The organism is Ectopseudomonas khazarica, from assembly GCF_017915135.1.
In the GTDB taxonomy this organism is placed as follows: domain Bacteria; phylum Pseudomonadota; class Gammaproteobacteria; order Pseudomonadales; family Pseudomonadaceae; genus Aquipseudomonas; species Aquipseudomonas khazarica.
In genome coordinates this window covers 2,650,154-2,706,583 of the sequence record NZ_CP068551.1, presented here as the reverse complement: position 1 = coordinate 2,706,583, position 56,430 = coordinate 2,650,154, and the positions used below count along the sequence as shown (strand labels likewise).

Genomic DNA, 56,430 nt, shown 5'->3' with positions numbered 1-56,430 from the left:
TAGCGGACCCGTAGGGCGTACTCGCGAAGCAGTACGTCGGCGATTACAGCCAGCACGCGTAGCCGGCGGACTGTTCGCTGCGCTCCTGAGTCCGCCCTACCGATTGCGAGCTGCCCTGCCCCAAAACCTGAATCTCGGCGCGGCCGATCCCGTGGCGCAGGCCTAGGGGCATGCGCCTGGGATCACGGGCTTGATAGCGGCGGGTTGCACCCGCCCTACGGCAAGGGCCGGCTACGCGGCCCGGAGACTCACTGCACCGCCTGAATCGCCGCCGCCAGTTGCTGGGCGGCGCGCTTGGGATCGGCCTTGGGATCGTTGAAGAAGTTGGTCACCACGTCGAATACCGCGCCCTGCACGTAGCTGGACGCGGCCATGCCGTGGGCCAGGCTCGGCTGCAGACCGCCGCCGGCGGCGGCCTCCTTGAAGTCGGCCATGGACTTCTGCGCGCAGGCGTCGAAGCTGCTCATGTCCTGGTCCATGCGCACCGGGATCGAGCCCTTGTTCTGGTTGAAGAACTCCTGGAACTCGTTGCCCATCACCGTGCGCGCCAGGTCTTCCTGGGCCTTGCGGTTGTCGGCGTTGCTCAGCTTGAACATGGCCAGCGAGTCGATGTTGAAGGCGAAGCTGCCCTGGGTGCCGGGGAAGGCCAGGCATTCGTAGTCCTTGCCGGCGACCTTGCCGGCAGCAGTCCACTCGCTCTTGGCCCAGTCGCCCATGATCTGCATGCCGGCCTTGCCATCGATCACCAGACCAGTGGCGCTGTTCCAGTCACGCCCAGCGGCGTCGGCGTCGATATAGCCGCGCAGTTTCTGCAGGGCAGCGAACACCTCGACCATCTTGTCGCCGGTCAGGGTGGCGCGGTCCTGCTCGACGAAGGCCTTGCGAAAGCCCTCGGGGCCGAGAATGCTGAAGGCCAGGTCTTCGAACACGGTGCCGTCCTGCCAGGGCTGGCCGCCGTGGGCGATGGCGATGAAACCGGCCGCCTTGAGCTTGTCGGCGGCGGCGAAGAATTCGTCGAGGGTGGTCGGCGGCGTGGCGCCAGCCTTCTCGAATACTTGCGGGTTGATCCACAACCAGTTGACCCGGTGCACGTTGACCGGCACCGCCAGTTGGTAGCCACTGCCGCGCACGGTGCGGATCAGCCGCGGCGGCTTGTCGGTGTCACGCAGGCGCTGACGCAGACGACTGACAGCCATGTCGACGATGCGCTCCAGCGGCATCACCTCACGGCCACGGGTGGCGTTGCCGATGGTGTCGCGGTCGAGAATCTGTTGCGGGTGATCGAGAAACAGCTTGAGCAGGGCGAAGTCGGCGCCGGACAGCATCACCTCCTCGCCGTCGCGGTGGAACAGCCGGTGGCTGACCATGTCCAGGCGCCAGTCATCGAATGCCAGCACCTCGCCGCTGCGTTCCTGGGTGAATTGCGCACGGCGCAGCAAGGCCTTGATTCGCGCCAGCAGCTCGCGCGGGCTGAACGGCTTGCCGAGGTAGTCATCGGCGCCCAGTTCCAGGCCGATCACCCGGTCGGTTTCGTCGGAGCTGGCGGTGAGCATGATCACCGGCACCTGGGCGAAGCGCTGGTGTTCACGCACCCAGCGGCACAGGCTGAAACCGTCCTCGTCGGGCAGCATCACGTCGAGGATGACCAGGTCGGCCGACGCCGCACACAGGCTCTGGCGGAAGGCGCCGCCGTCGGCCACGGCGCGCACCTGAAAGCCGACACGGCTCAGGTAGGTATCCAGCAGTTCGCGAATTTCCTGGTCGTCATCGACCAGCAGAATCGATTTGCCGGGCTGGCTCATGGTCCGCCACCTTTGTTGTTATGGCTGTGTAAATCCGGGGTTCTATCAAGGGTTCTCCCGGATTGCATCCGGGCTACGCTCCGACGCCTGTTGCAAGGCCACGCCGGCGCCGGTCAGGCCGGGGTACTCGGCCGTCACCAGCCACACCGGAATGCCGTCAAGGTAATGGCTCATACAACCCTTGTCGCGGAAACTCTTGGCAAAACCGCTGGCAAGAAAACGCTCGGCAAAACGCGGCACCACACCGCCAACGATATACACCCCACCGCGTGCGCCCAGGGTCAGCACATTGTTGCCGGCAACGCGCCCGAGCCAGACGCTGAACTGCTCCAGCACCTCGGCAGCCACCGGCTCGCCGGCCAGGCCGGCAGCACTGACCGCAGCCGGCGTACCGTGCTGCGGCGGCTGTCCATCCAGCTCGCAGATGGCGCGGTACAGCGCCAGCAGGCCATTGCCGCTGAGCACGTCCTCGGCGCGTACATGGCCCAGTTGCCGATAAAGAATCTGCCAAAGCTCGGCCTCACGCAGGCTGCCGATGGGTAGATCGACGTGACCACCCTCCCCCGGCAGCACCAGCCAGCGGCCATCAGCCTGCTCCAGCAGCGTACCGACGCCCAGGCCGGTGCCGGCGCCTATTACCAGTACCGGGCGATCTGCCTGCGGCTCACCTGGGCACACCTGCACGCGCTCATGCTCGGCCAGACGCGTCATACCCAGGGCCATCGCGGAGAAGTCGTTGATCATCAGCAGCTCGTCGACCTGCAACGCCTGGCAGAAGGCTGTGCGATCGATGCGCCAATGGTTGTTGGTAAAACGGAACAGGTCACCGCTGACCGGCCCAGCGCAGGCCAGGCACACCGAGCCTATCGCCCCCAACGGCAGGCCCTGGGCCTGCAGATAGGCCATGATGGCCTGCTCCGGCCCGTCGAAATCGGCGGTCGGCAGAACCTGCACCGCCTCCAGTTGCTCGTCACGCCACAGGGCAAAGCGTGCGTTGGTACCACCGATATCGCCGACCAGAGCCAGTTTCACGAGAACGTCTCCTGAGCGAAGGCCGTTCGCTGATCGGCAACTGCAGAAAATTGAGGATGCATGGCATCGACTCCAAATCCGAATTATTTTTGTAGTTCAGACAACGCGCACCACAGTAAACCCGAAAATTACGCCTATCAAGCCAGATAAAGTTGTAATAACAACAATATTTTGTACCCCACTGCAGCCATCATCCAGCCCCTCGCATCCAGCTCCAAGCATGACCCCGGACAATATCTGCGTCTTTGCTGCGACCTAGACTGGCATTTTGCATCGGCGCATGGCGGGTTGCACCCGCCCTACTGGCCATCCGCTTGGAGAGCTGCAGCATGTCACCCGATATCGTCATCGTTGGCGCCGGCCCGGCCGGTCTTTGCCTGGCCCGCGCCCTGTCCGGGCAGGGTCTGTCCATCATCGTGCTGGAACGCCAGGCCGAGCAGGCGTTGGCCGAACCTGCTTTCGACGGCCGCGAAATCGCCCTCACCCACGGCTCGCAAGCCCTGCTCGAGCGCCTCGGCCTGTGGGCACGCCTGCCCAGCGAAGACGTTGCCGTGCTGCGCGATGCCCAGGTGTTAAACGGGCCCTCGCTGTTCGCCCTGAAGATACGCGCCGAACAGGTCGGCGCCGAGCGACTCGGCCATCTGGTGGCCAACCAGGCCATTCGCCGTGCCGCCTATCAGGCCGTGAGCGAATGCGCCGATGTGCAGTTGCGCTGTGAAACCAGCATACGCGCCATCGAGCAAAGCCAGAGCGAGGTGAAGCTGGTGCTGCGGGACGGCCAGGTGTTGCAACCACGCCTGCTGGTCGCCGCCGACAGCCGTTTCTCGGAGACGCGCCGCCAGTTGGCTATCGGCGCGCAACTCAAGGACTTCGGCAAGACCATGCTGGTGTGCCGCATGCAGCACGAACAGGACCATCACCAGGTAGCCTGGGAGTGGTTCGGCTACGGCCAGACCCTGGCCCTGCTACCGCTCAATGGCCGACAATCGTCGATGGTGCTGACCCTGCCGCCGCGCGAGATCGAACGCCTGCATAAGCTGGACGAAGCCACCTTTGCCCGTGAGATGGAGCAACGCTTCGACCGCCGCCTGGGCGCCATGCAACTGCTCAGCAGCCGCCACGTTTACCCGCTGGTGGGCGCCTACGCACGACGCATGGTCGGCAACCGCTGCGCCCTGCTCGGCGATGCCGCCGTGGGCATGCACCCGGTCACCGCGCATGGCTTCAACTTCGGTCTGATTGGCGTGCAACTGCTCAGCGACGCCCTGCTGGCCGCCCATGGCAAACACCAGGACATCGGTTCAACATCAGCGCTGGCCCGCTACGAACGCCAGCTGCGACTGGCCACCTGGCCGTTGTACCAGGCCACCAACCTGCTGGTGGAGCTGTACACCAACGATCACCTGCCCGCCCGTCTGCTGCGCGGCGCCGGCCTGCGTGTGGCGCAGGGTCTGCTGCCACTGAAAAAGGACATCGCCCCACTACTGTCCGGTTAAATGAGCGCGCGAGTCGCCGTAAGGCTTGGTTGGCGTGGGTTTCAGGGCGATAAAGCGTGGTGTCGATTTGAACGGCGGAAGCTGACTTAGGCAATCATCTGGGCTTTGGCTCGGAGATGCCCATGAACACCGGCAAGACACTGTTCGCCCAGCTCATGGACTTCCTGCCCTGGACGACCTTCGCCCGCTACGTTGCACGCTACAGTGGCGATAAGGGCGTTAGAAAGCTGACCTGCGCGGAACAATTCAGGGCGATGGCTTTCGCCCAGTTGACCTATCGGGAGAGTCTGCGCGACATCGAGGCATGTCTGTCGGCCCAGGAAGCCAAGCGCTATCACATGGGGTTTCGCGAGCCTATTCGACGCGCGACGCTGGCCGATGCAAACGAATCGCGTAACTGGCGCATCCATGCCGACTTTGCTCAGCGCTTGATTGCACAGGCCCGAGCGCTGTACGCCAGCGAGGATCTGGGACTGGACTTATCCAACACCGTCTATGCGCTCGACTCCACCACCATTGACCTGTGCCTGTCGGTCTTTCCGTGGGCGCACTTCCGTACCACCAAGGCGGCCGTAAAAATGCACACGCTGCTCGACCTGAGGGGCAGCATTCCAAGCTTTATTCACGTATCCGACGGCAAGCTGCACGATGTCCATGCCCTCGACATGCTGGTGCCGGAAGCGGGCGCCATCTATGTCATGGATCGTGGCTACGTCGATTACGCGCGACTCCATGCCCTGCATTTGAGTGGGGCTTTCTTCGTCACGCGGGCCAGGTCGAACATGGATTTCCGCCGTGTTTATTCGGCGAAGACTGATCGCTCAACGGGCCTCGTTTGCGACCAGACAATTGCGCTCAATGGTTTCTATGCCAAGCAGGACTACCCAACGCATCTGCGCCGTGTTCGCTTCAAGGATCCTGTAACAGGCAAGACACTGGTCTTCCTCACCAATCAAATGACCTTACCAGCCGCGACCATCTGCGCGCTCTACAAAAACCGCTGGCAAGTGGAGCTGTTTTTCAAGTGGATCAAGCAGCACCTGCGGATCAAGCGCTTCTTCGGTACCTCGGAGAATGCGGTCAAGACGCAAATCTGGATCGCGGTATCGGTCTATGTCCTCGTCGCCATCGTCAAGAAACGACTCAACCTCGACGTCTCGCTCTACACTTTGCTACAGGTTTTGTCGGTCTCCCTTTTCGAAAAAATGCCCTTGCAGCAAGCACTTGCAGTCGGCGATTCCACTTCATCAGAGGGCGTCGATACCAACCAATTGAATCTATTCACAATTTAACCGGACAGTAGTGGGTCGCTGGCACTGCGCAGTGCATCGGGTGTCTTGGCTTCACCAACGATGCAGGCGGTAGCTCCGCGCTTTCGGCTTGTGACACTGGTAGGCGAAAAGCGCTGGCTCAACATCTCGGCGCATAACCCAAGCCGGTGCGGCAGGTAACGGCTGGAAAATTCCAAGCGCACCAAGGCTGCCATAGCCATAACGCTGCGTGGCTGTTATGGCTATGGCAGCGCCGCCCCTCATGCGACTTTGAACCGGCCAACCAGCTGCTGTTGGTACTCAGCTAGGCGCGCCAGCTCCAAGCTAGTCATCGCCGTCTGTTCTGCACCGGCGCTCACCTGAATCGCCACGTCGCTGATTTCGACGATGTTGCGGTTGATATCCTCGGCCACTGCACTCTGCTCCTCAGCTGCCGTCGCAATCTGAAGATTACGGTCACTGATCGCCGAGACTCCTTCAGCAATTTCGATCAACAACTCACCTGCTCGCCCGATATTGCTGGCCCCAGCCTGCGCCTTCGACAACGTCTCCTGCATTGATCGCGCTGCTCTGTCGGCACCGCCTTGTAAAGTAGCGATCATTTCCTGAATGCTGCCCGTCGATTCCTGGGTTTTCTGGGCAAGCACTCGCACCTCGGACGCAACGACAGCAAAGCCTCGTCCATGCTCACCGGCACGTGCTGCCTCAATCGCAGCATTGAGGGCGAGCAGATTCGTCTGATCGGCGATGCCCCGAATCACATCCAGTACGGAGGAGATCGAATCACTCTCTCTCTTGAGGTCGGCGATAATGCTGGCGGTTTCATCCGCCTGGGTGGACAACTGATGAATGAGGCCGATGGTGCTTTCTATCTCGGCACGTCCTTGCACGGTGTTAGCATTGAGCTGCTGCGACAGCTCGGCGGCATCGTTGGTGCTTCTCGCGACATCCCTTACGGTCGCGCTCATCTCGTTGATGGCCGTCACGACCAATTCTGTTCCCTGGCGCTGCTTGTCGATGCTCTGACTCGTCTGCACCGTCACGGCTGACGACTCCTCGGCAGCTGTAGCTACTTGTGCGGTCGCATTGCTGATCTCTCCTACGACATGTCGCAGTTCAACTGCCATCGCATTCAAGTTGCGCGATATCTCTCCAAACTCGTCGCTGCCTTCGTACAGCGCTTTAGAGGTCAGATCTCGTGCTGAAAGTGCTACCAGCGCATGATTGACGTCCCGCACGGCCAGCTTGATGTTCCGAATGATGAGGTAGGAAAGGCCCGCTACTACCGAGAGCGCAATGACCACTGCCGCCAGTGTAAGCCACAACGCCTCGTAAGCCCCATCGCGAGCACGTCCGGCCAACCGCCCCACATCCTGCGCCAGGTCCTGCTCCAACGCCCCCATCAAGTCGATCCGCTTGGTCGCTGTCTCGAACCAACTCTCGCTGTTGACATCCAGGCGTTGCCCAATCGGTACGTCAAAGGCAAGGCGCTGGAGTCTTTCTACTTCTAGCGCGCTCGGATCTTGCAACTTCTTGTCTAGCGAGCGGACGAATTGCGCGTCAGCCGTGCGACGGAAGCCGTCCATATATGCCGAAAACTCACCCAGGTTCCGGCTGAAGGATGCAAGCATCGGAGCATCGAAGTGCCCCTGATTAAAGACGACCCCAAGCATCGCGCGCTCACGACCGGCCCGTTCCTTCATTTCGATGAATTGGTTCAATCCACCTAGAGCTCGCGCAAGCCCCACGTTTTCAACGCTACGCTCCACCGCATGGGTAAAACCGATCAACGCCTTGATATATCCGGTAAAGCGAGCTCCGGACTCAACATTGCTGATTGCTAATTTATCTACCTGCGCACGTAGGGGCTGAAGCTCATCGAGTGCTGTCAAAGCGGTACCGATCAGAGCGCCGTTGCGTACGGATAATGCTCGTGCGTCATCTAACGCCTTGTTAGTAGCTTGCCGCATCTCCGGCAACCGACGCCCCATGATCCGCCCTTGGCTCCCCAGATAAACGCCGCTCGCACCTCGCTCGCGCTGCAGAGCGGTGATCAGATGGCTGACGGTCTGCGCCGCCTCACTTGCCTCCACTGTCTTTTCCATCTGCCTTACGGTGTTATAGCTATCACTTATGTATGAGCCCGCCAGCCAGAGAAAACCAATCATGGGGCAGGCGAGTATCAAGATGAGCTTCAGGCTCAAGCGAATATTTCTAAGCATGTGGACCTCAATGCTCCGCTCTGCGGAGCTGGAAGTTGCAGAAGGCAAGTACATCTCGCCTTCGGCGTCGCCGATAGGAAAGCGCGCCGGGGCGTTTAATATGTTTGTTTCGAGCCGTTAGACTTCTGGTGTGTGGGGCGGGGCATTGCCGGCACAACACCTGCTCCGTAGCTTTTCGGCCACAGTCTTGGCTGGTGGGAATTCTTGGTGTTTTCTGGTGCCGCGCACCTGACCTAAGTCAACAAAAAAACGCCGACTCAACGCCGCTCATCGGGCGAGATGCAGCGGCATAAATTGGCGTGAAGCGGACAAATCATCGGCCCCAACCAGATGCCACCAGTCTCTCGCCATCTAGCGCGATCGCGCAGTACGCCTTGACGCATACGAATTTCGACGCGTCATTTTCAAAAGCCTCTAAGCCGGTAGATTCCGGCATAACGCAGAAGCCTATGAACCGACGCTGAAACACCGACCGATGTCTTTCTTGGCGGTGAGCAAGCTTAATCGCCACCGGTTTCGTGGAGGCCTCCCCCCTTGAGAAGATGAGGCCATGAGAAAGACTACGACCTACGCCCCTGAAATCCGTCTTAGCGCACCGCCGCCCCCATCTCTCGTACCAGTTGCCAGAACCGAGGTGGCAACTGATCGGGGTCAAGACCGTCAAGCAGGTTTTTTACACCCAGGCCCAAGTCAGTGTCGCCCTCAATCACCAGACGTCGGCGGAAGAACAGAGTGTCAGGATCTTCCTGACGGCTCGCCAACAGCAAAAAGTCTCGCCACTGCCCTCGGATGCAAACGTCCACTGCATCGCGCCGGGCCACGCGCAACTGCGTGTCCTGGTAACTCAGGCACCAAGTCAGACCAAGGTCGATGATCTCCAGGCGCAACCAACGATCATGCAGAAGGTCGAAGGCCCCCTCGGCCAGCGGTACGGCAAATAGCCGCCTGACCGCCTGCTCGATGACCAGGCGCTGCATGACGAAGGGTACGTGCCGTCCATACGGCAGCAACGGCTCGCCGAATTTCACCAGCCACCGCGCCATACTCATAGGCCCACAGCCTCGATCGTCAGCATGCCAGGTCGGCCATGCCAGTAGCCATTGCAGCCACTGACCGCCAGTGGTGGTAGCGCCCCGTCACGCACCGCGGCGAAGTCGTCGATCACCTGCCCCATACCCTCGCTGCGCGGGCTCAGGCGCAGCACATCCACACCACACGTGGCAATGGCCTGATAATCGGCCAGCAGGTTTCCGACCTCGGAGGACATGGTCTGGATACCGTTGAGGGTAAACAGCGCCTGCCCCTCCTGACTGAGCAGCGGAATGCCCTCAGGATAGTTCTGGCAGCAGAACTGGCAGTCGTCCTTTGGCCGGTTCTCAGCCCGCGCGGTGAAGCAACGCGCCGAGTAGGCCAACGGCAAATGGCCATAGGCGAACAGTTCCACTTCAGGCCGCCCCACCTGCAGAGCATCGAGTTGCTGCAGGCAGTCCTGCAGCAGGAGACCGGAACACTCCACCGGTGGCACCCAGCGCTGCAAACCACACTCCAGCAACTCGTGCAGGGCATGGGCGTTGTACAAGTTAAGCGCCGGTCCGGCGACGAAATGCCGGCCGCGCTCGGCGAGCAGTTGCACCGCGCCCATGTCGTTGGCCTCCACCAGCAAATCGCCGTTGTCGCACAGGCGGCGGAGGCTGGACAGCTCGGAAGCAGCCTCGACCAGCGCCAGTCCGGACAGCACCAGCTCGGCGCGGCTGCACTCGCGCAGCTCGCGGGCAAGGCCGAGCCAGTCGTCCAGCGACAGGGCACGGCGCTTGGAACAGACGGTTTCGCCCAGGTAGATGATGTCAAGCGGTTGAGCGGCCATCTCGGCGTAGAAATCCAGCAGCTTGCTGCGGCTCCAGTAGAACAACACGGGTCCCAGGCTCAGTTTCATAGGCTCCTCACTGCCAGGATCGGTGATATGCACCGAGGGTCGTCTGGCTGCCTTCAGACAGCCCTGCCAGGTCCTTGCGCCAGCGCTCCTGCACGGCAAAACGACCGCTGGCATGGGCATCCAGCGCTTCGCGCCAGACCCTCGTGACCTGCTCGACATAGGCTGGGCTGCGCTGGCGCCCCTCAATCTTCACTGCGGCGATGCCTATCTCGGCCAATTGCGGAACCAAGTCGATGGTGTTGAGGCTTGTCGGCTCCTCCAGCGCGTGGAAGCGCTGGCCGTCCACCAAAAAACGGCCCTTGCACAGGGTCGGATAGCCGGCCGGTTCGTCTGGCGCGTAGCGGTCGATCAGTACGCCGCCCAGACGCGAGCTGAGGCCCTGGGCTTCCTCCTGCCAGCGCACCGCCTTAGCCGGCGAACACACCCCGCAGAGGTTGGGCGACTCGCCGGTAACATAGGACGACAGGTGACAACGCCCCTCGGCCATGATGCACAGACTGCCAAAGGCGAATACCTCCAGCGGCACCGTGCTTTTCTCGGCCACCTGGCGCACCTGAGCCAGCGACAACACCCTAGGCAACACAGCGCGCCGGATGTTGTAACGCTGCTGGTAGAACGCCAGGGCAGCGACGTTGGTGGCCGAGCCCTGCACCGAGAGGTGCAGGTTGAGATCGGGATGCCGCCGGCTGGCGTAGGCCAGCACGCCGGGATCGGCAGCGATCAGAGCATCAACCCCTAGTGCGGCGGCTTGGTCCACCGCGCGCTGCCAGCGCGCCCAGCCCTGGGGCTGGGCATAGGTGTTGACGGCAACATAAAGCTGTCGGCCACGCTTACGGATCAGGTGCAGCCCCGTCTCCAGCTGCCGCTCGTCCAAATTGAGCCCGGCGAAATGACGGGCATTGGTGTCATCGCGAAAGCCAACGTAGATGGCGTCCGCGCCTTGCTGCAGGGCAACCTTGAGGGCGGGTAGACTGCCCGCCGGACAGACCAGATGCATGAATCGACTCCTACTTCAACGACGATGCGCCACTCTAGGCGTCGTGAACCTGAACGCCTTGATTGTGGTCAAGCCACTCATGCCAGCAGGCTGTCGAGCGCCAGAAACCCCACGGGCTCGCCAGCGCGCAGGGTACGCCCCGCCTCCACCACGGCCAGGCCCTCGGCCCAGCTCATGGCACTTAGCATGGCCGAGCCCTGCTGGGCATGTGGCACCACACGCAGCTCACCATCCCTGACCTCGAGACGGGCGCGCAGGTACTGGCGCCGCGCATTGGCCCTGGGCCAGTCGAAACCGGCGGGCAATGGCAGTGCGCGTGACGACACGTCGCTGCGCCCCTGTGCCGCCAGCAGGAAGGGCCGCGCCACCACCAGAGTGGTAAGCAGCGCCGCCACCGGGTTGCCGGGCAGGCCGATCCACGGCGTACCACACACCCTGCCGAAGGCGAAGGGCTTGCCCGGCTGGATGGCCAGGCGCCACAGGTGCAGCTCGCCAAGCTCGCGCACCGCCTGCTTAAGGTGATCCTCCTCACCGACCGAGACGCCGCCGGAGCTGATCAGTACATCCCATTCGGACGCTGCGAGGCTTAGGGCGTCGCGACTGGCGCTCAGCTCGTCCTCCAGGACACCGCAGTCGTCCACTTCCAGTCCCCAGCCGCGCAGCGCGGCGCGCAGGCTGTAGCGATTGGCGTCGTAGATCTGTCCGGGATGCAGCGGTTCTCCCGGTTCGCGCAGTTCGTTGCCGCTGCTCAGCAGGCCTACGCGCAGACGCCGGTGCACCGCCACCTCGGCAATACCTAGGCTGGCCAGCAGGCCCAGCTGCGGCGCGCGCAGGCAGATGCCTGCCGACAGCACACAGGTACCGCGCTCGAACTCCTCGCCGCGCCGACGCACATGGTCGCCGCGGGTACAGACGGGCAGCCAGACGCCCTCGCCCTCCAGCCGCACCAGCTCCTGCGGCACAACGCTGTCAGCGCCAGGTGGCAGCGGCGCGCCGGTGAAGATGCGCACCGCATGCCCTGACGGCAGCTCCTCCAGCGCCGCATCGCCGGCGGCGATACGCCCGGCCAGCAGCAGGTAGCCCGGCCCGCCCTGCAGATCGGCGGCACGCAGCGCATAACCGTCCATGGCGCTGTTGTCCCAGGCCGGCATCGACCGTAGGGCATGTACCGGCTCGGCCAGGGTGCGACCCAAGGCCTGCTCCAGGGCTACCCATTCGACCGCCGGCGGCGTCGGCACTTGGGCCAGTAGGTCAACGATGGCTTCATCGACCGGGCATAGCCCGGGCTGGTCGCAAGCGCAGCCGTTCATGCGCGCGACCCGCACAGCACCGTGGCCTGCTCGGGCAGGCGCTTGAGGTGGGGCACGAAATTGCACGGCCGCGTACGGCAGTCCAACTGCTCACGGAGGATCCCGTTCCAGGCTGTGCTGCAGGCACCGGGCGAACCGGGAAGGCAGCACACCAGGGTGCCGTTGCTGATGCCGGCCAGGGCGCGCGACTGTACGGTAGAGGTGCCGATCTCGGTCAGGGAAATCTGCCGGAACAGTTCGCCGAAGCCATCCACCATCTTGTCCAGCAGCGGCGCCACGGCCTGCGGCGTGTTGTCCCGCGCGGTGAAGCCGGTCCCGCCAGTGATCAGCACCACCTGCACCAGCGGGTCGGCAACCCAGGCACACAGGCGTGCACGAATCTGCCAGATGTCGTCGGGCACCAGCGCCCGCTCGACCAAAGCGTGCCCGGCGCTCTCCAGCGCCTCGATCAGGGTCTGGCCCGAGCCATCGCTGGCCAGGTTGCGGGTATCACTGACGGTCAGCACGGCGATGCACAGTGCCTGGAACTCGGGGTTAGACAAGTGAGCCATTTTGGCGCCTCCATAGTATGACTGGACGCAGCCTGAGCCCGCGGGAGCGTCCCGCCCATTCCCCAATGGAGGTATCACCAATGACCAACGCGACAAACCTTGACCACGGTCAAGGCTGCCACGTACCTGGGTATTAGCCTGAACGCGAAACCAAGGCCGGGAGGCGTTTCGCATGGCCAAGAAATTCCCTCTGCACCCGAGTCATCCCGAACGCATCTGCTGGGGGTGCGACCGTTACTGCCCGTCGGACTCGCTGGCATGCGGCAATGGTGCGGACCGCACTATGCATCCGGCCGAGATGATCGGCGATGACTGGTACCTGCACGGTGACTGGGGCATCGAGGTGCCTGAGCCGGTGGCGGATGCCGAGCAACCGCAGCACCGGTCGCGCTGAGGGCTACCAGCGTCGTGCGGCGATCGCATCACTAGCGCGCGCATCCACCCACTGAGCGCCCTGCGCGCACATTTCCTTCTTCCAGAATGGCGCCCGTGTTTTCAACTGATCCATGAGATAGGCGCAGGCCTCGAAGGCTACCTGCCGATGGGCACTGCCAACACCAACGAAGACGATCGGCTCGGCCGCCTGCAGCAGGCCGTGACGATGCACGATTAGCACCTCGTGCAGCGGCCAGCGGACTCTGGCTTCGGCCTCGATGCCGGCCAGGGCCCGCTCGGTCATGCCAGGATAGTGTTCAAGGAACATCGCCCGCACCTCCCCCGCATCGCCATAGTCGCGTACCAAGCCGACGAAGCTAGCCAGCGCACCGACACCAGCGCAGCGCTCCTGCAACTGGTCGAGCAGCTGCGCCGCGGAAAAGCTATGCGCCTGAACCTGCACGCTCATCTTAGCCTCCGGTGACGGGCGGGAAGAAAGCGATCTCGTCGCCGTCCTGCAGCACCTGATCGAGCCCGCAGAGTTCCTGATTACACGCGCACATCAAGTTTTGCGCGGCCAGTGCCGACCAGGCACCGCCACGCGCCACCAGGTTCTGGCGCAGTTGATCTACGCTGGTCAGCTGCGGCTGCCAGTCCAGGCACTCGCGGTCCAGCCCAAGTTGCTCGCGATACCCCGCGAAATAATGGACTTCCAACATACTTCTCTCCTCAGTTTTCAGGGGGCCAAACGCACGTGGCGCCGCCCTCTACAGTCAATTGGTAACGCAGGCAGCCATGCAGACAATCCGGGCGCCCTGCCCAGAATTCCATGCTGACGGGATCCCCGCCTGGACGACGGACCTGCTGAGTAAGCGAGCAGAGCCAGCGGCGCATGGGAGCCTGCCGTTCTAGCCGACTGTAGCCATGCTACTGGTGGCACATGCCACTCAGTTGATCGCTTCTCCACATGAGGCCGCTCCAGTCTGCTGGCACGCGTTGGCGCCCACCTTGCGTTGGATCAAGGCACCCGGTAAGTCCCCGAAGCGCCTCCGCTCTTCTCCAACAGGCGCACGGCCTCGATACACATGCCGCGATCCACCGCCTTGCACATGTCGTAAATGGTCAGCGCGGCGACACTTGCAGCAGTCAGCGCCTCCATCTCCACGCCCGTCTGCCCTGCCAGTTTGCAGCGCGCGACGATATGCACGCAGTCCTCGCCCTCGGCCTCAAGCTCGACCTTGACGCTTGTGAGCATGAGCGGATGGCACAGGGGAATGAGGTCGGAAGTCTTCTTCGCCGCCTGGATACCGGCGATGCGCGCCACGGCGAACACGTCGCCTTTGGGATGACGGCCATCGGCGATCATCGTCAGGGTGGCGGGCAGCATGCACACACGGGCTTCGGCCACGGCCTCGCGGCAGGTCACCGTCTTGTCGGTGACATCCACCATGCTGGCACGGCCGTGGGCATCGAGATGGGTCAGCATAGGTTTCTCCATAGTCAGATTAAGTCGAGCCGCCGTGCCAGCTTACGCAGATTGCTCGGGTCGATTGCCAGCGCCCGTGCGGCGGTGGCCCATTTGCCGCCATGCTGCGCCAGAGTGTTCTGGATCAGTTCGCGCTGATAGCGGTCCACAGCCTGGTGCAGGCTTTCGCTGGGTACCAGCGGCACAGCCGACGGGACGCTGCTCGGCACCGGCACCGGCGCCGGGCCATCCAGCCCAAGCCAAGGTGCCTCGATACTGAGCAATGCGGTGCGCGACTCAGCCTGGCTGAGCACCTTGAGCGCGGCGCGGCTGATCACATGCTCCAGCTCACGCACGTTGCCCGGCCAGGAGTAGGTCAGCAAGGCGCGCTCAGCATCGGCGGACAGGCGCAGGCAGCGCAGGCCCAGGCGGGCACGGTTGAGTTCGAGGAAATGCCCGGCCAGCACCAGCACGTCCCGGCCGCGCTCGCGCAACGGCGGTATGTGCACCGGGTAGACAGAAAGGCGGTGGTAGAGGTCGGCGCGGAAACGTCCTTCACGCACCTCCTCGTGCAAGCGCCGGTTGGTCGCGGTGATCACTCGTACGTCGACATGCCTTGGGCGGTCAGCGCCCAGGCGCTGAATCTCGCCGTTCTGCAGGGCGCGCAACAGCTTGGCCTGGATTGACAGCGGCAGCTCACCTATCTCGTCGAGAAACAGGGTGCCACCATTGGCCGCCTCAAAGCGTCCGGCGCGCTCTTGCGCGGCACCAGAAAACGCCCCCTTCACATGGCCGAATAGCTCACTCTCAGCCAGGGTCTCCGGGAGTGCGGCGCAGTTGACGTAAACCAGCGGCTTGCGCGCGCGCGGCGAGTGGGCATGCAGCCAGCGGGCAAACAGCTCCTTGCCTACGCCGGTCTCACCTTGCAGCAGTACCGGCAGCTCGGAGTCCGCTACGACGCCCAGCTCGTCGAGTAACTGGCATAACACCGGGCTGTCGCCGAGGATGGTGCCGCCAGTCTCGTCACCAACCTCACCCTCCTCCCGTCGGGCCAGGCGCAGGCTGCGAATTTCGTTTTCCAAGCGACACATCCGCAGTGCTGCCTCGATCAACAGGGCATAACGCTGCAGGCGCTGGGTGGCGTTGCGGTCAAAGGTACCGCGGCGCAGGGCATCCAAGGTCACAGCCCCCCATAGGCGGCCGTCGAGAAACAGGCTCATGCCCATGCAGTCGTGCACCGGTAGCGGCTCATCTGGACTGTCCTGCAACAGGCCGTCGTAAGGGTCGGGCAACTCGCTGTAGGCGGCGAATTGCAATGGCTCGCGCTGTGCCAAGATCTGCGCCAAGCGCGGATGCCGGGCGATTACGAAACTGCGCCCCAGCGCTTCGTGGGCCAAGCCGACTGCAGCCTGCGGCCGCAGGCTTTCGCCATCCAGACGCAACAGCACCACCGCACTGCAAGCGAATATTTCGCGCAGGCTGACAACCAGACGCTGCAGGCGTACAGCAGATGGTAGCTCGCTGGCCAGATCGGCGAGCAAGGCGTTCTGCAGAGGGGTGAAATCTACCATTTCGGGTATCCGCTACCTGATTTCTTCCGGGTAGATTAGACCCTGGCGGCACGCAAACCCTTGATTTCCGTCAAGTTGAAAAGCGGCACGGGGCTTGCGATGGAGCATACAGACCAATATGTCTGATAGGAGAACTCCATGGCCACCCAACTACTTGACAGCACCCTAGGCAATATTGCCTGCAGCATCCCCGGTGCGACCCGGGTGTTCCACGAATTCCACCTCGACTTCTGCTGTGGCGGTCAGAAGAGCCTACGCCAGGCCGCACAGGAGCGTGGCATCGATGCCGACCACGTACAGACACGCTTGCTCTCTCTCAGTGGCGAAGCCCAAGACACGGAGGATTGGCGCACGGTCGCGGACGAGCGGCTGATTGAGCACATTCTGCAGCGCTACCACGATGTGCACCGTCAGCAACTGCCGGAGTTGATTCGTCTCGCCGCGAGAGTCGAGCAGGTGCATGGAGGTCGTGAGCACTGCCCAGTGGGACTGACCGATCTGTTGATCGACATGCAACAGGAGCTGGAAAGCCACATGCAGAAGGAGGAGCAGATCCTCTTCCCGATGATCCTACGTGGCGGCGGCACGATGGCAGGTGGCCCAATCTCAGTGATGCGTTACGAGCATGACCAGCACGGCGAAGCGCTGGAGCGTGTCGTCGAATTGACCGATGACATGCAGCCACCGGCCAATGCCTGCAACACCTGGCGCGCGTTGTACCGCGGACTTGACGAGCTGCGCTGCGACCTGATGCAGCACATCCACCTGGAAAACAATCTGCTGTTCCCGCGTGCCCTCGGTAAGGAGGTACAGCATGGGTGAGTACCGCAAACTCTGGTGGGCATTGATCGCCGTACTCGGCGTGACTTTCTGCGTACTCGGCTGGTTCGGCCGCGAGGTGTATCGTCAGGCGCCGCCAATCCCAGAACAGGTGCAGAGCACCGACGGCAGCCTGCTATTTACCAACGTGGACATACTAGACGGGCAGACCGCATGGCAGAGCGTCGGCGGTATGCAGCTCGGCTCGATCTGGGGCCACGGCGCCTACCAGGCACCGGACTGGACTGCCGACTGGCTGCATCGCGAACTGACGGCGTGGCTCGACCTGGCCGCGCAGCACACCTACGGTGTGCCCTATGCCCAGGTGGACGAAGACCACCAGGCCCTGCTGCGCCAGCAACTCAAGCGCGAATACCGTGGCAACCAGGTGCAAGGCGAGGTGCTGGTGCTCAGCGAACGCCGCGTCGCCGCTGTCGAACAGACTGCGGCCTACTATGAGGCGCTGTTCGGCAAAGACCCGGCCCTGCAAGGCAGTCGCAAGAGCTTCGCCATGAAGGAGAACACCCTGCCCGACGCCGCCCGGCGCGAGCAGCTGACCCGCTTCTTCTTCTGGACAGCCTGGGTCGCCGCAACCGAGCGCCCAGGGCATGACGCCACCTACACCAACAACTGGCCCCACGAACCGCTGATCGACAACAAGCCCACTGCGGAGAACCTGATCTGGTCCATCGTCAGTGTGATACTCCTGATTGCCGGTATCGGCTTCCTGGTCTGGGCCTGGGCCTTCCTGCGCGATCACGAGGAGGATGAACCGACTGCACCGGCCCACGACCCGCTCAGCCTAGTGGCCCTGACGCCATCGCAGAAAGCGCTGGGCAAGTACCTGCTGCTGGTGGTCGGACTGTTCGCCTTTCAGGTCGTGATCGGCGGTGCTACTGCGCACTACACGGTGGAGGGCCAGGACTTCTATGGCTTCCCGCTATCGCAGTGGTTCCCCTACTCGCTGCTGCGCACCTGGCACATTCAGAGCGCTCTGTTCTGGATCGCCACCGGCTTCCTCGCTGCGGGTCTGTTCCTCGCACCCATCATCAGCGGCGGCAAGGATCCGAAGTTCCAGAAACTTGGCGTCGACGTGCTGTTCTGGGCACTGGTGGTCGTGGTGCTCGGCTCCTTCGTTGGCAACTACCTGGCCATCGCCCAGATCATGCCGGCCGAGTGGAATTTCTGGCTCGGTCATCAGGGCTACGAGTACGTCGACCTCGGTCGCCTGTGGCAGATCGGCAAGTTCACCGGCGTGGCCTTCTGGCTGCTGTTGATGCTGCGCGGCATCTTGCCGGCCTTCCGCCAGCCCGGCGACAAGAACCTGCTGGCCCTGCTGTCGGCCTCGGTGATCGCCATCGGCCTGTTCTACGGCGCCGGCTTCGCCTACGGCGAGCGCACCCACCTGTCGGTGATGGAGTACTGGCGCTGGTGGGTGGTGCATCTGTGGGTGGAGGGCTTCTTCGAGGTCTTCGCCACCACCGCGCTGGCCTTTATCTTCTCCAGCATGGGCCTGGTCTCCAAGCGCATGGCCACCACCGCCAGCCTGGCCTCGGCCTCGCTGTTCATGCTCGGCGGTGTACCGGGCACCTTCCACCATCTGTACTTCTCCGGCACCACCACCCCAGTGATGGCAGTGGGCGCCACCTTCAGTGCCCTCGAAGTGGTGCCGCTGATCGTGCTCGGCTATGAGGCCTGGGAGAACTGGCGCCTGAAGAGCCGTGCGGCCTGGATGGAGCGGGTCAAGTGGCCGCTGATGTGCTTCGTCGCCGTGGCCTTCTGGAACATGCTCGGCGCTGGGGTGTTCGGCTTCATGATCAACCCGCCGATCTCTCTGTACTACGTGCAGGGCCTCAACACCACACCAGTGCATGCCCATGCCGCGTTGTTCGGGGTCTACGGCTTCCTCGCCCTGGGCTTCACGCTGCTGGTGCTGCGCTATATCCGCCCGCAGATGCAGTTCAACCAGGGACTGATGAAGGTCGCCTTCTGGTGGCTCAACGCAGGCCTGGTGCTGATGATTGCCACCAGCCTGCTGCCCATCGGCATCATCCAGTTCCACGCCAGCGTCAGCGAGGGCCTGTGGTACGCCCGCAGCGAGGCCTTCATGCAGCAGGATCTGCTGCAGACCCTGCGCTGGGTGCGTACTTTCGGCGACGTGGTGTTCATCGTCGGCGCCCTGGCCATGGCCTGGCAGGTGGTCATTGGCTTCTTCTCACCTGTCCCCAGGAGCGTGCCGCTGCGCGCGCAAGGAGGTGCCCGAACGATTAATTAAATACGTTGGATGTGTATTGGCTAGGCTCGGCCCGCGATACGCGGGTCGAGTCGTTGTTGGCCTCGCCTAGACTGAAACATGAAGTTTCCCGAACGGAGTCGCACCATGCATACACACAAGATTCTCACGTACCTCGACACTCCCGGCAGTCGCCCGCTATGGCAAGTGTTCTGGCTGCAGGGCGTGCTGCTCAGCCACCTGCTGTTTGGCGCCATCCTGCTGCTCTACCGGCAAGTCGACAGCGTAACGCTGGCCCTGCTGCTGGCGGCCTTCGTCAGCTACACCGCCTGGGTGCTGAACGCGGTCTGGCGCAACGCCGGCAACGTGCGCGAGCCCATCTACGGCGAGATCGCCCGCTTCCTGACCGTGGCCTGGTCGATCAATGCCGTGCTGGCCTCGTTCTTCCTGCTGCTTGCCCACCTGCAGCCGTTCGGCCACGGCCTGCCGTTCTGAGGCTCAACCCGGCGGCGTGAGATAGGCCGCCGTCTACCCGCGCTGCTGGGCGCTGGCCTCCAGCTCCCAGCTCGCCAGGCTGCGCAGATGTACCTCATCGGGGCTGTCGGCGAAGCGCAGCGCGCGACCCTAGGTGTAGAAGTCCGCCAGCAGCGTATCCGGACTCAGGCCCGTAGCACCGAACACCTGCATGGCGCGGTCGACCACCCGGCAGAGCATACGCGGCACCTACGCCTTGATCATGGCGATCTCCCGGCGCGCCGCCCTGGCGCCTACTTCATCCAGCATCCAGGCGGTCTTCGGCACCAGCAGACGCGCCTGCTCGATAGCCAGTCTCGACTCGCCGATCCAGTCGCCGATATTGGCATACTGCGCCAGATAGCGGCCGAATGTGCGGCGCTCCTGGCAGCGCTCCAGCAGCAGCTGCAGGGCCAGTTCGGCCATGCCGATGGCGCGCATGCAGTGGTGCACTCGCCCCGGTCCTAGGCGCACCTGGGCCATCATGAAGCCGTCGCCCTCCTGGCCGAGCAGGTGATCGCACGGCACCCGCACATCGCGCAACAAAATCTCCGCATGACCTTCTGCCGAAACATGGTTGAGCACCGGAATATTGCGCAGCACCTGCACGCCAGGGGTATCGAAGGACACCAGCAGCATGCTCTGCTGACGATGGGGCGCGGCCTCGGGATCAGTCTTGCCCATCACGATCAGCAGACGACACTGCGGGTGACAGGCATTGGCGATGAACCATTTGCACCCGTTGAGGACGTAATGCTCGCCGTCACGACGGATCAGCGTCTGCACGTTGCCGGCGTCCGAGCTGGCCACATCCGGCTCGCTCATGGCAAAGGCCGAACGGATCTTGCCTTCCAGTAGCGGCAGCAGCCAGCGCTGGTGCTGCGCGGGGCTGGCAGAAACAGGCTCCACAGCCCTTCGCTGCGCGCCAGGGCCTTGAGGTCGTTCATGAAGGAAACCGGCAGGCATCAGGCCTGCACCTCCGCCAGCCACTGGGCATGACGCGGCACCACATGGGTATCCATGAAATCCTGCAGCTGCCGGCGTAGTGTTTCCACTCTGGTGCTGAAGGCAAAGTCCATCGCATCCACCTCGGGGGGGGGGCGGTGAGACCAGCCGAAGTCAGCACCGGCCCGACTCGAAGAATGCTGGGCGGCATGGATGAGCAGGTATCACGGCGCCGCGAAGCCGAGCCGAGCCGAGCCGAGGTTGACCAGCGTTATGGCGCGTGTTCGTCACCCGCTCTAGAAGCGGTAGTCCATCCCCACGCTCAGGCTGCGTTCGTTGCCGCTGAGGAATGTCGGTTGGCTGGCGTCGGCGCGATTGCGGATCACATAACTGCTGGCATAGACCTCGTCGCTCAGGTTGTCACCTTGCAGATACAACGACAGCCCTTCATTGACCTTGTAGCTGGCCTTGAATCCCCAGAGGGCATAGGAGTCCTGATAGTTGTTACGGGTGTTGGCATGGTCGGTCGGGGTGTCCTGCGGCAACCAGCGCAGGTTCGGGCCGATGCTCCACGGGCCGCGGCGATAAAGCAGCTCGCCCGCCCACAGCTGGCGTGGTACACCTGCGATCTGATTGCCCTCGAACTCGCCGCCACGGAAGGTGAAGTCACTGAAGGTCCAGGCCAGGCGATAGGCCAGGTCCCCGCCAAGCGTGGCGGAGGTCGGCAGCAGGCCCTTGATTCCCGCCTCGACGCCGCGATGGCGTGTGCGCGATGCGTAATTGTAGGTACCTACCCTGACGCCCAGACTGTCGGAGGTGGAGATCAGCTCGTCATCCACGTCACTGTGGTACAGCGACAAGCTCCACTCGTTGCTGCCAATACGCCCCTGGCCGCCGATTTCGTAGGTGGTCGCGCGCTGCACATTGAGCTCAGTCAGCGACGCCGTGGCCTGCGCCGGCGCAGTAGGTGGCACCTGCCCGACGACAATCTCCCAGAAGGTTGGCGCCTCGTGACTACGGCTGATGTTGGCGTACCAGCGCTGGTTTTCACTGGGCGTCCAGTTCAAGCCGATCTTCGGCGTGGCGAAGTCCCAGCTCTGATCCAGGCTGGCGTTGCTGTTACGCGAACTGGCATCCCGGCTGACATCACTCCATTTCAGCTCGGTGACCAGGGTCCAGTCCTGCGCCAGATGCCAGTCCAGCCCAGCCAGCAGATCGACGTTACGCGCTTCGAGGTCGAAGTCGCCGAAGCGCTGCAGGCGACTGCCGTCCTGGCCGCTGTTGGCATAGAGCTCACGGGTTATGTCGCTGTAGGACCAGCCAGCACCGAAGCGATAGTCGAACAGGCGCTGCTCGCCTTCCAGGCTCCACTGGGCTCCGAGCGTGTCGCTGTCGGTCAGGGTATGGCTGAGCGGGTCGGTGAAGTCGTCCACCGTATTCTGCCCGTAGACACCGAAGCTCTGTTGCCAGCCAGTGCCCTGCCACTGGGTGCGGTTGGCCAGGCGCAACTGCTGGGTATCACGATGCGGATCGCGCCGATATACATTGAGCAGGTGATCCTGCGCCGTATTGCCGTCTCCAAGTACGCTACGCGGATCATCTTCCAGACGCGCCTTAGTGATGACGTTAGGAATCTCGAAGGTGAGATCGCTCCAGGACAGGTAGCTGCGATTCTCCACGCCATCCCCCAAGTCCAGGCCAAAGTTGCTATGCACCAAGGTGCGGTGCGAAGCAGAGTGATGACGATAACCGTCGTACTGATCTTGACTGATGCTCACCCGCGCATCGTGCCCGGCCTCCGCCAGGCCGGCAGCGACCTGCACGGCCTGGCGACCGAAACTGCCACTTTCCAGGCGCAAACGCCCGGCCTCGTCGGCACCGGTAAGCGAATTGAATTCCAGCTCGCCACCCAGCGTGGTGGCACCCGGGCTGCCGGCGTTGGCACCGCGTCGGACACTGATCCAAGAAGCATTACGCGGCTCCAGCAGGCCCATGACGAAGGAGCCATCGGCCTCGTTGAGCGGTAACCCGTCTTGTAGCAGTAGTACGCCACGATTGACCGGATTGCTCTGAATACCCGAGCCGCGGATGTTCAGGCGCGGCTGATCGGTGCCTCCGAAAAAGTCCTGAATCACCAAACCGGGCTGATAGTCCAACGCATCACGCAAGGTCGCCAAACGCGTTTCGCTCTGCGGCGTGGCCAGGTTGGTACCGCCAGGCACTCGGGACAGCTCTTCGCGCTCAGCTTCAACCGACTGATTTGCTGGAGCCTGGCGTTGACCGCTGATTGCCAGTGGCTCCAACTCGACCGGATCGGCAGCACAATCCATCAGTGGCAGAGCGCCCAGAAGTGTCAATGAAAGATACTTCAGGTAAAAGGTTCGACGCATGACACTCTCCTTCACGAACAGAAATAAGCTCACCAGCTCAGGTAAAACATGCCCTTGGCCAGCAACACGATGCCGACCATGTGGGTAAACACGCTCAGGTGAATACGGCGGAAATAGGTGGAATTCATGCGCCCGCTGATCACCAGGAACATGGCCGTGCAGAAGTGTCCGAGCACACTCAGCGCCAGGCAGATCTTCAGGGTCAGCAGGGTGCCGAAGGAGGAAGCCAGCGGGTCGGCCAGTTGTGGCAGGTAACGCAGCCAGACCATGCCCAGGCCGGCGCTGAACAGCACCAGTAGTACCCAAGGCATCAGGCGGCGCCCGCGTTTGCCAATGCCCTGCTCCACCTGGCGCATCACCGCGGGCGGCACGTGCTTGCGCACACCTTCAAGAATCAACACTTCAAAGAACACCGCGCCGATGAAGATCAGAGCGGCGAACAGGTGCAGGGTCAGCAGAATGGGATAGCTCACGGTAGCGAAGTCTCCAGGGTCATCAGGGTCTGGTGGAGCGCCTCAGCCAGCACCTCCGGTGCGCGGTCGGCGGCGTCGAACGTCTGCAGCCCGCCCGCATTGAGCAGCACGAAGCGTTCAACCAGGCCGACCAGTTCGCCCGGGTGATGGCTGACGCACAGCAGAGCCGCCGCGGATTGCTCGAGCCAGTCGCGGCAGATATCGATCAGGGTCTTGCGCAAAGCCGGGTCCAGCGCACTGAACGGCTCGTCGAGCAGCAGCAGGTCAGGCTCCACCGCCAGCGCCCTGGCCAGCGCCACGCGCTGCGCCATGCCCCCAGACAGCTGATTCGGCCAAGACCGTGCGTACTCACTGAGGCCTACCCGCTCCAGCCACTCGGCAGCCACACATCGCGCCGTCGCCGGGTCACGACCGGCCGCGCGCAAGGGAATTTCGAGGTTCTCGGCCACTCGGCACCAAGGCAGCAGGCGCGGCTCCTGGAAGGCCAGCACGGCGTGGCGGAAGCTGCTCTGCTGGTTACCGCGCTGCGCCTTCAGGATTCCAGCCGCCAATCTCAGCAGGCTGCTCTTGCCGGCACCGCTCGGGCCGAGGATCCCGACCCGCTCGCCACTTCGTAGCCGAAAGTCGACCTGCCGGAGCACCGTGCGCCCGCCCAACTCGAGGTCGATTGAGTACCAATCAAGCATGGGCGGCCTCCTGCCAACGCCCCATGCGCCGCTGCAACGGCTGTAGCAGCACGAATTCCAGCGCCGCCACCAGCAGCAGTATCAGCAGGGTCCAGGCGTACAGCCCGGCGCTGTCGAAGGTGCTGCGTGCATTGGCCAGAGCAAACCCGGCGCCGCTTTCAGCCCCCAGCACCTCGGCCATCACCACCAGGCGCACACCACTGCAGGTGGCAATCAGCAATGCCGCACCGAGCGGCGCCGCCAGGGCCGGCACGTACAGATAACGCAGTTTCTGCCACGGGCCGAAACGGTAGACGCGAACCATCTCCAACAGGCCGCGATCGACCATGAGCATGCCCTTGACGGTATTCACGTACATGCCCGGCGCCAGCATCAGCACACTGATGAACACCACCATCGCCGAGCCCAGGCCGAACCAGAGCATGGCCAGCACCACGACCACCACCGGCGGGGTCGCCATCAGCAACCAGCGCAAGGGCTCCAGCAGGCCGCGCAGACGGGCATCCAGGCCAGCCAGCAGCCCCAGGCAAAAGCCCAAGAGACAGCCAAGGCCAACCCCGAGGCCGATGCGCAACAAGCTGGCGCCGGCATGCACACGAAAGTCAGCTTCAAACGGCAGCTGCCACATGGCTTTGAGGGTCTGCAGCGGAGTAGCCATCAGCAACGGCCCCAGGTTCAGTGCCAGCAACTGCCAGCCCAGCACGATCAGCACGGCGCCCAACAACGCCCAGCGCCAGGAGGTGGGACGGATATCGTTCATGCTCATGGCCCGTAGAATTCGGCGTTCGGCAGCGAACCACCGATGGCCTGTGGATGGCGCTCGGCGAGCAGCCGATAAAGCGCTTCCAGCTGCTCGCGAGCCTCGCTGGCGGGACGGGACTCCAGACGCGTCACGCGAATCGACTCCTCGACGGCAGCCACCGGCAGGTGCGGCAAATGCCGATGGACCAATTCCGCACACTCACGCGGCTGAGCACTGCACCAACGCGCCGATTGCGCATAGGCCTGCTCCACGGCACGCGCCAGTTCGTGCTGCTCGGCAACGCGCGCGCTGGCCATGATTCCCGCCTGGGGCAGCTCGGGGTTCGCGGGATATGCCTGGTTCCAGGCATTCTCCAGGCTCTGCACGCGTCGCAACGGCGCGCCGTTCTGCTGCTGGTTGCGCCACAACAACAGGGAAACCGCTGGTTCCACCAGTAGCGCGTGCTTGGCGCGCCCGGCCAGCAGCAGGGCCTGGGCATCCTGGCCATCGCGTACAGGACGCAGGGTCAGGTCCTTGCCCGCTTCCAGGCCGTGGCTGCGCAACAGCTCATCAACCAGCACCGCAGGCAGGTCGCGCTGAAAGGGCATCACCAGTTCCTCACCCCTGAGGTCAGCAAAGCCCTGGATCGCCGGATCACGGCTGACCAGCCAGATGATCCCCCACACCGAGACGTTCAGCAGGCGCACCGGCAGGCCGCGTCCGGCCACCAGAGCCGGCAGATTGACCGGTACCGCGCTGTAGTCGATCTCGTCGTTGGCCAGCAACACGCGCAACTGGTCCGGGTTCTGCCACAGACGGAACTCGACGCGTTTGGCGTGCGCCTTGAGCGCCCCGCTTTCGACCATGTGCAGCAACGGGAAACTGACCACAGCGCTAGGGCCGGCCAGGCGCAGGACCTCCTGCTGGGCTTGCGTTGCTGGCGCGAGCAACGCTGCACAAGCGGCTAGACAGAAGGAAGCCAACCAAGTGCAGGCTGGCCGATTGAATGATACGAGAATAAGTCTTATCTTCATTCGCACATCATTACAGCCGGCACAGCAGCTACAAATGACAATTGTTAAGTTTCCCGCAGATCGCAGCGCTTGCCTGCAACTGCTCTCGTCAGTCCCCCTGTTCGCCGATCTGCCCGGCGAGCTGCTGGCGATGCTCGTCCGCTCAGCCACGCAGTTACGTGTCGAAGCGGGTGAATTGCTGTTTCGCGAAGGCGAGGCCGCCGAGCACTTTCTGCTGGTGCGCCACGGCAGCGTGGAGATGATGCGTTTTACCTGCGAGGGCGAGGAACGGGTCTTTCACCTGTTCCACAGCGGTCAGTTGATCGCCGAGGCCGCCATGTTCATGCCCCATGGCCGTTACCCGATGAACGCCAGAGCACAGTGCGACAGCGAGCTCTATCGCCTGAACCGGGCGGCACTGCGCAAGGCCTGCGAAAACGATTCGGTATTGGCCATGCGCATGCTGGAAAACCTCAGCCTGCGCCTGTATCGCCAAGTCAACGAAGTCGACTGGCTCACCGCCAGCTCGGCCTCACAGCGCTTGGCGGCTTACCTGCTCAAACTGCACCAGCGCCAGGGCGAGCAGCTCAACCTGCCGATTAGCCAGCGCCAGCTGGCCACTCACCTGGGAATCCGTCCGGAGTCTCTCAGTCGTCTGCTGTCCGACTGGCAGCAGGCTGGCCGCCTTCGCGGCCGCCTGCGCCAGTGGGTGCTGTGTGACCTGAGCTACCTCAAGCAACTTGCCAGCGCAGCCACCCGTACCTTCTAGGCAGTCTCAGTCCACAGCACGCGGCCTGCGCCTACCAGTTCAGCACGAACATCGCTTTGGCCAGGAACAGAATGCCGAGCATCTGTATCAGCACGCTGAGATGGATCAGGCGAGAACGCGCTGGCGTCATGCGCCCGGTACGCATGAGGAAAACCACGAAGAGAAAGTGGCAAAGGATGCTCAGCGCCAGGCAGATCTTCAGCGTCAACAGGGTGCCGAAGCTGCTGGACAAGGGATCGGCCAGCGCAGCGCGATAGTGCCAAGCCAGGCCGATACCCGCGCCATACAACGCCAGCACCACCCAGTGCATGACCTGGCGTGCGCGCTGACCGAGGGCCTTGGACAGCCGCTCGCGGGGCTCGACGTCCAGCTGTCTGGCCGCTCGGCTGAGGATCATCACCTCAAAGAACACCCCGCCGATGAAGAATGCTGCAGCCGTCAGGTGAGCGAATTTCAGTAACAGATAAAGCACACATCCTCCCTAGCCCGGATGACCGTCGGCGCGTGTGCGACACAGCATCGGGCCGTAGCAGTAGAGAAACTGTGCGAAAGCCAAACACCAGCACCCCGCCGCCAGCCAGAGCGCCGGCTGATAGGCAAAGGACACGCCAAGGACACGCAGCAAGGCGGCCAGGTTGAGCATCAGGAACGCCACCGCGAAGCCACGTGGCAGTTGCAACGGACGACCGGTGTGCCCCAACGAGACTCGCGCCAGCATGGCCAGGATAAGTCCGGCCATGGAGCCGACCGTCAGGCCATGCAACGCCTGGCTGAACGGCACCGGGCCACCAACATGCCACAGCGCCAGTCCCAGACAGGCCACCACCAACCAGGCGTAAGCCAGGTGCAGCGACCACAGCAGCGGCACCTGCAGCAGCGCGCGATCAAACCAGCGCCACAGGCGGATACCATGTCCTAGGCCGAGCACCAGCATCAGCACCGCGCCAAACCAACTCGGCAGCAACAGCAGGCCGATCGCGCTCAACAGGGCCGCCAGGACACTACCTACCAGCAACAGCCAATCCAACCAGGGCCATGGCTGAACGGCCTCCACCCTTCCCAAGCCGCGCTGAGTGAAGAATGGAATCACCCGCCCGCCGATTAGCGTCATCATCGCCGCCACCAGCCAGATGGCGGCCAGGCTGCCCTGACGCTGCCAGCCATCATGTTGCTGCAAGATGCCCAGAAGGTTCAGTAGATCCGCTGCTGCCAATAACGAGAGAACCAGCACGATCGGATAGTTGCGTCGTTGCCGCACTGCCCAAAGCAGACGAGCCATGACGCCGGCAACCGCCAGCAGGAAAGCCAGGTTGACCAGCAACAATAGCCATGTAGAAGGTAGCCACCAGGCGGCTCGCCCCACTAGCCAGAGACCAGCCAGCACTGCCAGCGGTCGGCCTGACAGGCTTGGCTGGCCAGTCCAGGTCTGTACTGCGGTTAACAGGAAACCGGCGATGATGGCTCCGGCAAAGCCAAATACCAGCTCATGCCGATGCCAGGCCAGCCAACCTCCCGTCGGCGCGGGGAGCGACCAGCCCTGTAAAGCAGCGACCCAGAGCGGAATGGCCAGCGCCGCCATGAGTGCACCGAGCAGAAAGAATGGACGAAAGCCCAAGCGCAGAATCGGCGCGATGGCCATGGCCTTACGCTTATCGATGATCAACATAGATTTTCCACTCACGTTGAGGCGACTGGCGAGCAACCAGTAAAACCTCGGGACAGTTGAAATTGAGTAGACGCGGATCATCCTCCCGGCACGCCAGCTCGCAGATGCCCAGACGCTGCCATAGGCGACTTGGACTGCGCTCTCCAGTTACCCAGGCCCGGTCGATGTCGACTAGCAGCGTGCGTGGCAGCACGCAAAGCAGTGGTTGCAGGCGTTCGCCCTGGCGCACCACGGCGATTTGCCCAGGCCGAGCCAGAGCCAACTGCTGCAACTCTTCCAGCAGTTCCGATTCGACAGCGGGCAGATCACAAGGCGCCACCAGCAGATGCGTTCCACGCATGCTGCGTAGCCCAGCCAGGATTCCAGCCAAAGGCCCTGGGTAGCCCGCCTGATCATCACTCAGGGCTCGATCACAGAGCGCGGCATAGCGCCTCACGTTACGGTTACAGGAAATAATCAGCTCACCAACCAGTGGGCGCATCTGCCTGACAACCCACTCTGCCATCGGCCTGCCGCACCACGGCACCAGTCCTTTGTCCACCCCCCCCAGCCGGGAGCCCTGTCCACCGCTCAGCACCAGCCCAGTAAACCACTCCCGCATCGGTACCTCTTCAAAGCCATTCAGCACCGGCGGTTGCCAATGCACATCTTGCATGACCCAAGACAAACCCAGTGCAGGTAGCTAGCAAGAGAGGCCTGTCTGACTATTCAAGCCCCTCAAGCAGCTTATTGATGTGCAGGGCGTTGTTCACCACCTGCTCCATATGCACCTGCAATGCTTCGGTTACATGTGACAGCCCGTTCTGCTGGAACCAGCGAGAAATCAACTGCACCGACTCAACTAGAGCAACCTGGTTGCGATGAGTCAACAGTATGGCTGTTAACAATGGATTCTGGTCCTCCACGTCCCGCTCCTAGGTTATGGCTCGCTTGGCAAAATCGCTTATAGAGCTTTACAGAACCATACCTCTATCTGGGTATCTCCAATGCTCCAGATAAAATTGACGAGAATCATTATTGATTGAACTCAAGCTTTCTAAGCTGCTGCCAACACTCCCAGCTATGGAAGCAAACAGCATGAAGTTACTCCCACTGCTCCCCCTCGCCGCCATGTTCGCCATCCCTTTTGCCTCTGCCCGCGAATACCCCATCGGCGAGCCACAACACTGTGCCGGCATGGAGGTCGGGGCTGTATATCTGCAGCCAATCGAGATGGACCCGCCGGGGATGATGAAACCCGCCGCCGAATCTGACGTACACATGGAGGCTGACATCAGTGCTCTGGAGAACAACCATCACGGTTTCCAGGAAGGCAGCTTCGTGCCCTACCTTGAGATTTCCTATCGCCTACAGCGCGCTGGCAGCGACAAGCTGATCGAAGGTGACTTCCACGCCATGGTCGCCAGCGACGGCCCGCACTACGGTGACAACATCAAACTAGACGGCCCTGGTCAGTACCAGCTGACCTACACCGTGTCACCACCGGGTGGTCACCATCACGCCTTCGGCCGCCATACCGACAAGGAAACGGGCGTGGCACCTTGGTTCAAGCCCTGCGAGCTGAACTACAGCTTCACCTACGCTGGCATCGGTAAGAAAGGCGGCTACTGAGTCCGTAACGTATTCAGCTCACAGGAAACGCCTATGAGATGTCCTGCTGTCTTTACCTTCGCGCTGGCGTTGCCAGCGTGGAGTGCCTCGCTGCCCAGCTACGAGCTGGAGATACGTGATGGGCATTTCACCCCGCCCCACCTGACGGTTCCAGCCAAGCAACGTTTCAAGATCATCGTGCATAACCGCGGCGCGGGCCCGGTCGAGTTCGAAAGCCTGCCTTTGCGGGTAGAAAAGGTACTTGGCCCAGGCGTCAGCTCATTCGTGGTGATCCATCCACTCAAGCCCGGTCGCTACACCTTCTTCGACGAGTTTCATCTCGATTTGCCCGGCGGCTACATCGAGGCTCAATAAGGAGTTCCCATGGAACAGGCACTATTGATCGTCTGGCGCGAGAGCGTCGAGGCACTGTTGGTCATTGGTCTGCTGCATGCCTGGTTGAGCCGCCAATACAATGCACGCCAGCTTTTGCGCAAGCTCTGGGAGGGCGTCGCTGCAGGCATCGCCCTGGCTGCCCTGCTGGCCCTGTTGATGGTCGTGGCTGGCAGTTGGATGAGCGGCACTCCCGGTGAGTGGTTTCAAGCCGCGATGAGCGCTCTGGCCAGTTTGCTGATTCTGCAAATGGTGGTGTGGATGTCGCAAAACGCCGGCAATCTTCGCAATGCGCTTGAGAGCCGAGCCCAACAGGCCCTTGCGCACAGCCGACACAGTGGGCTGACACTGCTCGCGACACTGGCTGTAGCCCGAGAAGGCAGCGAGATCGCGATTTTTCTCTATGGTGCAGTCGGCTCCGCCAGCGCCATACAAACCATCGCAGGCGCCCTCCTCGGTGGAGCGCTCGGCGCGCTAAGCTTTGTGCTGTTGCAACGAGGCAGCCGGTTTCTCGACTGGCGACGGTTCTTCACCATCAGTGAAACCCTGTTGCTGCTGCTAGGCGGCTCAATGCTGATGAATGCACTGGATCGCACCACCGGTCAGTTGATGGGGATGGATCTTCCTGAGGCGCTATATGGCTGGCTGGGCGACCCACTCTGGGATACCTCGGCCTGGCTGGATGACGGTGCGCGCATTGGCGGGCTGATTGCCGGAATGACCGGCTACCGGGCCATGCCATCAGCGGTTGCTGTAGCCGTACTTGTTTCATACTGGCTGCTGGCCTGGTGGCTAAGGCGACCCAGGGCAAACTCACCCAGCATTCGCGCCGCAACATGAAACTGCTATTCAGCCGTTGCCTAATGGGCATAGGCAACGGTCTGCGCCGCCATTCCGTTGCTGTACAGCGAGCGCAATGGATTGTGGTCTTGTTCTACGTCGTGCTACTGGTCACTCCTGCACTCCTGCCTCTGCCCGACAACCAGGCACGCATGCTCGATAACCTCACACTGCTCGCCCAGTTCGTGTTCTGGGGCATCTGGTGGCCCTTTGTGCTGCTCTCGGTGGTGCTGTTCGGGCGCATGTGGTGCGGCCTACTTTGCCCGGAGGGTGCTCTCAGTGAATGGGCCAGCCAGCACGGTATGGGGCGTGGCATCCCGCGCTGGATGCGCTGGGCTGGCTGGCCCACGGTAGGCTTCCTGGCCACCACCCTGTACGGCCAACTGATCAGCGTCTATGACTACGCCCAGGCTGCGCTGCTTATTCTCGGCGGATCGACCATCGCCGCCATGCTGGTCGGTTTCTTCTATGGCCGCGGCAAGCGCGTCTGGTGCCGTTATCTGTGTCCGGTCAGCGGTGTTTTTGCTCTGCTGGCCAAGCTCGCGCCCATGCATTATCGGGTCAGTGAAGAACGCTGGCAGGCCAACCTGCCGCCGCATCTGCCCGCCCCCAACTGCGCACCGTTGCTGGACATCCGCCGCATGCGTGGCGCTTCGGCCTGCCACGCCTGCGGCCGCTGCAGCGGACAACGCGACGCCGTACGGCTAATTGCCCGCTCCAGTAATGAGGAGATCGTGCATCTGGGGGAGCACGGCAATCTGTGGGAGGCCCGCCTGCTGTTGTACGGAGTGATCGGCCTGGCCATGGCTGCCTTCCAGTGGACGATCAGCCCCTGGTTCATCGCGCTCAAGCAGAGTATGGCCGAATGGCTGGTCGCACATGATCAACTGTGGCCTCTGCAGGCTGATGCGCCCTGGTGGGTACTGACCCACTACCCACAGGTCAACGATGCCTTCACCTGGCTGGATGGCCTGAGCATCTGTCTATATCTGGTACTCGGCGCCTTGCTCCTGGGCGGCGGGATTCACCTGCTTCTGATTGCCGGCAGTGTGCTGGCAGGCAAGCCGCTCGCCTTTGCCCGTCATCTGGCCCTCTGCCTGGTGCCGACTGGCGCTGCTGGTCTGTTTCTCGGTCTGTCGTCGACCACCGTCAAACTGCTGCGCTATGAAGGCCTGCAACTGCTCTGGGTAAACCAGGCCAGAGCAGTGCTGATAGTTGCCGCGGGTCTGTGGAGCCTGTACCTGGGCTGGCGTGTCTGTACCCAGTTACCCTGGCAGAGCCGCCAGGCTCCGATGCTGGCCCTGTTGCTGAGCAATACGCTGCTCGGCTATGGCTGGTGGTTACAGTTCTGGGGCTGGTGAATCAACTTGCGCGAAGCTCGAAACGCTCGAATAGCTGCTCGAAATAGGGCCAGAGTTCAGCCGCCTGGGCCGGCGTGGCAGCACTGCCCAAGTCGCTGTCGAGCATCTGCTGGGGGCGCGCCAGTTGTACTGCGAAACGCCGTACGCCAAGCCCCGCCAGACGCTCTCCAAGACGCTGCAGGCGCCGACAGTCGGACAGGTTCCAATGCACCGTGGTACGGCACTCGTAGTCCACACCGCTCTCAAGCAGCAGCTCCAGACTGCGCCAATTGGCCTGGCCGCTGGCGCTGACACCAGTAATTAACGCAACCTCCTCCTCTAGCGCCTTAACGTCGAAACCGACCCAGTCGCACTGCGCCAGCGCACGGCCGAAGGAGGCCGGCTTGATCCCGGCGCTGTGCAGGCCGACCTTGAAGCCCAGCTCGCGCACCCGGCGCATGGCGGACGGCAGTGCCGGCTGCAGGGTCGCCTCGCCGCCGGAGAACACCACCGCCTGCAACAGCCCCTGGCGCCGGCGCAGGAAGCCCAGCACCTTGTTCCAGCTCCATTCGGTAGGGCCGCCGCAGCGGATCAGCTCGGGGTTGTGGCAGTAGCGGCAGCGCCAGGCGCAGCCCTGGCAGAACAGTACGCAGGCCAGATGATCGGGGTAGTCGAGGGTGGTCATGGCTTGCAGCCCGCCGATGCGCAGCGGGCGAAAGGCATGACGCGAAGGCACTGAAGGCATGCTCGTGGCTCCAATGGCGGACATGGCGAAGCCCGGGCCATCACCGATGGCCCGGGCTTCGGACTGACTCAGCGCGGCTCGGCGAAGTGCTGGCGCTCGCGATGCTCGGACTGCTTGCCGAGATTGAAGGCCGCCACCGGACGGTGGTAACCCATCACGCGGGTCCAGACCTCGCAGCGCTGGCGCTGGGCTTCGGGAAGTTGCACGGGTGCATTCATGGTGTCGCTCCTTGCTGTGGATGGAATCGTGGTCAGCCGCCGCAGGCGCCGCAGCACTGCTGTTTCTGCAGCAGCGCCTCGTCGCACTTCGGACAGAACTCGTGTTCACCGGCCAGGTAGCCGTGTACCGGGCAGATGGAGAAGGTCGGGGTGATGGTCAGATACGGCAGGCGGAAGCGCGACAGCGCGGTGCGCACCAGCTGCTTGCAGGCCTGTGCCGAGGAAACCCGCTCGGCCATGTACAGGTGCAGCACGGTGCCGCCGGTGTACTTGCACTGCAGCTCGTCCTGCAACGCCAACGCCTCGAAGGGGTCGTCGGTGAAGCCCACCGGCAGCTGCGAGGAGTTGGTGTAGTACGGCGCCTCGGGCGTGCCGGCCTGGAGGATGTCGGGGAAGCGCTTGCGGTCTTCCTTGGCGAAGCGGTAGGTGGTGCCCTCGGCCGGGGTGGCCTCCAGGTTGTACAGGTGGCCGCTCTGCTCCTGGAACTGCACCAGGCGCGCGCGCACGTGATCCAGCACCTGCAGCGCCAGCTGGCGACCGCTCTCGGTGTGCATGCCCTCGCGGTCGCCGCTGAAGTTGCGCAGCATCTCGTGCAGGCCGTTGACCCCGATGGTGGAGAAGTGATTACGCAGGGTGCCCAGGTAGCGCTTGGTGTAGGGGTAGAGGCCGGCATCCATGTGGTGCCGGATCACCTTGCGCTTCACCTCCAGGCTCTCGAAGGCCATGTCCAGCAGCGCGTCGAGGCGCTGCATCAGGCCGTCCAGATCGTCCCGGTACAGGTAGCCGAGGCGCGCGCAGTTGAGGGTCACCACGCCGAGCGAACCGGTCTGCTCGGCCGAGCCAAACAGGCCGTTGCCGCGCTTGAGCAGCTCGCGCACGTCCAGCTGCAGGCGGCAGCACATCGAGCGCACCTGGTTGGGCTGCATGTCCGAGTTGAGGAAGTTCTGGAAGTACGGCAGGCCGTAGCGCGCGGTCATGTCGAACAGGCGCGTGGCGTTGTCGCTGTCCCAGGGGAAGTCGTGGGTGATGTTGTAGGTCGGGATCGGGAAGGTGAACACCCGGCCCTTGGCGTCGCCGGCCATCATCACCTCGATGTAGGCGCGGTTGATCAGCTCCATCTCGGCCTGCAGCTCGCCGTAGCAGAACGGCATCTCCTGGCCGCCGATCACCGGCACCTGCTCGCGCAGGTCTTCCGGGCAGACCCAGTCGAAGGTCAGGTTGGTGAAGGGCGTCTGGGTGCCCCAGCGCGACGGCACGTTGAGGTTGTAGATAAACTCCTGCAACGACTGACGCACCTGCTGATAGCTCAGGTTGTCCTTGCGCACATAAGGTGCCAGGTAGGTATCGAAAGAACTGAAAGCCTGGGCGCCGGCCCACTCGTTCTGCAGGGTGCCAAGGAAATTGACCATCTGCCCCAGGGCGCTGGACAGGTGCTTGGGCGGGCCGGCCTCGACCCGCCCGGGGATGCCGTTGAGGCCCTCATGCAGCAGGGTACGCAACGACCAGCCGGCGCAGTAGCCGGCGAGCATGTCGAGGTCGTGGATGTGCAGGTCGGCCTCGCGGTGGGCCCGACCGATGTCTTCGCTGTAGACCTCGTCCAGCCAGTAGTTGGCGGTGACCTTGCCGGACACATTGAGGATCAGCCCGCCCAGCGAGTAGCCCTGGTTGGCGTTGGCCTGCACACGCCAGTCCTGGCGCGACAGGTATTCGTTCATCGAGGCGGCCACGTCGATCAGCTGCTTGCGCTCACGGCGTAGGCGGCCATGGCGCTCGCGGTAGACGATGTAGGTGCGGGCGGTCTGGTAGTAACCGGCCTCCATCAGCACCCGCTCGACCCGGTCCTGCACCTGCTCCACGCCCACGCAGTGGAACTCCAGCAGGCGCGCCAGTACCGCGTCGGCCAGGGCCTTGGCCTCATGCGCCTCGAACTCGCCCGTGGCCTGCCCGGCGGCAGCAATCGCGCGCTCGATCTTGGCCGCCTCGAAGGGCACTTCCTGGCCATCGCGCTTGAACAGCGCCTGCGGTCGATAGGGGACCTGATCCGCACACATCTATCACCTCCTGACACATCATCTAGTTGCTGTTAGCAACGAAAAACACAAGATGCTGTGCAATCTACGTCAGGAGGCCGGATGCAACTTGACCGTGATCAAGTTTGCCCGCAAACCTGCGCTCAGGCGTTCGCGCCGACCGGCGCCAGGGGGTATCCTGCAGTGCATCAGGCTCCTCAGGAATCACTTGCCATGACCAGTTCACTGCGCTTCGACCGCTCGCTGGTAGAGAAATACGACCGCCCGGGGCCGCGCTACACCTCTTACCCCACGGCGCCCCAGTTCCGCCAGGCCTTCGCCGAGGACGACTACCGGCAAGCCGCCGAACGCAGCAACCGGGCGCCCGCCAAGGCCTTGTCGGCCTATATCCATATCCCCTTCTGCCAGAGCCTCTGCTACTACTGCGCCTGCAACAAGATCATCACCCAGAAGACCCACCGCGCCGTCGAGTACCTGGATTACCTCAAGCGCGAAATCGCCCTGCAGGCGGCGCTGTTCAGCCCGTCGCGACGCCTGACCCAGCTGCACCTCGGCGGCGGCACGCCGACCTACCTGAGCAGCGCGCAGCTCGCCGAACTGATGGGCTGCCTGCGCCAGCACTTCCGCTTCGATGAAAGCGACGATCACGAGTTTTCCATCGAGGTCGACCCGCGCACCATAAGCCGCGAACGCATCGCCGAGTTGCGCGCGCTGGGCTTCAACCGTCTGAGCTTCGGCGTGCAGGACTTCGACCAGCAGGTGCAGGCCGCCGTCAATCGCCTGCAGAGCGAAGAGCAGACCTACGAGCTGGTCGCCGCCGCCCGCGAGGCCGCCTTCAAATCGGTCTCGGTGGACCTGATCTATGGCCTGCCGCTGCAGACCGTCGCCAGCTTCGACACCACCCTGGACAAGATCATCGCCCTGCGCCCGGATCGCATCGCCGCCTACAGCTATGCGCACCTGCCGGAAATGGTGCGTGCCCAGCGGCTGATTCGCCGCGAGGACATGCCGCCACCGGAGCGCAAGCTGGAGCTGCTGGAGCTGACCATCCAGCGCCTGACCGCGGCCGGCTACGTGTATATCGGCATGGATCACTTCGCCCTGCCCGACGACGAGCTGTGCCTGGCCCGCGAGGCAGGTACGCTGCAGCGCAACTTCCAGGGCTACTCGACCCACGCCGACTGCGACCTGATCGGCCTCGGGGTGTCGTCGATCGGCAAGGTGAGCGACAGCTACAGCCAGAACGTCAAGGAACTCTCGCAGTACTACGCGCGCATCGACCAGGGCCTGTTGCCGGTGCACCGCGGCTACCGCCTGAGCGACGACGACCTGCTGCGGCGCGAGGTGATCACCGCACTGATGTGCCATGGCCGGGTCGAGTTCGCGGAACTGGAGGCGCGCCACGGCATCCACTTCCTCGACTACTTCGCCGAGTCGCTGGCCCGGCTCGAAGAGCACCTGGCCGACGACCTGGTGCAGATCCACGCCGATGCGCTGGTGCTGCTGCCGCGCGGGCAGCTGATGATGCGCAGCGTGGCGATGGCGTTCGACGCCTACCTGGGCGAAGGCCAGAGCGGGCGTTTCTCGCGTACCGTGTAATAAAAAACCACCGGCCATGGCGGAGCAACGCCGCCTGGCAGGTGGTAACGGCCCAAGCGTGGGCCAGCGGGAGTTGATCAGCCGCCGGTGGCGTTCATGAAGCGCAGGATCTGCACGTCCCCGGTGTCGAATTCGTGGCGCAGCGGTTTGCGCAGCAGCCCCTGACGGATGGCCGCCAGCACCGGGGCGTCGTCGCATGGGTGACGGCGCAGCAGGCCGCGCAGGTCGAGCGAATGTTCGTGGCCCAGGCACAGCAGCAGACGCCCCTCGACCGTGACCCGCACGCGGTTGCAGGTCGCACAGAAGTTGTGGCTGTGCGGCGAGATGAAGCCGATGCGGCTGTCGGGGAAGCCCTGCAGGCGCACGTAGCGCGCCGGTCCGCCACTGTGCTCGGCGCTGTCGAGCAGGCTGTAGCGCTCGGCAATGCGCGCGCGCACCCAGTCGCTGGAACAGTAGCTCTCGCCGCGCTCGCGCCCCACCTGCCCCAGCGGCATCTCCTCGATGAAGCTGATATCCAGGCCGCGGTTCAGGGCGAAGTCGACCAGGTCCGTCACCTCGTCGGCATTGCGCCCGTGCATCACCACCACGTTCAGCTTGAGGTTGGCGAAGCCGGCCGCCTGCGCGGCCTCGATACCGGCCAGCACCTGGCCCAGTTCGCCGGTACGGGTGATGGCGCGAAAGCGTTCGGGGCGCAGGCTGTCCAGGCTGATGTTGAGGCGCTTGACCCCCGCCTCGGCCAGCGGCCTGGCCAGCTTGTGCAGCTGTGAGCCATTGCTGGTCATCACCAGCTCGCGCAGGCCCGGCAGCGCGGCGATGCGCTGGCACAGACCGACCACACCGGGACGCACCAGCGGCTCGCCGCCGGTGAGGCGGATCTTGCGCACGCCCTGGGCGACGAAGATCCGCGCCGTACGCTCCAGCTCTTCCAGCGTCAGCACCTGCTGGCGTGGCAGGAAGGTCATGTCCTCGGCCATGCAGTAGACGCAGCGGAAATCGCAGCGGTCGGTGACCGACAGGCGCAGGTAATCGATGCTGCGGCCGAAGCCGTCCTGCAGCAGGCTGCTCATGGTACTCCCCAGGCCCTGGGCCGGTTTACTGCAACAGCGGGCTGTCGGCGCCTTCGAGCAGGATGCCCTGGATGTCCGCCTCGCCGATCAGGTTCTTCAGGTACTGCGCCACGGCCACCTGCCACACACGCTGGTCCAGCTCGGCGCAGATGCTCTTGTGCACCGCCTCGAACGGCAATGGCTGGCCCTCGAGACGCTGCTCCACCAGCACCACATGGAAGCCATAGCGGCTTTCCAGCGGCTGCCCGGCCAGGCCGAGCGGCAAGCGGAACAACTGGCGCTCGAACTCCGGCACCGTCTGGCCCTGGCTGATCTGCCCCAGCGCCCCGCCCTGCTCCTTGGAGGGGCAGGCGGAATGCGCCATGGCCAGCTCGGCGAAGCGCTCGGGCTGTGCCTGCAGCTCGGCGATCAGCGCCTGAGCCTGGTCACGGGCCTGGCTGCGCTCCTCGGCATCGTCGGCCGGGCAGGCCAGCAGGATGTGCCGGGCCGCCAGCAGCGGCGCGCTGGCATAGCGCGAGCGATTGCGCTCGAAGTAGGCGCGGCAGGTCGCCTCGTCGGCATGCGGCAGCGCCACCTCACGCTCGATCAGCGTGCGGGTGGCGGCCTCCTCCTCGCTCTCGCCCGCGGCCGCGCGTACCCGGATATCCAGCGCGCTGATGCGCTGTTGCAGCAGCTCGCGGATCACCAGTGCCTGGCTGGCCAGGAAGATGGCTTCCTGGCGGGTGTTCGCCGGGTGGTACTGCAGCTCCTGGGCGATTGCCTCGGGCGCGATGGCGACACCATTGACCTTGATCCGCGGCCACTCCTGCTCGCTGCTGGCGATCAGTTCCAGCGAGGGCTCATCCTCGCTTTCGTCGTCCGCGGCCGGCGCCTGCTCGACCACCGGCTCGAACGCATGCACACCGGCCTGCGCCGGCTCGGGCACCACGACCTGGCTGGCACCACCGGCGCAGCCACCACCACCGTTGCCGCTACCTCCGCATCCACAACCCATGTCACACCTCCACGCATTCGTTTGGCGGTGGGTGACGCCACCCACCTTGCTGGTCCCGGATGACGCTGACGCCTGTCCGGGCTACACGACTCAAGATTCATCCGCTGTGGACCGGCCGGCCGACGCGCAGCCGATCCCGACGTTGCCTCAGGCCTTCTGGCGCACGATCTGGTAGCGCCGCCCCAGGTACCACACCGGCGCGCTGACGATGTGCACCAGGCGGGTGAAGGGGAACAGCACGAACAGGCTCAGGCCGAGGAACACGTGCAGCTTGTACACCAGGCTCACCGGGGCGATGGCCGCGGCGGCCAGCTGCGGCTGCAGGGTCACGGTGTACTGCGCCCAGTCGGCCAGCATCACCATCACCGAGCCATCCATGTGGTGGGTCGAGGCATAGATGGTGCCCAGGCCCAGCAGCAGCTGCACCAGCAGCACCACCAGCACCAGGATGTCCGAGCAGCTGGAGCTGGCGCGCACCCGTGCGTCGCTCAGGCGGCGCTTGAGCAGCATCAGCAGGCCGATCAGGCACAGGCCGCCGAACAGGCCACCGGAGACCATCGCCAGCAACTGCTTGTTCTCGGTGCTGATCACATGGTGATAGACCGAGGCCGGGGTCAGCAGGCCGACGAAGTGGCCGGCCAGCACGAACAGCACGCCGACATGGAACAGGTTGCTGGCGATCCGCATGTAGCGGTGTTCGGCCGGGGTGCGGTTGAAGATCTGGCTGGAACCGGCCTTCCAGCTGTACTGCGACAGATCGAAACGCGCCCAGCTGCCGATCAGGCAGACCGCCAGGGCGATATAGGGATACACGCCGAAGGCGAGGAAGTTCAGATTAGCCATTGTGCACCTCCTGGGCCGGCGCGCTGGCCGCCCCGTCCTGCTTGAAATCGATCCAGTGCAGCGGCACCGGCACCTCTTCGCGAGCCTTGCCCGGCATCGTGGTCTGGCTCGGGCAGCGGTCCTGCTGCTCGGCCTGGAGGAAGTCCACGGCCTCCTCCTCCCACAACTTGTCCAGCGCTTCCAGGCTGTCGTCGCGCACCTCGCCGGCCACCTGCTCGCGCACCTCGGCCACCGCCACCGCCGGCTGCTCGCCGGCGATCTGCAGCAACGCGCGGAAGCACGCGGCGTAAGGGCTCTCGCGTTCCTCCAGGCGCGCCGCCAGCAGGGCCAGCAGGTGCGCCACGTCAGCCAGGCCCTCGCGGGCCTCGAGGTCCTCGCGGCTGGCCAGGTACTCCAGGTACAGCGGGATATAGTCGGGCAGCTCGCGCACGCCGATGGCGAACCCGGCGGCCTCGTACTGCGCCATCAGGTCGACCATGGCCTGGCCGCGGTCGCGCGACTCGCCATGCACATGCTCGAACAGCAGCAGCGACAGGGCGCGACCGCGGTCGAACAGCTCGGTGTAGCGCTCCTGCACATCCATCAGCTCGTCACCGGCCAGCTCGTCGAGCAGGCGCAGCAGCGAGCCGCGCTGGTCCGGGCTGATTTCGCGGGCACTGCAGATGGCCTCGTCCAGCTCCTTGTGGGCGCTGCGCAGCGCCTCCTCCGGGTAGTCGAGCAACAGGGAAATCACCTTGAGAATCTGCATGGTCATTCCTCCCAGATCTGCACGGTCTTGAGGATGTCGCGCTTGTTGGCCTTCTTGGCGCCGAACATGTTGGTGTCCGACGAGCCACTGCAGCCGCTGCCGAAGCTGAAGCCACAGCCGGAACGCTCGGCGAAGGCATCGCTCATGGCCTCCTCGCGGTGCGCCGACGGAATCACGTAGCGATCCTCGTAGTTGGCGATGGCCAGGTAGCGGTACATGTCCTCGCACTGCGCCACGGAGAGACCGACCGACTCCAGCACCTTGAGGTCCTGCACGCCGTCGACCTGCTCGGCGCGCTTGTAGGCACGCATCGCCAGCAGGCGCTTGAGGGCCAGCTTGACCGGCTGCTCGTCACCGGCGGTGAGCAGGTTGGCCAGGTAGCGTACCGGGATGCGCAGGCTGTCCACGTCCGGCAGCACGCCATCCATGCTCACGCTGCCCTTGGCGGCGGCGTTCTGGATCGGCGACAGCGGCGGCACGTACCAGACCATCGGCAGGGTGCGGTATTCCGGGTGCAGCGGCAGGGCCAGCTGCCAGTCCACCGCCAGCTTGTACACCGGCGACTTCTGCGCGGCCTCGATCACCGACAGCGGCACGCCGTCCTTCAGCGCCTGCTCGATCACCTTGGGGTCAAACGGGTCGAGGAAGATCTCCAGCTGCTTCTGGTACAGGTCCTGCTCGCTCGGGGTGCTGGCCACCTCGTGGATGCGGTCGGCGTCATACAGCAGCACGCCCAGGTAGCGGATGCGGCCCACGCAGGTTTCCGAACACACGGTCGGCATGCCGGCCTCGATGCGCGGGTAGCAGAAGATGCACTTCTCGGATTTGCCGCTCTTCCAGTTGAAGTAGATCTTCTTGTACGGGCAGCCGCTGATGCACATGCGCCAGCCGCGGCACTTCTCCTGGTCGATGAGGACGATGCCGTCCTCCTCGCGCTTGTAGATCGCGCCGCTCGGGCAGGAGGCCGCGCACGCCGGGTTGAGGCAGTGCTCGCACAGGCGCGGCAGGTACATCATGAAGGTGTTTTCGTACTCGCCGTAGATATCGGCCTGCACCTTGTCGAAGTTCTTGTCCTTGCGCCGCTTGGCGAACTCGGTACCGAGAATCTCCTCCCAGTTCGGGCCCCACTCGATCTTCTCCATGCGCTGGCCGGAGATCACCGAACGCGGCCGGGCCACCGGCTGGTGGTTACCCAGCGGCGCGGTGTGCAGGTGCTGGTAGTCGAAGTCGAACGGCTCGTAGTAGTCGTCGATGCTCGGCAGGTCCGGGTTGGAGAAGATGTTCGCCAACACGCGGAACTTGCCGCCGATCTTCGGGTTGATCGAGCCATCCTTGTTGCGTACCCAGCCGCCCTTCCACTTCTCCTGGTTTTCCCACTCCTTCGGGTAGCCGATACCGGGCTTGGTCTCGACGTTGTTGAACCAGGCGTATTCCATGCCTTCGCGGCTGGTCCAGACGTTTTTACAGGTGATCGAGCAGGTGTGGCAGCCGATGCACTTGTCCAGGTTCAGGACCATGCCCACTTGTGAACGAATTTTCATGTCGGCTCTCCTCACTCGATCTCGGTCGGCAGCGGTTGTGGCAGGGCGTCGCCGTTAGGCCCGTCCAGCCAGTCCACCTTGTTCATCTTGCGCACCACGACGAACTCGTCGCGGTTGCAGCCCACGGTGCCGTAGTAGTTGAAGCCGTAGGCCAGCTGGGCGTAGCCACCGATCATATGGGTGGGCTTGAGCACCACGCGGGTCACCGAGTTGTGGTGGCCACCGCGGGTCTGGGTGCTCTCGGCGCCGGGCACGTTCACGATGCGTTCCTGGGCGTGGTACATCATCACCATGCCTTCCTTGACCCGCTGGCTGACCACCGCGCGGGCGGTCAGGGCCCCGTTGGCGTTGAAGCACTCGATCCAGTCGTTGTCCTCGATGCCGACCTTCTTGGCGTCGATCTCGCTCATCCACACGATCGGACCGCCACGGCTCAGGGTGAGCATGATCAGGTTGTCGGTGTAGGTGCTGTGGATGCCCCACTTCTGGTGCGGGGTGATCCAGTTCAGGCAGATCTCCGGGTTGCCGTTGGACATCTTGCCCTTCACGTAGCCGGTCGAGCGGGTGTTGATCGGCGGCCGGTAGCTCATCAGGCCCTCGCCGAAGGCCAGCATCCAGGGGTGATCCTGGTAGAACTGCTGGCGACCGGTGATGGTGCGCCACGGGATCAGCTCGTGGACGTTGGTGTAGCCGGCGTTGTAGGACACATGCTCGTCTTCCAGGCCGGACCAGGTCGGGCTGGAGATGATCTTGCGCGGCTGCGCCTGGATATCGCGGAAGCGGATCGCCTCATGCTCCTTGGGCAGCGCCAGGTGGCTGTGATCGCGACCGGTGAACTCCGACAGCGCGGCCCAGGCCTTCACGGCAACATGGCCGTTGGTTTCCGGAGCCAGCGAGAGGATGACCTCCGCCGCGTCGATGGCCGACTCGATCTTCGGCCGGCCCTGGCTGACGCCCTCCTCGCGCACCTTGTAGTTCAGCTCGCCGAGGAACTCGACCTCGTGCTCGGTGTTCCAGTTGATGCCCTTGCCGCCGTTGCCCAGCTTGTCCAGCAGCGGGCCGAGCGAGGTGAACTTCTTGTAGGTGTTCGGGTAGTCGCGCTCGACCACCGTGATGTTCGGGCAGTTCTTGCCCGGCTGCGGCGCCACGCCCGCGGTCTTCCAGTCGCTGCCACCGAAGGGCTGCGCCAGCTCGCCGGGGGTGTCGTGCAGCAAAGGCACTGTGACCAGGTCCTGCTCGACGCCCAGGTGCCCCTTGGCCATCTCGGAGAAGGACTTGGCGATGCCCTTGTAGATCTCCCAGTCCGAACGCGCTTCCCAGGCCGGATCGATGGCGGCCGACAGCGGGTGGATGAAGGGGTGCATGTCCGAGGTGTTCATGTCGTCCTTCTCGTACCAGGTCGCGGTCGGCAGGACGATGTCGGAGTACACGCAGGTCGAGGACATGCGGAAGTCCAGGGTAGTCACCAGGTCGAGCTTGCCGATGGCGCCCTCGTCCACCCACTCGGCCTCGTTCGGCTTGAAGCCGCCGCGCTTGCCGAGGTCCTCGTTCATCACGCCGTTCTTGGTACCCAGCAGGTACTTGAGCATGTACTCGTGGCCCTTGCCCGAGCTGCCCAGCAGGTTGGAGCGCCAGATGAACATGTTGCGCGGGAAGTTGACCGGGTTGTCCGGCTGTTCACAGGAGAAGCGCAGCGAGCCGTCGGCCAGCGACTTGGTCACGTAGTCCACCGGCGACAGACCGGCGGCCTTGGCGTCGCGGCAGATCTGCAGCGGGTTGCGGTTCAGCTGCGGGGCGCTCGGCAGCCAGCCGGCGCGCTCGGCGCGGATGTTGTAGTCGAGCATGTGCTCGGGGAACTGCGACTTGTCAGCCAGCGGCGAGAGCACCTCGTGAATGCTCATCTTCTCGTGGCGCCACTGCGAGCTGTGGTTGTAGAAGAAGCTGGTGCCGTTCATCTGCCGCGGCGGACGGCTCCAGTCCAGGCCGAAGGCCAGCGGCAGCCAGCCGCACTGCGGACGCAGCTTCTCCTGGCCGACGTAGTGGGCCCAGCCACCACCGGTCTGACCGACGCAGCCGCACAACATCAGCATGTTGATCAGGCCACGGTAGTTCATGTCCATGTGGTACCAGTGGTTCATCGCCGCACCGACGATGATCATGGAACGGCCCTTGGTCTTGTCGGCGTTGTCGGCGAACTCGCGGGCGATCTGGATGGCTTTCTCGCGGCTGACGCCGGTGATCTTCTCCTGCCAGGCCGGGGTGCCCGGCACGCGGTCGTCGTCATAGTGGTTGGCGACGTTGGCGCCGCCCAGGCCACGGTCGATACCGAGGTTGGCGGCCATCAGGTCGAACACGCTGGCGACCCGCGCCTGGCTGCCGTCGGCCAGGATCACGGTGCGCACCGGTACGCGGCGCAGCTGGATCTCCTCGCCCGGCACGGCGGTGAAGTATTCGTGGGTCTGCCCGCCGAAATAGGGGAAGGCGACTTCCGCCACTTCGCCACTGTCGATCTGGCTGAGCTTGAGATCGATCTCGCGCCCGGCACCGCCCTCGCGGGCTTCGATGTTCCACTTGCCCTTCTCGCCCCAGCGGTAGCCGATGGAGCCCTGCGGCGACACCAGCTCGCCCGAGGCGTCGACGGCGATGGTCTTCCACTCGGGGTTGTTGCCCTGGCCGAGGCTGTCGGTCAGGTCGCTGGCACGCAGGAAGCGCTCGGCGCGGTAGCTGCCGTCCTGCTCATTGAGCAGCACCAGCATCGGCAGGTCGGTGTAGCGCTTGGCGTAGTCGGTGAAGTAGGCGCTGGGCTTCTCCAGGTGGAATTCCTTGAAGATGACGTGGGCGAAGGCCTGAGCCAGCGCCGCGTCGGTGCCCTGCTTGGGGTTGAGCCAGAGGTCGGTGAGCTTGGCCACCTCGGCGTAGTCCGGGGTGATGGCCACGGTCTTGGTGCCCTTGTAGCGCACCTCGGTGAAGAAGTGCGCGTCCGGGGTACGGGTCTGCGGAACGTTGGAGCCCCAGGCGATGATGTAGTTGGAGTTGTACCAGTCGGCCGATTCCGGCACGTCGGTCTGCTCGCCCCAGACTTGCGGCGAGGACGGCGGCAGGTCGCAGTACCAGTCGTAGAAGGACAGGCACACACCACCGATCAGCGACAGGTAACGGCTACCGGCGGCGTAGCTGACCATGGACATGGCCGGGATCGGCGAGAAGCCGACCACGCGGTCCGGGCCGAACTGCTTGACGGTGTAGACGTTGGCCGCGGCGATGATCTCGTTGACCTCGTTCCAGCTGGAACGGATGAAGCCGCCCATGCCGCGCTTGCTCTTGTAGCTCTCGGCCTTGACCGGGTCGCTGACGATGCTGGCCCAGGCCTCGACCGGCGCCAGGGTCTTGCGTGCTTCGCGCCACAGTTTGAGCAGCGGCTTGCGCACCTTGGGGTATTTAAGGCGGTTGGCACTGTAGATGTACCAGCTGTAGCTGGCGCCGCGCGGGCAGCCACGCGGTTCGTGGTTGGGCAGGTCGTTACGGGTGCGCGGGTAGTCGGTCTGCTGGGTTTCCCAGGTGATCAGGCCGTTCTTCACGTAGATCTTCCAGGAGCACGACCCGGTGCAGTTCACCCCGTGGGTGGAGCGCACGATCTTGTCGTACTGCCAGCGCGAACGGTAGACGTTCTCCCAGTCACGCGATTCCTTGCGGGTCTCGCCATGGCCGTCGGCGAACTCCCCCTGCTTGCGATTGAAGAAGCGCAGCTGGTCGAGTATGTGGCTCATTTTCTCTTCCTCTCAGGCTGAGCGCGGGCGGCCCCGCGCTCGTCATTTCTTGGGTTGTGGCGGACTAGCAGGGGGTCTCTGCGCCCTTGCGCGAGTACCACCACCAGGTGACCAGGATGCAGCTGACGTAGTAGCCAACGAACACGTACAGGGCGACCTCGGGCCCGCCGGTGAGGGCGATGGAGCTGCCGAAGGACTTGGGAATGAAGAAGGCGCCGAAGGCCCCGATGGCCGAGCTGAAGCCTAGCACCGCGGCCGATTCCTTGCCGGCGGCCTTGATCGCCTGCTCCTTCTCGGCGGCGCCCTTACCGGCGCTGAGGCGCTCGTGCAGGGTGCGGAAGATCACCGGGATCATGCGGAAGGTCGAACCGTTGCCGATGCCGGTAGTGACAAACAGCAGCATGAACATGGCCAGGAAACCGTAGAAGTTACCGCCCTGGCCGTGCTGCGGCAGGAAGGCGATCACCCCGAACACGGCGGCGATCATCAGCACGAAGTTCCACAGGGTCACCCGCGCACCACCGAGTTTGTCCGCCACCCAGCCGCCCAGCGGACGCACCAGGGCGCCGACCAGCGGACCGAGGAAGGCGAACTGCAGGGCGTTGACCCCAGGGAAGGAATGCTTGATCAGCAGCGGGAAGGCCGCAGCGAAGCCGATGAAGGAACCGAAGGTGGCCAAGTACAGCCAGCACATCAGCCAGTTGTGCTGGCGCTTGAAGATCACTGCCTGCTCGGCGAAGGACGCCTTGGCACTGGCCAGGTCGTTCATGCCGAACCAGGCCGCCAGAGTGACCGCCGCGATCAGCGGCACCCACACCAGGCCGGCGTTCTGCAGCCACAGCTGACTGCCGTCGGCCAGTTCCTGCGGCTTGCCGCCCACCGCACCGAACAGGCCGAAGCCGATCACCAGCGGTACCAGAAACTGCATGGCCGACACGCCCAGGTTACCCAGCCCGGCGTTCAGGCCCAGGGCGGTGCCCTGCTGCGCCTTGGGGTAGAAGAAGCTGATGTTGGACATGCTGGAAGCGAAGTTGCCGCCGCCGAAGCCGCACAGCAGGGCGATGATCACGAACACGCTGTAGGGCGTGCCCGGGTCCTGCACGGCCCAGCACATCCAGATAGAGGGAATCAGCAGCGAGGCAGTGCTCAGGGCGGTCCAACGGCGCCCGCCGAACACAGGCACCATGAAGGAATAGAAGATACGAAAGGTGGCCCCGGACAGCCCGGGTAGAGCCGCCAGCCAAAACAACTGGTCGGTGCTGAAGGCGAAGCCGATGGCGTTCAGGCGCACGATCACCGTACTCCACACCATCCATACGGCAAAGGCGAGGAACAGCGCAGGAATCGAGATCCACAGGTTACGGGTGGCGATGGCCTTGCCGGTGGAACCCCAGAAATGTGGGTCCTCCGGGCGCCAGTCCTCGATCACAGGCCCTTGCCGGGGCGGCTGCCCCATGGCCGGATTCTTGGTTGCGGACATGCTGAATCTCCTTGTCAGGAAGCAGAATTCATGGAAGCGGTGGAACCCGAACCCATGACTGGGGTTTTGCGAACCTCGCTGAAGTACATCCAGATCAGAGAAACCCAGACCACGCCGTACAACAGCATGAAGGCGGAAGAGCGCACTCCAGTGAGGTCGACCAGCACGCCGAACATGATCGGCAGGACGAAGCCGCCCAGGCCGCCGGCGAGGCCGACGATGCCGGACACGGCGCCCATGCGATCAGGGAATTCGTTGGAGATGTACTTGAACACCGAGGCCTTGCCGAAGGCCCAGGCGATGCCCATGACGAACATCAGCGCGGTGAACACCCAGACGTTGAGGCCGATGTGGAACGTCTGCGGGCCGTTGACCGTGTGCACGGTGAAGTCGGTCTGCGGGTAGGAGAGGATGAACAGGCACACCCAGCTCACCCACATCACCCACCAGGTCACGCTGTGCGCGCCCCACTTGTCCGACATCCAGCCACCGATGGCGCGCAGCACGCCGCCCGGCAGGGAGAAGCAGGCGGCCAGCAGCGCCGCGCTCTGCAGGCTGAAGCCGTATTCCTGCACGTAGTACTTGGTCATCCACAGGGCCAGCGCGACGTAGCCGCCGAAGACGATCGAGTAGTACTGGCAGTAGCGCCAGACGCGCGGGTCCTTCAGGGTCTTCAGCTGCTCACCCAGCGACACGCTGCTCGGTACCCGGTGCGCCTTGTTCTCGTAGGTGAGGAACCAGAACAGCAGCGCGGTGATGAACATGATCGCCGAGTAGACCTTCGGCACCATCTGCCAGCTGGCGGCGGCGATGATCGCCGGGGCGATGAACTTGGTCAGCGCCGAGCCGGCGTTGCCCGCGCCGAAGATGCCCATGGCCAGGCCCTGGCTGGACTTGTCGAACCACTTGGCGACGTAGGCGATGCCTACCGAGAAGGAGCCGCCGGCCAGGCCGACGAACAACCCGAGGACGAGGAACTGCCAGTACTGGGTGGCCTCGCTGATCAGGTAGATCGGCAGCACGCAGACCAGCATCAGCACGAAAAACACGATGCGTCCGCCGAAGCGGTCGGTGAGCATGCCCAGCGGCAGGCGGATCAGCGAACCGGTCAGGACCGGCGTCGAGGCCAGCAGGCCGAACTGGGTCTCGTTGAGCTGCAGCAGTTCCTTGATGGGTACACCGAGTACCGCGAACATCATCCACACCATGAAGCAGATGGTGAACGCGGCGGTACTCATCCCCAGCACCAACCCCTGTTGCATTTTCTGGCTCACCATGAACGCTCTCCCAAGCTGTTTCATGGCTGCAGGCTATTGCCAGGGGGGCCGTCGTTTCTTGATCTGGATCAAGGAGCACCGGCGCCCTTACGACCTACCATTGCCCCAACTACCACCAAAGTGATAGTGGCAAAAATCAAGAATAAATCCTTTTAAATCATTGATTTATCGCAACAACAGAGCCTCGGCCGGTGGATCGCGGAGCGCTCCGAACTCTTTGGAGGTAGCGCGATGCTGGACTGGTTCAAGGGCTCGTTGCCGGCCCGCGCCGGGCTGGCGGTGATACTGATCGCCACCCTGGCCTTCTGCAGCGCGATCAGTGCCGTGCTGATCGCCATGGTCAGCGAGGACGACGCCGCCGCCATCAACACCGCCGGCTCGCTGCGCATGGCCACCTACCGCCTGAACTGGCGCCTGGAAGCCAATGCCGACGCCACCACCATCGCCGCCCTGCGCGACGACATGCAGCGGCGCCTGGACAGCAACTCGCTCAGGCACATGATCGGCGACGAGCCCGACGATCCGGTCGGCCATGCCTTCGCCAACATCCAGCGTCAGTGGCGCGAGCAGTTGCTGCCAGCCCTGGAGCGTGGCGACCGGGTTACCTTCCAGCAACAGTCGGAGATCTTCGTCGGCCAGCTGGAAAACTTCGTCATGCAGCTGCAGAAGCAGAGCGAGAAGCGCCAGAGCTGGCAGCAGAGCATCCAGGGCGCGGCCCTGCTGATGACCGTGGTGATCCTGCTGGTGGGCATGTTCGAGCTGCAGAACAGCGTGATCACCCCGTTGCAGGAGCTGGTCGGCGCCACCGAGCGCTTCCGTGCCGGCGACCTCGACGCGCGCATCGAGTACCGTTCCATCGATGAACTGGGGCAGATGGCGTTGAGCTTCAACGCCATGGCCGACGCCATCGAGGAATCGCACCGCACCCTCGAATCGCGGGTGGCGGAAAAGACGCAGAACCTGGCGCAGAGCAATGCCGCCCTGGAGCTGCTGTACCAGAGCAGCCGCAGCATCGCCAGCAGCCCGGCCAACGCCGAGCAGCTGGACGAGCTGATCGACAGCTTCCAGCAGCGCCTGCCCGGCCTGCGCCTGACGCTGTGCCTGAAAGGCGATACCCAGGCGCCGGTGGAGCACCTGATCGCCCTGCACGGCAACGAGTCGCGGGAAATCTGCGCGCGCAGCGACTGCGCCAGCTGCCAGCGCCATACCCAGCCCAACGGCCTGGACTTCATCATCAGCTCGCAGGGCAACAGCCTGGGCGAGCTGTGCGCCCACTACGAGGACGGCCACACCCCGCGCCAGTGGGAGCAGGAGTTGATCCAGGCGCTGGCCAACCTGATCGGCACGTCGCTGTCGCTGGAGCGCCAGCGCGAGCAGGACAACCGCCTGCTGCTGCTCGACGAGCGCACTACCATCGCCCGCGAGCTGCATGATTCGCTGGCCCAGGCGCTGTCCTACATGAAACTGCAGGTCAGCCGCCTGCAGACCCTGATCCGCCGCGGCGAAAGCAGCGAGGTGCTGCTGCAGGTCAGCGACGAGCTGCGCGAGGGTCTGAACAGCGCCTATCGCCAGTTGCGCGAACTGCTCACCACCTTCCGCCTGCAGATCCAGGACGGCGGCATCGAGCAGGCCCTCGACGACACCGCCCGCGAGTTCGCCGAGCGCGGCAACCTGCGCGTGCTGCTGCACGCCGAACCGCTGGCCTTCACCCTGTCGGCCACCGAGCAGATCCACCTGCTGCAGATCGCCCGCGAGGCGCTCTCCAACTGCGCGCGCCATGCCCAGGCCAGCCAGGCCTGGGTGCACCTGCGTCAGTGCGGCGAGAATGTCGAGCTGCTGGTCGAAGACGACGGCATCGGCATCGATCCCGCTTACGACAGCCGTCACCACCATGGCCTGAACATCATGCAGGAGCGCGCCCGCAGCCTGGGCGGCAGCCTCGCATTGACTCCCCGCGAGCCCCTGGGCACCCGCGTGCGTCTGCTGTTCTGTCCGGAATTCCTGCGTCAACCGACTCCCGAGGCTCTTTCATGAACGCCACCCTGCCCCACACCCTGCTGCTGGTCGACGACCATCCGATGATGCGTCGCGGCCTGCGCCAGCTGATCGAGCTGGAAGGCGACCTGACCGTGGTGGGCGAAGCCAACAACGGCCTCGAGGCCTGCGAGCTTGTACAGCGCCTGACTCCCGACCTGGTGGTGCTGGACAACAACATGCCGCAGCTCAATGGCGTGGAGACGCTCAAGCGCCTGCGCGAGCAGGGCTTCGCCGGCAAGATCCTGCTGTTCACCGTGTCCGACGCCGAGCACGACGTGCGCGACGCCATGCGCTTCGGCGCCGACGGCTACCTGCTCAAGGACATGGAACCCGAACACCTGATCGCCCGCCTGCGCGAAGTACTGCGCGGCACCCTGGTGATCAGCCCGTCGCTGACCACCGTGCTGGCCCAAGCCTTGCGTACCCCGCAGGGTGCCAGCTCTCTGGACCTGACCGAGCGCGAACGCCAGGTGCTGAAAATGATAGCCGCCGGACTGAGCAACAAGATGATCGGCAATAAGCTCGGTATCACCGAGGGAACGGTCAAGGTGCATGTGAAGAACCTGCTGCACAAGCTCGGCCTGCGCTCGCGAGTCGAGGCGGCCGTATGGGCACTAGAGAATCTCTAGCAACAACTTGTCTGCACGCTGGCATTGACTCACCTCCCGAAACTCACCTCGGTAACGGTTCTCTCGCTGTAACTCAATGCCTCGAACTCCACCTCAGTGGGTTGAGATGCCCTAGTCCAGCGTTCAGCCTAGGAACTGACAAGAAGGTCATGAGCTGTGTCAGGAACCGCACCGTCACTGCGTAACGGAACTTGATTCCCGTCAAGGGGCCATCCGCCGTATGCACTAGGGTAGGACCGTCACAACCTATAGAGACAACTCATGACCCACACAATCAGGCTCGTCCGAACGGTCACCCCGCACCCACTCCGGAGAAAGCCTTGAGATCCCTACTGCGCACCCTACTACTGCCCGGGCTGCCCACTTTCGAGGCACCGCTGAACGCCAATCAGCGCCGTTTTAAGGCCCTGCATCTCGCCAATCGGCAGGCCTTCCTAGGCCAGCAGGCCCTGCTCTACTGTCTGCTCGACGATCACGACATGGCCCGGCGTCATTGCCAGGCTTGCCTGGACGAGCTCAACAAGTGTTGCAGCCGCCTGCAAGCGCTCATGGAAGGGAGCGCCGAACAGCAACGCGTCGACACCCTGGCCCGGCTCTCGCAGGGCTACGCCCTGATGCTCGGCGCCAGCGAGGATGATGAATTGCGGCATGCGACACTCGCTGTCGGCGAGCTACTAATGCTGCGTTCTCTAGAAGTGGCCAAGCGACTCGCCGCCGGCTGTGACTCGCCCACTGCAAAGTGGCTGACGCAGTGCGGCCGGATCTATGCCTACAGTCAACGTACCCTGTGCGTACTGGCACTGAGCGAGTCGCTGTCCTTGCGCCTAGATCGAGCATCGCTACTACTAACCTGCCACGAACACTGTCATCAGGCACTGGTCGAACTCGACCGGCTGGCCGCCTGCCACACCGAGGCAAACCAGTTGCTGCGCGAACTCGAGCAGTTGCATCAATGCTCATCCCGAGAGCCTGACGCCCCCTGGCTGCATCAGATCAGCACCAGCCTGCTGTTCAGCTTAAAGCGTCTGGAAGACTTCCACGCCTGAGTCTGCCTCTTTGGAGGTAACGCCTCGGAGGAATGGGCCACGCATGCGCGACCACCTAACATGCAGGACATGGAGGTGGACCATGCTTACCGATTCCACGACCCAATCTGCACTACGCAAGCATTACCTGTTCGACCGCCTGCCGCAGCCTCTCTTTCAGGAGATCTGTTGCCTGGCCATCCGAAGACGCTTGGAGGTCGGTGGCGTACTTTTCCACCAAGGCGATGCGGCAGACCGTTTCTACCTACTGCTCGATGGACGTATTACCCTGACCCGTGTGCTGCCAGAAGGCCAAGAAAAGCTAGTGGAGGTGATCTCGTCAGGGCAGAGCTTCGCTGAGGCGTTGATGTTCAGCGGCACCCGTTACTATCCTGTGACAGCCAGCGCGCTCAAGCCGAGCAGCCTGATTAGCATTGACGCAGGGCACTACCGGCACCTTCTTGAGGAGCAGCCCAAGACCTGTCTAGAGCTGCTCGGCCACCTGAGCGCACGCCTGCACCAGCGCCTCAACGAGATCGACACCCTGGCCCTGGGCAACGCCAGTCGGCGCGTGGCGCGCTACCTGTGCCAGGAACAGGAGGCTCGCAATGGCATCATCCAGCTCAGCGCACCCAAACGCCTGATCGCCACTCAGTTGGGCATCCAACCGGAAACATTCTCGCGCATCCTGCACCGCCTGATCGACGACGGCCTTATCGCCATGGAACGGCGAGTTATTCGTGTACTCGACCAGCCGCGATTGGCCAACTACCACGACTGAATGCAGCCCGCGAGGAGGTCAAATGCGCGATCCCAAGCTACCCCTGGTCTACTCCTGCTCCGGCTGCTCCAATGTCGCGCAGTTGGCCAACACTCTGGCGGTGCGCCTTGATCGCGCTGGTCTGGCGGAAATGTCCTGCATTGCCGGAGTCGGCGGACGAGTTGCCTCGCTAGTCAGCAAGGCAAATAGCGGTCGGCCGATCCTTGCCATCGACGGCTGCCGCCTGCAATGCGTACGCGGCTGCCTCGACCAGCATGGCGTACGCGCCAGCGAACACTTGGTGCTCAGCGAACAGGGCCTGAAGAAACGCTACGGTGAGGATTTCAGCGGCGAGACGGTCGAACAGATCTACCTCGAAGTGGTCGACCTACTGGCCGGCGAACGTATGCAGAAGCGTTTCCGGAGGCCGCAGTTGGTTGAGTGAGTCTCCGAGCCCCCAGCAATACTGCGCTGGAAGGAAGCTTAGCGGCGCCAAAATCTAAACGATAGATGCTGGCAGCACCTGAGGTGAAACTTTCCTTGCTTCTTCCAAAGCAGGGGCTCTTGCCCCCTCAAAATCAAGAAAAATAGACGGTTTCCACCCGGCCGCTGCGCTAGGTGGATCCTCCGCGATTTTTCCTGATTTTTTCACGACCGCCTTAGTCGCCCTAGTCGGCAGGGGTTCATGCGCAGCGCAAGCGCAGAACCCTGAAGACGAAGGAGCGAAAGCCATGAGCGAACACATCAGGATCTACGTTGCCGACCTGGCCGCCTACAACGCCGGTCACCTGCATGGCGTCTGGATCGACGCCACTCTGGAGTTGGACGACATCCAGGCGCAGGTCAGTGCCATGCTGACGGCATCGCCGGTTGAGAGTGCGGAGGAGTATGCAATCCATGACTTCGAGGGCTTCGCCGGGTATCGCCTCGGCGAGTATGAAGGCCTTGAGAACGCCCATGAGATCGCCTGCTTCATCGAAGAATATCCCGAGTTCGGCGGCGCCCTGCTCGCTCATTTCAACGACCTGGAGCAGGCGCGCAAGGCGGCAGAGGAAGACTATTGCGGCTGCTACAGCTCGCTGGTCGACTACGCCCAGGAGCTGACCGAGGAAACCACCAGCATTCCGACCCACCTGGCGATGTATATCGATTACCGCGCCATGGCCCGTGACATGGAATACAGCGGCGACGTGTTCACTTTGGAGACGGGCTTCGAGCAAGTACATGTGTTCTGGTGTCGCTAGGCCAGCAGAAGGCACCGGGGCGACCCGGTGCCTTGTTCTTTGCGCCCCTGTCCTGCCGGCCACCCGCGCGCCCCACCCGGAAGGCTGCTGCACGGGTGCGCGCCCCGGCGATCAGCCTGGAACAACCACGTTGTGCTGCCAGTTGATTGAGACCGTTACGGTCTTACGGTTTTGCCCAAATCCGTCGATCCGTATCCACGGATTTGCTGATTGGTGGGGAAGCGGATCTACGTTTTTACGGATTTACGGAAGTACGCCGATGCGGCTTTCAGGCTTTGTGGAAAGCCGTAGATCCGTATATCCGTGGGGCTACGCGTGCGGAGCTTGGCGTGCTTGGGCACCATGGCCGGTGACGCGCGTAGATGGGCGTACTCGGTCAGCGTCCAGACCTTCCCGGTATCAATCCTCGCCCCTCCTGCCTGCGTATTCGCCCAGACCCAACCCGGCATGATCGGGCGCGACGGCTGCCGCACGGTGCACCTCCCACGTCAACGGAGGACACACCATGTCGCAGTCAACCAATCTTTCCCATCACTCGCGTCGCATCGATCTCGATGCCCCGCTGCACCGCAAGGCTGGGCCGACGGCTCATGCCATGCGGCCCGTGGAGGGCGCTGGCGAGGCGCAAACACCACAGACCTGCCCTCCCCCTCGCTACCTCACCAACAGCGAAGCCGCGGCCTTCCTGCGGCTGTCGCCGCGCACGCTGGAGAAGCAGCGGGTAATCGGCGGCGGACCGCGCTTCCACAAGTTTGGCCGACGGGTGATGTACGCGGTTACCGACCTCGAGGCCTGGGCCGGTGAGCGCAGCTTCGAGACCACCTTCGATCCCGAGTACATCGACCGCCACCCGGGAGCACAGCGTGATGATCAATGAAACCTTCGCCTATGAATCGTCGGCATCTCGATTTGACTTCGCAGAGCGAGCAACTGGATCTATTCCGCGCCCTGCCGGGGGATATGGCGCCACGCGACGCCCAGGATCTGATGGCGCATCCGTTCTTCTCGCTGGCCAAGTCGCGGCGCACCGTACCGATCGACTTTCGCTCGGGCGAGGTGACGGTACGTGTAGAAGGCACGTTGGAGCATGGCATCGCCACGATCTGGGATGCCGATATCCTGATCTGGGCGGCCAGCCAGCTTGTCGAGGCGCGCGATGCCGGCATCCCCACTTCGCGACTGATGCGTGCGACGCCCTACCAGATCCTGCGCTTCATCGGCCGCGGCACCTCGCTGCGCGACTACCAGCGCCTGAAAGCGGCGCTAGATCGGCTGCAGTCGACCAGCGTGGCCACCTCGATTCGCGAGACCACCGGCCGACGCCTACACCGTTTCTCCTGGATCAACGAGTGGAAGGAACTGGCCGCGGCGGATGGCCGGCCACTGGGCATCGAGCTGATCCTGCCGGACTGGTTCTACAGCGGGGTGCTGGATCAGGCCTTGGTGCTGACCATCGACCCGGCCTACTTCCGCCTCACCGGCGGCATCGAGCGCTGGCTGTACCGACTGGTGCGCAAGCATGGTGGCAAGCAGAGGGACGGCTGGCAGTTCGACTTTCGCCACCTCTACCGCAAATCGGGCAGCTCGGCGCGCTACTCGGACTTCGCCCTCGACCTACGTGCGCTGGTGGCTCGCCAGTCGCTACCCGGGTATCGCCTGGAAGTGGTGCGTCTGTCCCGTTCGACCGAGCTGCTGGCCTTCCGGCGCGTGCCGTAGACGGCACGGGGATATCTTCTGGAAAAGCTGTGAATCCAGACGTGCTTTCAGGCGCACGCCGGCCCGTGCTATCAGGAGCGCGGTGCACGTGCCTTCAGGCGCACGAACGCCTCTGCAGACCACGGCTGGCGCGCCTTTCAGCCCTCTCTAACATTACTAACTTAAAAGCTCTAACTTGTTATTGGGGCAGCGCCTGTGTGTGGACAGGTGCTGATCGGGGCAGTCTGACCGGGGAGATCCGGCCATGATCGTCGCCCTGCTCAACCAGAAAGG

General features: G+C 63.6%; 53 protein-coding genes and 2 pseudogenes (1 of these 55 running past the window's edge). 21 read left to right on the top strand and 34 right to left on the bottom strand.

Annotation, left to right across the window (positions count from 1 at the left end):
• Positions 1-248: 248 nt before the first annotated feature.
• Positions 249-1,802 carry an extracellular solute-binding protein gene (locus JLK41_RS25470; protein ID WP_280527631.1) on the bottom strand — a complete coding sequence of 518 codons (1,554 nt, stop codon included), beginning with the start codon at positions 1,800-1,802 and terminating at the stop codon, positions 249-251.
• A 45-nt stretch (positions 1,803-1,847) separates the two neighbouring features.
• Positions 1,848-2,834, bottom strand: coding sequence for a glucokinase (locus tag JLK41_RS12970; protein WP_210389061.1), 987 nt, complete (start codon positions 2,832-2,834; stop codon positions 1,848-1,850).
• Between the two features lie 329 nt (positions 2,835-3,163).
• Here JLK41_RS12970 and ubiM point away from each other — a divergent pair, with 329 nt between their 5' ends.
• Both ubiM and JLK41_RS12960 read left to right on the top strand, forming a co-directional pair.
• Positions 3,164-4,330 carry a 5-demethoxyubiquinol-8 5-hydroxylase UbiM gene (ubiM, locus tag JLK41_RS12965; protein WP_210389060.1) on the top strand — a complete coding sequence of 389 codons (1,167 nt, stop codon included), beginning with the start codon at positions 3,164-3,166 and terminating at the stop codon, positions 4,328-4,330.
• Positions 4,331-4,452: 122 nt separating this feature from the next.
• On the top strand, positions 4,453-5,622 hold the full coding sequence (locus tag JLK41_RS12960; RefSeq protein ID WP_210389059.1) for an IS4 family transposase: 1,170 nt from the start codon (positions 4,453-4,455) through the stop codon (positions 5,620-5,622).
• A gap of 14 nt (positions 5,623-5,636) precedes the next feature.
• Here JLK41_RS12960 and JLK41_RS25545 read toward each other — a convergent pair.
• The 7 genes and pseudogenes from JLK41_RS25545 to moaB all read right to left on the bottom strand — a co-directional run.
• Positions 5,637-5,730 (bottom strand): annotated as a pseudogene (locus JLK41_RS25545) (NYN domain-containing protein); the annotation flags it as partial.
• A gap of 131 nt (positions 5,731-5,861) precedes the next feature.
• Complete coding sequence (locus tag JLK41_RS12955; protein WP_210389058.1) at positions 5,862-7,823, bottom strand: methyl-accepting chemotaxis protein; 1,962 nt, start codon at positions 7,821-7,823, stop codon at positions 5,862-5,864.
• Positions 7,824-8,410: 587 nt separating this feature from the next.
• A complete protein-coding gene (gene ubiT / locus JLK41_RS12950; RefSeq protein WP_210389057.1) occupies positions 8,411-8,872 on the bottom strand; it encodes a ubiquinone anaerobic biosynthesis accessory factor UbiT in 462 nt (153 codons plus the stop codon).
• Complete coding sequence (locus JLK41_RS12945) at positions 8,869-9,756, bottom strand: U32 family peptidase (RefSeq protein WP_210389056.1); 888 nt, start codon at positions 9,754-9,756, stop codon at positions 8,869-8,871. Before JLK41_RS12945 ends, ubiT begins: the two co-directional genes overlap by 4 nt.
• Before the next feature lie 7 nt (positions 9,757-9,763).
• Entirely contained in the window at positions 9,764-10,753 is a 990-nt protein-coding gene (gene ubiU / locus JLK41_RS12940; protein ID WP_210389055.1) for a ubiquinone anaerobic biosynthesis protein UbiU, read from the bottom strand.
• 77 nt (positions 10,754-10,830) lie between these two features.
• On the bottom strand, positions 10,831-12,063 hold the full coding sequence (locus JLK41_RS12935) for a molybdopterin molybdotransferase MoeA (protein ID WP_210389054.1): 1,233 nt from the start codon (positions 12,061-12,063) through the stop codon (positions 10,831-10,833).
• Positions 12,060-12,614, bottom strand: a complete 555-nt coding sequence (moaB, locus tag JLK41_RS12930; protein ID WP_123084432.1) for a molybdenum cofactor biosynthesis protein B — start codon at positions 12,612-12,614, stop codon at positions 12,060-12,062. The genes JLK41_RS12935 and moaB overlap by 4 nt, the downstream gene beginning before the upstream one ends.
• 172 nt (positions 12,615-12,786) lie before the next feature.
• Here moaB and JLK41_RS12925 point away from each other — a divergent pair, with 172 nt between their 5' ends.
• The gene (locus tag JLK41_RS12925) at positions 12,787-13,008 is read left to right on the top strand and encodes a DUF3079 domain-containing protein (protein WP_047585327.1); all 222 of its coding nucleotides are present in this window, start codon (positions 12,787-12,789) and stop codon (positions 13,006-13,008) included.
• A 3-nt stretch (positions 13,009-13,011) separates the two neighbouring features.
• On the opposite strand, the gene JLK41_RS12920 is transcribed toward JLK41_RS12925, so the two are convergent.
• The 4 genes from JLK41_RS12920 to norR form a co-directional block, all read right to left on the bottom strand.
• Positions 13,012-13,458 (bottom strand): molybdenum cofactor biosynthesis protein MoaE, encoded by a 447-nt coding sequence (locus JLK41_RS12920; RefSeq protein WP_047585325.1) that lies wholly within the window; start codon positions 13,456-13,458, stop codon positions 13,012-13,014.
• Position 13,459: 1 nt separating this feature from the next.
• Positions 13,460-13,708 (bottom strand): molybdopterin converting factor subunit 1, encoded by a 249-nt coding sequence (gene moaD / locus JLK41_RS12915; protein ID WP_047585323.1) that lies wholly within the window; start codon positions 13,706-13,708, stop codon positions 13,460-13,462.
• A gap of 299 nt (positions 13,709-14,007) precedes the next feature.
• Positions 14,008-14,475: a cyclic pyranopterin monophosphate synthase MoaC gene (gene moaC, locus JLK41_RS12905; RefSeq protein ID WP_047585321.1), complete on the bottom strand. Its 468-nt coding sequence runs from the start codon at positions 14,473-14,475 to the stop codon at positions 14,008-14,010.
• 14 nt (positions 14,476-14,489) lie between these two features.
• On the bottom strand, positions 14,490-16,025 hold the full coding sequence (norR, locus tag JLK41_RS12900) for a nitric oxide reductase transcriptional regulator NorR (RefSeq protein WP_210391175.1): 1,536 nt from the start codon (positions 16,023-16,025) through the stop codon (positions 14,490-14,492).
• A 138-nt stretch (positions 16,026-16,163) separates the two neighbouring features.
• Here norR and ytfE point away from each other — a divergent pair, with 138 nt between their 5' ends.
• The 3 genes from ytfE to JLK41_RS12885 all read left to right on the top strand — a co-directional run bounded on the left by ytfE (position 16,164) and on the right by JLK41_RS12885 (position 19,572).
• Entirely contained in the window at positions 16,164-16,847 is a 684-nt protein-coding gene (gene ytfE / locus JLK41_RS12895) for an iron-sulfur cluster repair protein YtfE (RefSeq protein ID WP_152488964.1), read from the top strand.
• On the top strand, positions 16,840-19,119 hold the full coding sequence (locus JLK41_RS12890) for a nitric-oxide reductase large subunit (protein WP_047585314.1): 2,280 nt from the start codon (positions 16,840-16,842) through the stop codon (positions 19,117-19,119). The genes ytfE and JLK41_RS12890 overlap by 8 nt, the downstream gene beginning before the upstream one ends.
• 105 nt (positions 19,120-19,224) lie before the next feature.
• The gene (locus JLK41_RS12885; RefSeq protein WP_047585311.1) at positions 19,225-19,572 is read left to right on the top strand and encodes a hypothetical protein; all 348 of its coding nucleotides are present in this window, start codon (positions 19,225-19,227) and stop codon (positions 19,570-19,572) included.
• 33 nt (positions 19,573-19,605) lie between these two features.
• On the opposite strand, the pseudogene JLK41_RS12880 reads toward JLK41_RS12885, so the two are convergent.
• The 6 genes and pseudogenes from JLK41_RS12880 to JLK41_RS12855 form a co-directional block, all read right to left on the bottom strand.
• Positions 19,606-20,669 (bottom strand): annotated as a pseudogene (locus tag JLK41_RS12880) (acyl-CoA dehydrogenase family protein).
• Between the two features lie 162 nt (positions 20,670-20,831).
• Positions 20,832-22,757: a TonB-dependent receptor family protein gene (locus JLK41_RS12875; RefSeq protein ID WP_244976503.1), complete on the bottom strand. Its 1,926-nt coding sequence runs from the start codon at positions 22,755-22,757 to the stop codon at positions 20,832-20,834.
• A gap of 197 nt (positions 22,758-22,954) precedes the next feature.
• Positions 22,955-23,398: a CopD family copper resistance protein gene (locus tag JLK41_RS12870; RefSeq protein WP_047585307.1), complete on the bottom strand. Its 444-nt coding sequence runs from the start codon at positions 23,396-23,398 to the stop codon at positions 22,955-22,957.
• Positions 23,395-24,084 carry an ABC transporter ATP-binding protein gene (locus JLK41_RS12865; RefSeq protein ID WP_152488967.1) on the bottom strand — a complete coding sequence of 230 codons (690 nt, stop codon included), beginning with the start codon at positions 24,082-24,084 and terminating at the stop codon, positions 23,395-23,397. The genes JLK41_RS12870 and JLK41_RS12865 overlap by 4 nt, the downstream gene beginning before the upstream one ends.
• Positions 24,077-24,844: an ABC transporter permease gene (locus JLK41_RS12860; protein WP_047585346.1), complete on the bottom strand. Its 768-nt coding sequence runs from the start codon at positions 24,842-24,844 to the stop codon at positions 24,077-24,079. Before JLK41_RS12860 ends, JLK41_RS12865 begins: the two co-directional genes overlap by 8 nt.
• Positions 24,845-24,846: 2 nt before the next feature.
• Complete coding sequence (locus tag JLK41_RS12855; RefSeq protein WP_244976502.1) at positions 24,847-25,776, bottom strand: ABC transporter substrate-binding protein; 930 nt, start codon at positions 25,774-25,776, stop codon at positions 24,847-24,849.
• A 118-nt stretch (positions 25,777-25,894) separates the two neighbouring features.
• Here JLK41_RS12855 and JLK41_RS12850 point away from each other — a divergent pair, with 118 nt between their 5' ends.
• Positions 25,895-26,608, top strand: a complete 714-nt coding sequence (locus tag JLK41_RS12850; protein ID WP_123084440.1) for a Crp/Fnr family transcriptional regulator — start codon at positions 25,895-25,897, stop codon at positions 26,606-26,608.
• Between the two features lie 31 nt (positions 26,609-26,639).
• Here the strand turns inward: JLK41_RS12850 and JLK41_RS12845 are convergent, their stop codons facing one another.
• The 4 genes from JLK41_RS12845 to JLK41_RS12830 are packed head-to-tail and all read right to left on the bottom strand — an operon-like array spanning position 26,640 to position 29,179.
• Positions 26,640-27,080, bottom strand: coding sequence for a CopD family copper resistance protein (locus tag JLK41_RS12845; protein WP_047589276.1), 441 nt, complete (start codon positions 27,078-27,080; stop codon positions 26,640-26,642).
• A gap of 9 nt (positions 27,081-27,089) precedes the next feature.
• Positions 27,090-28,274 carry an NnrS family protein gene (locus JLK41_RS12840; RefSeq protein WP_123084441.1) on the bottom strand — a complete coding sequence of 395 codons (1,185 nt, stop codon included), beginning with the start codon at positions 28,272-28,274 and terminating at the stop codon, positions 27,090-27,092.
• Entirely contained in the window at positions 28,258-28,929 is a 672-nt protein-coding gene (gene mobA, locus JLK41_RS12835; protein WP_244976501.1) for a molybdenum cofactor guanylyltransferase MobA, read from the bottom strand. Before mobA ends, JLK41_RS12840 begins: the two co-directional genes overlap by 17 nt.
• Before the next feature lie 49 nt (positions 28,930-28,978).
• On the bottom strand, positions 28,979-29,179 hold the full coding sequence (locus tag JLK41_RS12830) for a hypothetical protein (RefSeq protein ID WP_047589282.1): 201 nt from the start codon (positions 29,177-29,179) through the stop codon (positions 28,979-28,981).
• A 172-nt stretch (positions 29,180-29,351) separates the two neighbouring features.
• Here JLK41_RS12830 and JLK41_RS12825 point away from each other — a divergent pair, with 172 nt between their 5' ends.
• The 4 genes from JLK41_RS12825 to JLK41_RS12810 are packed head-to-tail and all read left to right on the top strand — an operon-like array spanning position 29,352 to position 32,458.
• Complete coding sequence (locus tag JLK41_RS12825; protein WP_047589285.1) at positions 29,352-29,885, top strand: iron transporter; 534 nt, start codon at positions 29,352-29,354, stop codon at positions 29,883-29,885.
• Between the two features lie 33 nt (positions 29,886-29,918).
• Positions 29,919-30,239, top strand: a complete 321-nt coding sequence (locus JLK41_RS12820) for a cupredoxin domain-containing protein (protein ID WP_210391173.1) — start codon at positions 29,919-29,921, stop codon at positions 30,237-30,239.
• A 9-nt stretch (positions 30,240-30,248) separates the two neighbouring features.
• A complete protein-coding gene (locus tag JLK41_RS12815; protein ID WP_047589290.1) occupies positions 30,249-31,097 on the top strand; it encodes an FTR1 family iron permease in 849 nt (282 codons plus the stop codon).
• Positions 31,094-32,458, top strand: a complete 1,365-nt coding sequence (locus JLK41_RS12810) for a 4Fe-4S binding protein (RefSeq protein ID WP_210391172.1) — start codon at positions 31,094-31,096, stop codon at positions 32,456-32,458. Before JLK41_RS12815 ends, JLK41_RS12810 begins: the two co-directional genes overlap by 4 nt.
• A 1-nt stretch (position 32,459) precedes the next feature.
• Here the strand turns inward: JLK41_RS12810 and JLK41_RS12805 are convergent, their stop codons facing one another.
• From JLK41_RS12805 to JLK41_RS12795, 3 genes are all read right to left on the bottom strand, one after another.
• A complete protein-coding gene (locus JLK41_RS12805) occupies positions 32,460-33,182 on the bottom strand; it encodes an anaerobic ribonucleoside-triphosphate reductase activating protein (RefSeq protein WP_123084446.1) in 723 nt (240 codons plus the stop codon).
• 68 nt (positions 33,183-33,250) lie between these two features.
• Positions 33,251-33,400: an anaerobic ribonucleoside-triphosphate reductase gene (nrdD, locus tag JLK41_RS25465; protein ID WP_021701980.1), complete on the bottom strand. Its 150-nt coding sequence runs from the start codon at positions 33,398-33,400 to the stop codon at positions 33,251-33,253.
• Positions 33,401-33,432: 32 nt separating this feature from the next.
• Complete coding sequence (locus JLK41_RS12795) at positions 33,433-35,451, bottom strand: ribonucleoside triphosphate reductase (protein WP_210391171.1); 2,019 nt, start codon at positions 35,449-35,451, stop codon at positions 33,433-33,435.
• A gap of 192 nt (positions 35,452-35,643) precedes the next feature.
• On the opposite strand from JLK41_RS12795, the gene hemN reads away from it, so the two are divergent.
• Positions 35,644-37,029, top strand: a complete 1,386-nt coding sequence (gene hemN, locus JLK41_RS12790) for an oxygen-independent coproporphyrinogen III oxidase (protein WP_047589298.1) — start codon at positions 35,644-35,646, stop codon at positions 37,027-37,029.
• Between the two features lie 77 nt (positions 37,030-37,106).
• On the opposite strand, the gene moaA is transcribed toward hemN, so the two are convergent.
• From moaA to JLK41_RS12750, 8 genes are all read right to left on the bottom strand, one after another.
• Entirely contained in the window at positions 37,107-38,096 is a 990-nt protein-coding gene (gene moaA, locus JLK41_RS12785; protein WP_210391170.1) for a GTP 3',8-cyclase MoaA, read from the bottom strand.
• A 25-nt stretch (positions 38,097-38,121) separates the two neighbouring features.
• On the bottom strand, positions 38,122-39,090 hold the full coding sequence (locus JLK41_RS12780; protein ID WP_210391169.1) for a peptidylprolyl isomerase: 969 nt from the start codon (positions 39,088-39,090) through the stop codon (positions 38,122-38,124).
• Between the two features lie 147 nt (positions 39,091-39,237).
• Positions 39,238-39,933 carry a respiratory nitrate reductase subunit gamma gene (narI, locus tag JLK41_RS12775; RefSeq protein WP_047588166.1) on the bottom strand — a complete coding sequence of 232 codons (696 nt, stop codon included), beginning with the start codon at positions 39,931-39,933 and terminating at the stop codon, positions 39,238-39,240.
• Positions 39,926-40,681, bottom strand: coding sequence for a nitrate reductase molybdenum cofactor assembly chaperone (gene narJ / locus JLK41_RS12770; protein ID WP_210391168.1), 756 nt, complete (start codon positions 40,679-40,681; stop codon positions 39,926-39,928). Before narJ ends, narI begins: the two co-directional genes overlap by 8 nt.
• 2 nt (positions 40,682-40,683) lie before the next feature.
• Entirely contained in the window at positions 40,684-42,222 is a 1,539-nt protein-coding gene (gene narH, locus JLK41_RS12765; RefSeq protein ID WP_210391167.1) for a nitrate reductase subunit beta, read from the bottom strand.
• Between the two features lie 11 nt (positions 42,223-42,233).
• A complete protein-coding gene (locus tag JLK41_RS12760) occupies positions 42,234-45,989 on the bottom strand; it encodes a nitrate reductase subunit alpha (RefSeq protein WP_210391166.1) in 3,756 nt (1,251 codons plus the stop codon).
• Positions 45,990-46,053: 64 nt separating this feature from the next.
• Complete coding sequence (locus tag JLK41_RS12755; protein ID WP_210391226.1) at positions 46,054-47,445, bottom strand: NarK family nitrate/nitrite MFS transporter; 1,392 nt, start codon at positions 47,443-47,445, stop codon at positions 46,054-46,056.
• Between the two features lie 38 nt (positions 47,446-47,483).
• The gene (locus JLK41_RS12750) at positions 47,484-48,746 is read right to left on the bottom strand and encodes an MFS transporter (protein WP_210391165.1); all 1,263 of its coding nucleotides are present in this window, start codon (positions 48,744-48,746) and stop codon (positions 47,484-47,486) included.
• A 231-nt stretch (positions 48,747-48,977) separates the two neighbouring features.
• On the opposite strand from JLK41_RS12750, the gene JLK41_RS12745 reads away from it, so the two are divergent.
• The 9 genes from JLK41_RS12745 to parA all read left to right on the top strand — a co-directional run.
• Positions 48,978-50,780 carry a HAMP domain-containing protein gene (locus JLK41_RS12745; protein ID WP_152488978.1) on the top strand — a complete coding sequence of 601 codons (1,803 nt, stop codon included), beginning with the start codon at positions 48,978-48,980 and terminating at the stop codon, positions 50,778-50,780.
• Positions 50,777-51,412 carry a two-component system response regulator NarL gene (gene narL, locus JLK41_RS12740; RefSeq protein ID WP_047588152.1) on the top strand — a complete coding sequence of 212 codons (636 nt, stop codon included), beginning with the start codon at positions 50,777-50,779 and terminating at the stop codon, positions 51,410-51,412. Before JLK41_RS12745 ends, narL begins: the two co-directional genes overlap by 4 nt.
• A 320-nt stretch (positions 51,413-51,732) precedes the next feature.
• A complete protein-coding gene (locus JLK41_RS12735) occupies positions 51,733-52,458 on the top strand; it encodes a hypothetical protein (RefSeq protein WP_047588151.1) in 726 nt (241 codons plus the stop codon).
• Between the two features lie 82 nt (positions 52,459-52,540).
• Positions 52,541-53,218: a Crp/Fnr family transcriptional regulator gene (locus tag JLK41_RS12730; RefSeq protein ID WP_047588149.1), complete on the top strand. Its 678-nt coding sequence runs from the start codon at positions 52,541-52,543 to the stop codon at positions 53,216-53,218.
• Between the two features lie 22 nt (positions 53,219-53,240).
• Positions 53,241-53,642 carry a putative zinc-binding protein gene (locus JLK41_RS12725; RefSeq protein ID WP_047588146.1) on the top strand — a complete coding sequence of 134 codons (402 nt, stop codon included), beginning with the start codon at positions 53,241-53,243 and terminating at the stop codon, positions 53,640-53,642.
• A gap of 286 nt (positions 53,643-53,928) precedes the next feature.
• The gene (locus JLK41_RS12720) at positions 53,929-54,441 is read left to right on the top strand and encodes an antirestriction protein ArdA (protein ID WP_210391164.1); all 513 of its coding nucleotides are present in this window, start codon (positions 53,929-53,931) and stop codon (positions 54,439-54,441) included.
• Between the two features lie 505 nt (positions 54,442-54,946).
• Positions 54,947-55,318 carry a helix-turn-helix domain-containing protein gene (locus tag JLK41_RS12715; protein ID WP_425321854.1) on the top strand — a complete coding sequence of 124 codons (372 nt, stop codon included), beginning with the start codon at positions 54,947-54,949 and terminating at the stop codon, positions 55,316-55,318.
• 11 nt (positions 55,319-55,329) lie between these two features.
• Entirely contained in the window at positions 55,330-56,157 is an 828-nt protein-coding gene (locus JLK41_RS12710) for a replication initiator protein A (protein ID WP_210391163.1), read from the top strand.
• Between the two features lie 244 nt (positions 56,158-56,401).
• A protein-coding gene (gene parA, locus JLK41_RS12705; RefSeq protein ID WP_013715988.1) for a ParA family partition ATPase crosses the window boundary here: on the top strand, positions 56,402-56,430 show its beginning. The gene runs 610 nt beyond the window's last position; only the first 29 of its 639 coding nucleotides appear in the window; it begins with the start codon at positions 56,402-56,404; its stop codon lies beyond the right edge, outside the window.

Excerpts from the sequence above, each read along its gene's own strand:
- JLK41_RS25470 (WP_280527631.1), bottom strand. The coding sequence starts at position 1,802 with ATGAGCCAGCCCGGCAAATCGATTCTGCTGGTCGATGACGACCAGGAA.
- ubiM (WP_210389060.1), top strand. The coding sequence starts at position 3,164 with ATGTCACCCGATATCGTCATCGTTGGCGCCGGCCCGGCCGGTCTTTGC.
- JLK41_RS12960 (WP_210389059.1), top strand. The coding sequence starts at position 4,453 with ATGAACACCGGCAAGACACTGTTCGCCCAGCTCATGGACTTCCTGCCC.
- JLK41_RS12955 (WP_210389058.1), bottom strand. The coding sequence starts at position 7,823 with ATGCTTAGAAATATTCGCTTGAGCCTGAAGCTCATCTTGATACTCGCC.
- ubiT (WP_210389057.1), bottom strand. The coding sequence starts at position 8,872 with ATGAGTATGGCGCGGTGGCTGGTGAAATTCGGCGAGCCGTTGCTGCCG.
- JLK41_RS12945 (WP_210389056.1), bottom strand. The coding sequence starts at position 9,756 with ATGAAACTGAGCCTGGGACCCGTGTTGTTCTACTGGAGCCGCAGCAAG.
- ubiU (WP_210389055.1), bottom strand. The coding sequence starts at position 10,753 with ATGCATCTGGTCTGTCCGGCGGGCAGTCTACCCGCCCTCAAGGTTGCC.
- JLK41_RS12935 (WP_210389054.1), bottom strand. The coding sequence starts at position 12,063 with ATGAACGGCTGCGCTTGCGACCAGCCCGGGCTATGCCCGGTCGATGAA.
- moaB (WP_123084432.1), bottom strand. The coding sequence starts at position 12,614 with ATGGCTCACTTGTCTAACCCCGAGTTCCAGGCACTGTGCATCGCCGTG.
- JLK41_RS12925 (WP_047585327.1), top strand. The coding sequence starts at position 12,787 with ATGGCCAAGAAATTCCCTCTGCACCCGAGTCATCCCGAACGCATCTGC.
- JLK41_RS12920 (WP_047585325.1), bottom strand. The coding sequence starts at position 13,458 with ATGAGCGTGCAGGTTCAGGCGCATAGCTTTTCCGCGGCGCAGCTGCTC.
- moaD (WP_047585323.1), bottom strand. The coding sequence starts at position 13,708 with ATGTTGGAAGTCCATTATTTCGCGGGGTATCGCGAGCAACTTGGGCTG.
- moaC (WP_047585321.1), bottom strand. The coding sequence starts at position 14,475 with ATGCTGACCCATCTCGATGCCCACGGCCGTGCCAGCATGGTGGATGTC.
- norR (WP_210391175.1), bottom strand. The coding sequence starts at position 16,025 with ATGGTAGATTTCACCCCTCTGCAGAACGCCTTGCTCGCCGATCTGGCC.
- ytfE (WP_152488964.1), top strand. The coding sequence starts at position 16,164 with ATGGCCACCCAACTACTTGACAGCACCCTAGGCAATATTGCCTGCAGC.
- JLK41_RS12890 (WP_047585314.1), top strand. The coding sequence starts at position 16,840 with ATGGGTGAGTACCGCAAACTCTGGTGGGCATTGATCGCCGTACTCGGC.
- JLK41_RS12885 (WP_047585311.1), top strand. The coding sequence starts at position 19,225 with ATGCATACACACAAGATTCTCACGTACCTCGACACTCCCGGCAGTCGC.
- JLK41_RS12865 (WP_152488967.1), bottom strand. The coding sequence starts at position 24,084 with ATGCTTGATTGGTACTCAATCGACCTCGAGTTGGGCGGGCGCACGGTG.
- JLK41_RS12860 (WP_047585346.1), bottom strand. The coding sequence starts at position 24,844 with ATGAACGATATCCGTCCCACCTCCTGGCGCTGGGCGTTGTTGGGCGCC.
- JLK41_RS12850 (WP_123084440.1), top strand. The coding sequence starts at position 25,895 with ATGACAATTGTTAAGTTTCCCGCAGATCGCAGCGCTTGCCTGCAACTG.
- JLK41_RS12840 (WP_123084441.1), bottom strand. The coding sequence starts at position 28,274 with ATGTTGATCATCGATAAGCGTAAGGCCATGGCCATCGCGCCGATTCTG.
- mobA (WP_244976501.1), bottom strand. The coding sequence starts at position 28,929 with ATGCAAGATGTGCATTGGCAACCGCCGGTGCTGAATGGCTTTGAAGAG.
- JLK41_RS12825 (WP_047589285.1), top strand. The coding sequence starts at position 29,352 with ATGAAGTTACTCCCACTGCTCCCCCTCGCCGCCATGTTCGCCATCCCT.
- JLK41_RS12820 (WP_210391173.1), top strand. The coding sequence starts at position 29,919 with ATGAGATGTCCTGCTGTCTTTACCTTCGCGCTGGCGTTGCCAGCGTGG.
- JLK41_RS12815 (WP_047589290.1), top strand. The coding sequence starts at position 30,249 with ATGGAACAGGCACTATTGATCGTCTGGCGCGAGAGCGTCGAGGCACTG.
- JLK41_RS12810 (WP_210391172.1), top strand. The coding sequence starts at position 31,094 with ATGAAACTGCTATTCAGCCGTTGCCTAATGGGCATAGGCAACGGTCTG.
- JLK41_RS12805 (WP_123084446.1), bottom strand. The coding sequence starts at position 33,182 with ATGCCTTCAGTGCCTTCGCGTCATGCCTTTCGCCCGCTGCGCATCGGC.
- nrdD (WP_021701980.1), bottom strand. The coding sequence starts at position 33,400 with ATGAATGCACCCGTGCAACTTCCCGAAGCCCAGCGCCAGCGCTGCGAG.
- JLK41_RS12795 (WP_210391171.1), bottom strand. The coding sequence starts at position 35,451 with ATGTGTGCGGATCAGGTCCCCTATCGACCGCAGGCGCTGTTCAAGCGC.
- hemN (WP_047589298.1), top strand. The coding sequence starts at position 35,644 with ATGACCAGTTCACTGCGCTTCGACCGCTCGCTGGTAGAGAAATACGAC.
- moaA (WP_210391170.1), bottom strand. The coding sequence starts at position 38,096 with ATGAGCAGCCTGCTGCAGGACGGCTTCGGCCGCAGCATCGATTACCTG.
- JLK41_RS12780 (WP_210391169.1), bottom strand. The coding sequence starts at position 39,090 with ATGGGTTGTGGATGCGGAGGTAGCGGCAACGGTGGTGGTGGCTGCGCC.
- narI (WP_047588166.1), bottom strand. The coding sequence starts at position 39,933 with ATGGCTAATCTGAACTTCCTCGCCTTCGGCGTGTATCCCTATATCGCC.
- narJ (WP_210391168.1), bottom strand. The coding sequence starts at position 40,681 with ATGCAGATTCTCAAGGTGATTTCCCTGTTGCTCGACTACCCGGAGGAG.
- narH (WP_210391167.1), bottom strand. The coding sequence starts at position 42,222 with ATGAAAATTCGTTCACAAGTGGGCATGGTCCTGAACCTGGACAAGTGC.
- JLK41_RS12760 (WP_210391166.1), bottom strand. The coding sequence starts at position 45,989 with ATGAGCCACATACTCGACCAGCTGCGCTTCTTCAATCGCAAGCAGGGG.
- JLK41_RS12755 (WP_210391226.1), bottom strand. The coding sequence starts at position 47,445 with ATGGGGCAGCCGCCCCGGCAAGGGCCTGTGATCGAGGACTGGCGCCCG.
- JLK41_RS12750 (WP_210391165.1), bottom strand. The coding sequence starts at position 48,746 with ATGGTGAGCCAGAAAATGCAACAGGGGTTGGTGCTGGGGATGAGTACC.
- JLK41_RS12745 (WP_152488978.1), top strand. The coding sequence starts at position 48,978 with ATGCTGGACTGGTTCAAGGGCTCGTTGCCGGCCCGCGCCGGGCTGGCG.
- narL (WP_047588152.1), top strand. The coding sequence starts at position 50,777 with ATGAACGCCACCCTGCCCCACACCCTGCTGCTGGTCGACGACCATCCG.
- JLK41_RS12730 (WP_047588149.1), top strand. The coding sequence starts at position 52,541 with ATGCTTACCGATTCCACGACCCAATCTGCACTACGCAAGCATTACCTG.
- JLK41_RS12725 (WP_047588146.1), top strand. The coding sequence starts at position 53,241 with ATGCGCGATCCCAAGCTACCCCTGGTCTACTCCTGCTCCGGCTGCTCC.
- JLK41_RS12720 (WP_210391164.1), top strand. The coding sequence starts at position 53,929 with ATGAGCGAACACATCAGGATCTACGTTGCCGACCTGGCCGCCTACAAC.
- JLK41_RS12715 (WP_425321854.1), top strand. The coding sequence starts at position 54,947 with ATGTCGCAGTCAACCAATCTTTCCCATCACTCGCGTCGCATCGATCTC.
- JLK41_RS12710 (WP_210391163.1), top strand. The coding sequence starts at position 55,330 with ATGAATCGTCGGCATCTCGATTTGACTTCGCAGAGCGAGCAACTGGAT.